53 protein-coding genes and 2 pseudogenes (1 of these 55 running past the window's edge) are annotated in these 57,671 nt (G+C 55.7%); 24 read left to right on the top strand and 31 right to left on the bottom strand.

Features of this window, described 5'->3' with window-relative positions; genetic code table 11:
• Window positions 1–399, top strand: the final stretch of a protein-coding gene (locus tag AAZQ98_RS17285; RefSeq protein ID WP_434694059.1) for a Y-family DNA polymerase. 849 nt of this gene lie to the left of the window's left edge; 399 of the gene's 1,248 nt are visible here — the last part of the coding sequence; its start codon lies beyond the left edge, outside the window; the stop codon is at window positions 397–399.
• On the opposite strand, the gene AAZQ98_RS17280 is transcribed toward AAZQ98_RS17285, so the two are convergent.
• From AAZQ98_RS17280 to AAZQ98_RS17230, 11 genes and pseudogenes are all read right to left on the bottom strand, one after another.
• Window positions 396–791: a hypothetical protein gene (locus tag AAZQ98_RS17280; protein WP_434694057.1), complete on the bottom strand. Its 396-nt coding sequence runs from the start codon at window positions 789–791 to the stop codon at window positions 396–398. The genes AAZQ98_RS17285 and AAZQ98_RS17280 overlap by 4 nt on opposite strands.
• A 163-nt stretch (window positions 792–954) precedes the next feature.
• Window positions 955–1,197 (bottom strand): hypothetical protein, encoded by a 243-nt coding sequence (locus AAZQ98_RS17275; protein WP_434694055.1) that lies wholly within the window; start codon window positions 1,195–1,197, stop codon window positions 955–957.
• 490 nt (window positions 1,198–1,687) lie between these two features.
• Complete coding sequence (locus tag AAZQ98_RS17270; RefSeq protein WP_434694052.1) at window positions 1,688–2,698, bottom strand: DUF4192 family protein; 1,011 nt, start codon at window positions 2,696–2,698, stop codon at window positions 1,688–1,690.
• Between the two features lie 355 nt (window positions 2,699–3,053).
• A pseudogene (gene nrdH, locus AAZQ98_RS17265) lies at window positions 3,054–3,277 on the bottom strand (glutaredoxin-like protein NrdH).
• 16 nt (window positions 3,278–3,293) lie between these two features.
• Window positions 3,294–3,461 carry a hypothetical protein gene (locus tag AAZQ98_RS17260; protein ID WP_180993171.1) on the bottom strand — a complete coding sequence of 56 codons (168 nt, stop codon included), beginning with the start codon at window positions 3,459–3,461 and terminating at the stop codon, window positions 3,294–3,296.
• 52 nt (window positions 3,462–3,513) lie between these two features.
• Window positions 3,514–3,900, bottom strand: coding sequence for a hypothetical protein (locus AAZQ98_RS17255; RefSeq protein WP_434694049.1), 387 nt, complete (start codon window positions 3,898–3,900; stop codon window positions 3,514–3,516).
• Window positions 3,901–4,357: 457 nt separating this feature from the next.
• Window positions 4,358–4,594 (bottom strand): toxin-antitoxin system HicB family antitoxin, encoded by a 237-nt coding sequence (locus AAZQ98_RS17250; RefSeq protein WP_102599348.1) that lies wholly within the window; start codon window positions 4,592–4,594, stop codon window positions 4,358–4,360.
• A complete protein-coding gene (locus AAZQ98_RS17245) occupies window positions 4,591–5,184 on the bottom strand; it encodes an AAA family ATPase (protein WP_434694045.1) in 594 nt (197 codons plus the stop codon). Before AAZQ98_RS17245 ends, AAZQ98_RS17250 begins: the two co-directional genes overlap by 4 nt.
• A 500-nt stretch (window positions 5,185–5,684) precedes the next feature.
• The gene (locus AAZQ98_RS17240; protein WP_417367960.1) at window positions 5,685–5,972 is read right to left on the bottom strand and encodes a hypothetical protein; all 288 of its coding nucleotides are present in this window, start codon (window positions 5,970–5,972) and stop codon (window positions 5,685–5,687) included.
• A gap of 172 nt (window positions 5,973–6,144) precedes the next feature.
• Complete coding sequence (locus AAZQ98_RS17235; protein ID WP_434694043.1) at window positions 6,145–7,581, bottom strand: hypothetical protein; 1,437 nt, start codon at window positions 7,579–7,581, stop codon at window positions 6,145–6,147.
• Between the two features lie 149 nt (window positions 7,582–7,730).
• A complete protein-coding gene (locus AAZQ98_RS17230; protein WP_133833129.1) occupies window positions 7,731–7,931 on the bottom strand; it encodes a hypothetical protein in 201 nt (66 codons plus the stop codon).
• A gap of 460 nt (window positions 7,932–8,391) precedes the next feature.
• Here AAZQ98_RS17230 and AAZQ98_RS17225 point away from each other — a divergent pair, with 460 nt between their 5' ends.
• On the top strand, window positions 8,392–10,131 hold the full coding sequence (locus AAZQ98_RS17225; protein WP_434694041.1) for a hypothetical protein: 1,740 nt from the start codon (window positions 8,392–8,394) through the stop codon (window positions 10,129–10,131).
• Between the two features lie 274 nt (window positions 10,132–10,405).
• Window positions 10,406–11,140: a hypothetical protein gene (locus AAZQ98_RS17220; RefSeq protein WP_434694039.1), complete on the top strand. Its 735-nt coding sequence runs from the start codon at window positions 10,406–10,408 to the stop codon at window positions 11,138–11,140.
• A 337-nt stretch (window positions 11,141–11,477) separates the two neighbouring features.
• Here the strand turns inward: AAZQ98_RS17220 and AAZQ98_RS17215 are convergent, their stop codons facing one another.
• The 5 genes from AAZQ98_RS17215 to AAZQ98_RS17195 form a co-directional block, all read right to left on the bottom strand.
• Window positions 11,478–12,284, bottom strand: a complete 807-nt coding sequence (locus AAZQ98_RS17215; protein WP_434694037.1) for an abortive infection family protein — start codon at window positions 12,282–12,284, stop codon at window positions 11,478–11,480.
• A gap of 26 nt (window positions 12,285–12,310) precedes the next feature.
• Window positions 12,311–12,874, bottom strand: coding sequence for a recombinase family protein (locus tag AAZQ98_RS17210; protein ID WP_434694034.1), 564 nt, complete (start codon window positions 12,872–12,874; stop codon window positions 12,311–12,313).
• Between the two features lie 278 nt (window positions 12,875–13,152).
• The gene (locus tag AAZQ98_RS17205) at window positions 13,153–15,609 is read right to left on the bottom strand and encodes an SIR2 family protein (protein ID WP_434694031.1); all 2,457 of its coding nucleotides are present in this window, start codon (window positions 15,607–15,609) and stop codon (window positions 13,153–13,155) included.
• Window positions 15,610–15,995: 386 nt separating this feature from the next.
• Complete coding sequence (locus AAZQ98_RS17200; RefSeq protein ID WP_434694029.1) at window positions 15,996–16,229, bottom strand: hypothetical protein; 234 nt, start codon at window positions 16,227–16,229, stop codon at window positions 15,996–15,998.
• A 1,531-nt stretch (window positions 16,230–17,760) separates the two neighbouring features.
• A complete protein-coding gene (locus tag AAZQ98_RS17195; RefSeq protein WP_434694027.1) occupies window positions 17,761–18,015 on the bottom strand; it encodes a hypothetical protein in 255 nt (84 codons plus the stop codon).
• A 211-nt stretch (window positions 18,016–18,226) separates the two neighbouring features.
• Between AAZQ98_RS17195 and AAZQ98_RS17190 the strand changes: the two genes are divergently transcribed.
• From AAZQ98_RS17190 to AAZQ98_RS17165, 6 genes are all read left to right on the top strand, one after another.
• Window positions 18,227–20,455, top strand: a complete 2,229-nt coding sequence (locus AAZQ98_RS17190; protein ID WP_434694025.1) for a SpaA isopeptide-forming pilin-related protein — start codon at window positions 18,227–18,229, stop codon at window positions 20,453–20,455.
• A 131-nt stretch (window positions 20,456–20,586) separates the two neighbouring features.
• Window positions 20,587–22,083: a SpaH/EbpB family LPXTG-anchored major pilin gene (locus AAZQ98_RS17185; protein WP_434694022.1), complete on the top strand. Its 1,497-nt coding sequence runs from the start codon at window positions 20,587–20,589 to the stop codon at window positions 22,081–22,083.
• 96 nt (window positions 22,084–22,179) lie between these two features.
• On the top strand, window positions 22,180–23,130 hold the full coding sequence (locus AAZQ98_RS17180) for a class C sortase (RefSeq protein WP_434694019.1): 951 nt from the start codon (window positions 22,180–22,182) through the stop codon (window positions 23,128–23,130).
• A gap of 162 nt (window positions 23,131–23,292) precedes the next feature.
• Complete coding sequence (locus AAZQ98_RS17175; RefSeq protein WP_105656397.1) at window positions 23,293–23,520, top strand: hypothetical protein; 228 nt, start codon at window positions 23,293–23,295, stop codon at window positions 23,518–23,520.
• Between the two features lie 912 nt (window positions 23,521–24,432).
• The gene (locus AAZQ98_RS17170) at window positions 24,433–25,125 is read left to right on the top strand and encodes a hypothetical protein (protein WP_434694016.1); all 693 of its coding nucleotides are present in this window, start codon (window positions 24,433–24,435) and stop codon (window positions 25,123–25,125) included.
• 5 nt (window positions 25,126–25,130) lie between these two features.
• Window positions 25,131–25,862, top strand: coding sequence for a hypothetical protein (locus AAZQ98_RS17165; protein ID WP_434694014.1), 732 nt, complete (start codon window positions 25,131–25,133; stop codon window positions 25,860–25,862).
• Here the strand turns inward: AAZQ98_RS17165 and AAZQ98_RS17160 are convergent.
• Entirely contained in the window at window positions 25,846–27,045 is a 1,200-nt protein-coding gene (locus AAZQ98_RS17160) for a M23 family metallopeptidase (RefSeq protein WP_434694012.1), read from the bottom strand. The two genes, AAZQ98_RS17165 and AAZQ98_RS17160, sit on opposite strands and share 17 nt — an antisense overlap.
• Window positions 27,045–27,407, bottom strand: a complete 363-nt coding sequence (locus AAZQ98_RS17155) for a hypothetical protein (protein ID WP_133833139.1) — start codon at window positions 27,405–27,407, stop codon at window positions 27,045–27,047. The genes AAZQ98_RS17160 and AAZQ98_RS17155 overlap by 1 nt, the downstream gene beginning before the upstream one ends.
• A 246-nt stretch (window positions 27,408–27,653) precedes the next feature.
• Here AAZQ98_RS17155 and AAZQ98_RS17150 point away from each other — a divergent pair, with 246 nt between their 5' ends.
• From AAZQ98_RS17150 to AAZQ98_RS17140, 3 genes are read left to right on the top strand one after another with little or no spacing between them, the layout of a single operon-like run.
• Window positions 27,654–28,940, top strand: coding sequence for a MinD/ParA family ATP-binding protein (locus AAZQ98_RS17150; protein ID WP_133833140.1), 1,287 nt, complete (start codon window positions 27,654–27,656; stop codon window positions 28,938–28,940).
• Window positions 28,941–28,943: 3 nt separating this feature from the next.
• Complete coding sequence (locus tag AAZQ98_RS17145) at window positions 28,944–29,291, top strand: hypothetical protein (RefSeq protein ID WP_133833141.1); 348 nt, start codon at window positions 28,944–28,946, stop codon at window positions 29,289–29,291.
• A complete protein-coding gene (locus AAZQ98_RS17140; RefSeq protein WP_434694008.1) occupies window positions 29,291–30,046 on the top strand; it encodes a hypothetical protein in 756 nt (251 codons plus the stop codon). The genes AAZQ98_RS17145 and AAZQ98_RS17140 overlap by 1 nt, the downstream gene beginning before the upstream one ends.
• Window positions 30,047–30,177: 131 nt before the next feature.
• Here the strand turns inward: AAZQ98_RS17140 and AAZQ98_RS17135 are convergent, their stop codons facing one another.
• Complete coding sequence (locus tag AAZQ98_RS17135) at window positions 30,178–30,450, bottom strand: hypothetical protein (protein WP_434694006.1); 273 nt, start codon at window positions 30,448–30,450, stop codon at window positions 30,178–30,180.
• A gap of 48 nt (window positions 30,451–30,498) precedes the next feature.
• Here AAZQ98_RS17135 and AAZQ98_RS17130 point away from each other — a divergent pair, with 48 nt between their 5' ends.
• The 5 genes from AAZQ98_RS17130 to AAZQ98_RS17110 are packed head-to-tail and all read left to right on the top strand — an operon-like array spanning window position 30,499 to window position 37,769.
• Window positions 30,499–32,148 carry a hypothetical protein gene (locus AAZQ98_RS17130; protein WP_434694003.1) on the top strand — a complete coding sequence of 550 codons (1,650 nt, stop codon included), beginning with the start codon at window positions 30,499–30,501 and terminating at the stop codon, window positions 32,146–32,148.
• Between the two features lie 9 nt (window positions 32,149–32,157).
• The gene (locus AAZQ98_RS17125) at window positions 32,158–33,798 is read left to right on the top strand and encodes a hypothetical protein (RefSeq protein ID WP_434694001.1); all 1,641 of its coding nucleotides are present in this window, start codon (window positions 32,158–32,160) and stop codon (window positions 33,796–33,798) included.
• 2 nt (window positions 33,799–33,800) lie between these two features.
• Window positions 33,801–35,420: an ATP/GTP-binding protein gene (locus AAZQ98_RS17120; RefSeq protein ID WP_434693998.1), complete on the top strand. Its 1,620-nt coding sequence runs from the start codon at window positions 33,801–33,803 to the stop codon at window positions 35,418–35,420.
• Window positions 35,395–37,155 (top strand): type IV secretory system conjugative DNA transfer family protein, encoded by a 1,761-nt coding sequence (locus AAZQ98_RS17115; RefSeq protein ID WP_434693995.1) that lies wholly within the window; start codon window positions 35,395–35,397, stop codon window positions 37,153–37,155. Before AAZQ98_RS17120 ends, AAZQ98_RS17115 begins: the two co-directional genes overlap by 26 nt.
• Window positions 37,152–37,769, top strand: coding sequence for a DUF4913 domain-containing protein (locus AAZQ98_RS17110; protein WP_400344086.1), 618 nt, complete (start codon window positions 37,152–37,154; stop codon window positions 37,767–37,769). The genes AAZQ98_RS17115 and AAZQ98_RS17110 overlap by 4 nt, the downstream gene beginning before the upstream one ends.
• 211 nt (window positions 37,770–37,980) lie before the next feature.
• On the opposite strand, the gene AAZQ98_RS17105 is transcribed toward AAZQ98_RS17110, so the two are convergent.
• A complete protein-coding gene (locus AAZQ98_RS17105) occupies window positions 37,981–38,550 on the bottom strand; it encodes a DUF6036 family nucleotidyltransferase (RefSeq protein ID WP_013350255.1) in 570 nt (189 codons plus the stop codon).
• Window positions 38,547–39,143, bottom strand: a complete 597-nt coding sequence (locus AAZQ98_RS17100; RefSeq protein ID WP_049862673.1) for a helix-turn-helix transcriptional regulator — start codon at window positions 39,141–39,143, stop codon at window positions 38,547–38,549. The genes AAZQ98_RS17105 and AAZQ98_RS17100 overlap by 4 nt, the downstream gene beginning before the upstream one ends.
• Window positions 39,144–40,188: 1,045 nt before the next feature.
• On the opposite strand from AAZQ98_RS17100, the gene AAZQ98_RS17095 reads away from it, so the two are divergent.
• Both AAZQ98_RS17095 and AAZQ98_RS17090 read left to right on the top strand, forming a co-directional pair.
• Window positions 40,189–40,977, top strand: coding sequence for a hypothetical protein (locus AAZQ98_RS17095; protein WP_013350257.1), 789 nt, complete (start codon window positions 40,189–40,191; stop codon window positions 40,975–40,977).
• A gap of 18 nt (window positions 40,978–40,995) precedes the next feature.
• Window positions 40,996–41,238: a hypothetical protein gene (locus AAZQ98_RS17090; protein ID WP_013350258.1), complete on the top strand. Its 243-nt coding sequence runs from the start codon at window positions 40,996–40,998 to the stop codon at window positions 41,236–41,238.
• A gap of 610 nt (window positions 41,239–41,848) precedes the next feature.
• On the opposite strand, the gene mobF is transcribed toward AAZQ98_RS17090, so the two are convergent.
• Window positions 41,849–46,189, bottom strand: a complete 4,341-nt coding sequence (gene mobF / locus AAZQ98_RS17085) for a MobF family relaxase (RefSeq protein ID WP_434694064.1) — start codon at window positions 46,187–46,189, stop codon at window positions 41,849–41,851.
• Window positions 46,190–46,791: 602 nt separating this feature from the next.
• On the opposite strand from mobF, the gene AAZQ98_RS17080 reads away from it, so the two are divergent.
• On the top strand, window positions 46,792–47,226 hold the full coding sequence (locus tag AAZQ98_RS17080) for a hypothetical protein (protein ID WP_434693989.1): 435 nt from the start codon (window positions 46,792–46,794) through the stop codon (window positions 47,224–47,226).
• 279 nt (window positions 47,227–47,505) lie between these two features.
• Here AAZQ98_RS17080 and AAZQ98_RS17075 read toward each other — a convergent pair whose 3' ends face one another.
• Window positions 47,506–47,928: a hypothetical protein gene (locus tag AAZQ98_RS17075; protein ID WP_434693986.1), complete on the bottom strand. Its 423-nt coding sequence runs from the start codon at window positions 47,926–47,928 to the stop codon at window positions 47,506–47,508.
• A gap of 1,145 nt (window positions 47,929–49,073) precedes the next feature.
• A pseudogene (locus AAZQ98_RS17070) lies at window positions 49,074–49,490 on the bottom strand (transposase); the annotation flags it as partial.
• Here AAZQ98_RS17070 and AAZQ98_RS17065 point away from each other — a divergent pair.
• Together AAZQ98_RS17065 and AAZQ98_RS17060 are read left to right on the top strand one after the other, a co-directional pair.
• Window positions 49,480–50,367 carry a hypothetical protein gene (locus AAZQ98_RS17065; protein ID WP_434693983.1) on the top strand — a complete coding sequence of 296 codons (888 nt, stop codon included), beginning with the start codon at window positions 49,480–49,482 and terminating at the stop codon, window positions 50,365–50,367. The pseudogene AAZQ98_RS17070 and the gene AAZQ98_RS17065 sit on opposite strands and share 11 nt — an antisense overlap.
• Window positions 50,307–50,723 carry a hypothetical protein gene (locus tag AAZQ98_RS17060; RefSeq protein WP_096256523.1) on the top strand — a complete coding sequence of 139 codons (417 nt, stop codon included), beginning with the start codon at window positions 50,307–50,309 and terminating at the stop codon, window positions 50,721–50,723. The genes AAZQ98_RS17065 and AAZQ98_RS17060 overlap by 61 nt, the downstream gene beginning before the upstream one ends.
• Window positions 50,724–51,412: 689 nt before the next feature.
• On the opposite strand, the gene AAZQ98_RS17055 is transcribed toward AAZQ98_RS17060, so the two are convergent.
• From AAZQ98_RS17055 to AAZQ98_RS17040, 4 genes are all read right to left on the bottom strand, one after another.
• Complete coding sequence (locus AAZQ98_RS17055) at window positions 51,413–51,655, bottom strand: hypothetical protein (RefSeq protein ID WP_402473985.1); 243 nt, start codon at window positions 51,653–51,655, stop codon at window positions 51,413–51,415.
• Window positions 51,656–52,770: 1,115 nt separating this feature from the next.
• The gene (locus tag AAZQ98_RS17050) at window positions 52,771–53,295 is read right to left on the bottom strand and encodes a DUF2812 domain-containing protein (RefSeq protein ID WP_434693979.1); all 525 of its coding nucleotides are present in this window, start codon (window positions 53,293–53,295) and stop codon (window positions 52,771–52,773) included.
• Window positions 53,292–53,615, bottom strand: a complete 324-nt coding sequence (locus AAZQ98_RS17045) for a PadR family transcriptional regulator (protein WP_434693976.1) — start codon at window positions 53,613–53,615, stop codon at window positions 53,292–53,294. The genes AAZQ98_RS17050 and AAZQ98_RS17045 overlap by 4 nt, the downstream gene beginning before the upstream one ends.
• A 180-nt stretch (window positions 53,616–53,795) precedes the next feature.
• Entirely contained in the window at window positions 53,796–54,329 is a 534-nt protein-coding gene (locus AAZQ98_RS17040) for a hypothetical protein (RefSeq protein WP_434693973.1), read from the bottom strand.
• A gap of 286 nt (window positions 54,330–54,615) precedes the next feature.
• On the opposite strand from AAZQ98_RS17040, the gene AAZQ98_RS17035 reads away from it, so the two are divergent.
• Window positions 54,616–54,984: a hypothetical protein gene (locus tag AAZQ98_RS17035; protein ID WP_434693971.1), complete on the top strand. Its 369-nt coding sequence runs from the start codon at window positions 54,616–54,618 to the stop codon at window positions 54,982–54,984.
• Between the two features lie 23 nt (window positions 54,985–55,007).
• On the opposite strand, the gene AAZQ98_RS17030 is transcribed toward AAZQ98_RS17035, so the two are convergent.
• Window positions 55,008–55,502, bottom strand: a complete 495-nt coding sequence (locus tag AAZQ98_RS17030; RefSeq protein WP_388024060.1) for a GNAT family N-acetyltransferase — start codon at window positions 55,500–55,502, stop codon at window positions 55,008–55,010.
• A gap of 304 nt (window positions 55,503–55,806) precedes the next feature.
• Between AAZQ98_RS17030 and AAZQ98_RS17025 the strand changes: the two genes are divergently transcribed.
• Window positions 55,807–56,277, top strand: a complete 471-nt coding sequence (locus tag AAZQ98_RS17025; RefSeq protein ID WP_402697770.1) for a GNAT family N-acetyltransferase — start codon at window positions 55,807–55,809, stop codon at window positions 56,275–56,277.
• A 40-nt stretch (window positions 56,278–56,317) separates the two neighbouring features.
• Here the strand turns inward: AAZQ98_RS17025 and AAZQ98_RS17020 are convergent, their stop codons facing one another.
• Window positions 56,318–56,512, bottom strand: coding sequence for a helix-turn-helix transcriptional regulator (locus tag AAZQ98_RS17020; RefSeq protein ID WP_402697771.1), 195 nt, complete (start codon window positions 56,510–56,512; stop codon window positions 56,318–56,320).
• Window positions 56,512–56,976, bottom strand: a complete 465-nt coding sequence (locus tag AAZQ98_RS17015) for a hypothetical protein (RefSeq protein ID WP_402697773.1) — start codon at window positions 56,974–56,976, stop codon at window positions 56,512–56,514. The genes AAZQ98_RS17020 and AAZQ98_RS17015 overlap by 1 nt, the downstream gene beginning before the upstream one ends.
• Window positions 56,977–57,671 lie beyond the last annotated feature (695 nt).

Here is a 57,671-nt window from a genome sequence, read left to right as displayed (position 1 = left end):
TGGGCGATGACCAGCTACTACAACCAGCACCAGGATCACCAGCCAGCGATCACGATGAAACTGCCAGGGCCAACGGCTGATCCGGTAGTGCTCACCCGCGCAGCGAAGCAGCTACTCCCCCAGATCTTGGTCGGGGTGAAATATGCGCGGGCTGGTGTGGTGCTGATGGATCTTCAACCGTTAGCCATGCAGGAAACTTTTGATCCATTCGTGTCAGCGCATGAGGCGAAACAGATTGGCCCGCTGATCCAGCAGATCCGTTCCGAGCACGGTGTGAAGTCCATCGGTTTAGGTCGTGCTGGACTACAGCGGGGGCCGGCGTGGGAGATGCGGCGGGAGATGATGAGTCCGCGGTACACGACCCACTGGCGTGAGCTGTTGACCGTGAAAGCCGCCTAAGGGTAGCGATGCTTATAGACGGCTATGGCCGCGCGCTTTGCACTGATACTTGCGCCGAGTCCCATGAAGCCCAGTACCCCTAGCACAACAACCAGCCCTGACCACAGCACCAAAACCCAAATACTGGGAGCCACGCCAGCGAGGCTTCCGCCCGCGAACAAAATTGCTACCCCGGCCAGAATCAAGGTGAAGGCTTTGCTTATTTGGTCATAAGCTCCGGAGTCGAATTCGGTTTTGGCAATGAGGTGTTCGAAGGGATCGTTCATCGGTGGTTCGCTGAGCGCTTGGAGTTCTTGGTTAGTACGGCGCGCGTGCTTCTCGCTGACTCTGCCTGCTTTACTTTGCCGCATCTTCTGCGTACCTCCCATTTTTCTTGTCGCTTCCGTGCTCATCGCTAGAGGCCGCGCATGAGCCACGATCCCCTGTCGTAGGCGAACTCAGGTACCGCAGCTTGTGGCTTGTGTGCGGGTGGTCGTTTGGTTCCTGCTGTCCACGTGGGTGCAGGAAAAGCAGCTCAGCGATTGGGCTTTTGCTGTGCACAGGTGGGCAGGAGGCTTAACCGCGTTGCCCCGGTTTCGCGTCAGTTGGTTCGGTTTCGGGTAGGGTTTCCATCCAGCAGGTCGCGTTAATGGCGACCTGTAGCGCTGCCAGGGCTTGGGCGACGGCTGGTTTCGTGTCGGGATAGTCTTTGTTCCATGAGTCGGTGCTCATGGTGATGCGTCCGGTAGCGGCGAGGTCTTCCAGCTCGTTGGCCAGCGCTTTGAGGTCATCGTAAATTTCTGAGGCGTTGCGAGTCATGGTTCCTGTCCTTCGGTGGTGGGGTACGGAGGAAGATTATCGAACGTGACCGACAAGTGCGGCAACCACGTCCCGTAGGTCTCCCCTTTCTCGTCCTCCCAGACCACGTGCACTAAGTGCGGGGTGCGGGCGGTGGCCTGTCCGTGAATTTGTGGGGTTCCGGTGGGCGTATGAATGAGAGCGGTTACGGCTTGATGTGGCTGGATGGGGTGGCCTGGGTAGTCTCCGGGCTGTAGCCGCATCACTCGATAGGGTTTGCTCTGGTGAGTGAAAACGTCCCAGGGGTTCGGTACCGGGGGTGAGGTTTGAGCGCGGCGGCCGGGGGAGCTGGCGGCGGAGGCCGCCGCGCGCGATTTCTGCAACCGCTCAGTGTCCGCTTGCAGGTTTCTTTCCCAGATGCTGGGGTCGCTAGTCATAGGTTTTATTGTCCTTGGTGTGCTGGGGATATGGCTAAGTGAGGGGCTTGGTTGCCCCTCACTTAGCCGGTTATTTACTTATCGGGTGTGCTGGCCGATTTCGGTAGCTTCCCGCTGGTGAACAGTCGCCGTTGCAAGTGTGAGAGCCGGTGTTCCGGGTCAATGGCTAGTGCCTGATCCAAGAACTTCATCGCTTCGGTGCCCTGTCCGGCCATCCAGCGAGTCCTTCCCAGCGCTGCCAAAACGTTAGGGCGGTCATCGCCGGCCAGGAACTCTAGCGCCTCGTAGAGCATCGCTGCGCCGGCATCGAAGATCTTCCGATCAGCGATCAGCGTATCTCCCATGAGCAGCTCGGCCAGCTCCTGCTCGGTGCTGGCGGTTCCGGCCAGTGCTGCGGTGGCGGTGTCGCGTCCCATGCGCAGGGCGTAGGTTCCGGCGATCCAGCCGGCCATGTCCTCGGTGACTTTCCCGTGATCGAGGTAGCGGGCGATCTGGTGCATCATGTCGTTGCCGAACTGAAGGGCGATGGAAGTAATACCCCGGGCTTGAATGCTCAGGTAGTCCTCCCCCGCCATCTGCGCGATGCGCTCAGCCTTGGCATCCATGGTGGCCTCGGTGGCTTCGGTGCACTGCGGTGCATCCTCGGCCAGCCGAAGCGATCCGGTGGCCAGCATAGCTTCGAGGGTGAACGGGTTGGTGTAGACCTCGACGTAATCCACTGCGTCGGTACTGTCCCCGTCGTAGTCCATGATCTGCCCGTTGGTGACCAGAACAGCCTTGGCGATGGGTGCGCCTGCTAAGTCAAGGCGCTGGCTCAGTTCGTCGTACTGGGCGAACGTCATAGCCTTGTCGCCCTCGTAGCTGACCAGAATGGTCGCATCGATCGGCTCGCTAATCGAGGCGAGAATCCGAATCACTGACGAGGCGAACTCCGAAGCTTCGGTCTCAGGGTGTGCGTCGATGCGCAGGGTGGCCAGTACCGAGCTGTTGGCGCAGAGTACCAGCACGATGGAATCGGTGGGGTCAAGGTGCAGGGCTGAGCGCACGAGGCTCGCAATCCCTACCGTGTCATTAATGGTAGCCATGGTGACTGCCTTTCCTTGGTTCTCAACTGAGGCCCGAGCTGGTCTTTCCAGCGTGGGTTCCTATCCCCTGTTGATACTTCAATTCTAGCAGTTTGCTATCTTGCTAGCAAGCTAGTTTGCTGTTTCTATTGAAAGATTTTTGCTATCTTTAAAGCATCCTAGAAAACTTGCTTAGCAGGTCAACACAACTTTTACGCCTGATTGCATGGGTTCCCCTTGTTCCGATACATGCCAAAATGCACGCCTGAAATTTCTGTCAGGGGTGGGCGCTAGCCCATCGCGTAGCGACGCGCAGCGCCCTTGACTGGGCTTTCAGACGTGCAACAATCGGGCATCGGGGCAAGGAAAACCCCGCTTAGAGAATGTCGATCTTATCCGGACGGAATCCTGACCAGTGACCTTGATCGGTGACCACGACAGGAGCTTGCACATATCCCAACGATCGGACATATTCGAGCGCTTCTGCGTCCTGACTGATGTCGATCGATTCGTACTTGATGCCCTTTTGTCTAGCGCCCTATAGGTGGCGTTGCACTGGACGCAAGAAGGCTTGCTGTAGACGGTGACAGTCGATTTCATGGCTTTCTTCCTAGTGCTAGGCCTGGGCTTCCAGGGCGGTGATTTCTTGGGGACTGAGCTTGTAGGCAAAACTGCATTGTCCGAATGCTGTCGCTGCTGCGCTGGCTTCTACCTCCGTGTCATAGAATCCGAGAATTTCCGTGACTGGGCAGTTCAGCACGACATAAGGGGCAACGGTAGTCATTGGTGATCTGCTTTCAGGGGCGTGGTGCCCCGCCTTTCGGCGGGGCGGTTGGCTAGTCGTTGGGTAGTCCGCGATATTTTTCGGGTAGCTTCTCGAACTGCTCGGGGACTCCTTCAGGGCCGTCGCTCTGTCCGGTCTTCCAGAAGAAGTGCGCGTCGCGGTCTATGGCTTCCTTGCACGCTTCCAAGTTGTCGAAATACTTGGTGGTGGTGTCGCCTTCAACGTAGAGGCCGTATCCGAAGTGGCGCTGTCCGCTGACATCCTGGGCTTGTCGGGCGAAACCGATGATGTAGGGCCATGCGCCGAAGTCGTAGCCTTCACCTCCCCACTGCGAGATGACCGTCCAGCCTGCTTTCTCGGCGGTTTCGATGTAGTCGTAGCCGCCTCCTGCACAGTCATCGAGTGGCAACTGCGGGCCGGCGAATTCGATGCTAGTCATTGTGACTGCCTTTCCTTGGTTCTCAACTGAGGCCCGAGCTGGTCTTTCCAGCGTGGGTTCCTATCCCCTGTTGATACTTCAATTCTAGCAGTTTGCTATCTTGCTAGCAAGCTAGTTTGCTGTTTCTATTGAAAGATTTTTGCTATCTTTAAAGCATCCTAGAAAACTTGCTTAGCAGGTCAACACAACTTTTACGCCTGATTGCATGGGTTCCCCTTGTTTCGATACATGCCAAAATGCACGCCTGAAAGTTCTGTCAGGGGTGGGCGCTAGCCCATCGCGTAGCGACGCGCAGCGCCCTTGACTGGGCTTTCAGACGTGCAACAATCGGGCATCGGGGCAAGGAAAACCGGTACCAGGTTTCGGGCACCAAAAGGCGAACCCGACCGCATAGGAAGGCGGTCGGGTTCGGTTTGCTTCCAAGGAAAGGAAGTGAATCTATTGTCTCACGGGCGGCTTAAGCACGCTTCTCGAGGAATTCTTGGAGAGCTTGTGCCACGAGAACCTGCTGCTTGATGTCATTAGCCGCAGCGTAGAGCTTGATCTGAGTATGCAGCTCTTTTGGTATCCGCACGTTGAGCGGCTTCATCTCCGGCTCATTTGATTCTGGGGTCCTGAAGCTCTCGCTCACCGAGGCAGTCTTCTCGGTTGAAGTTTTCGCAGCTGGCTTCATCTTGTCTTTAAGGCTGCTCATGACAGTGCCTCCATTAGTTCCTTGGCCACTTCTTCATAGCCCATCAGGTCGGTGGGAATTTCGCCTGGAATAGTCTTGAATGCCTGGCGGTGCTTGATTCGGGTGTCGAACAGGGCCAGGTCGCTGTCTTCCAGGAATTCCAAGCTATCCCGGAGTGCGACCGTTTGTTCGTTGACCTTGGTGAAAAGGGCAATCCGCGCGGTGTCGGCCGGCAAGTTCGCGTTCGTGGCGACCAGTCGCCGTAGATCCATGACTGCTGGCTCTGTTGGCATGATGACCACATCAGCAATCTTGATTGCGGCATCGATAGTCGCCGGATCTCCTGGGGGAGTGTCGATGATGACGAAATCAGTGGTGCTCTTGCCAGCAAGCCGCTTCAGTTTAGCGATGTTCACAATCTCGACCGGGAATGGCAGCGGAGTTCCAGCCTCCTGAGCGTCTTCAGCCCATTCAGTGGCAGAACCCTGCATGTCGGTATCCCAGAGCTCGACAGTGAAGCCCTGGACAATGAGTGCACAGGCGAGATAGATGGCGCTGGTCGTCTTGCCTACGCCGCCTTTGGTTTGCACGAGTGCAATGGTTGTTGCCACATTCGCCTCCTAATCATTTGCACGCAAGTTATTTTGCATGCAATATCGTAAAATCGCAAGCTATCTTGCAAGTTTTCTACCTAAGCATAAGATTACTAGTTTGCTAGCATTCACGCAAACTATTTTTCAAAATAGCTAGCAAAATTCCTTTATGGGCTTGAGTTTATCTGACGGAGCGGGGGAGTAGCCTAGGCTCGTTATGCCTGAGGAACTTGTGGACGTGTTTTTACGCCGGCCGGTGCGCCGTGGAAGATTCGGCGGGGCGGCCGTGTCTGGCAGGTGGTGGTGGAGCCAACCTGTCATTTTGAGCGGGTCGCCTGGTGGGAAGACCTGACCTTCAAGGTCAGGAAGGGAGCTGCCGACAGAATCGACTATGCCGTATGGCTGGTACAGGTGAGGCTAGGGGCTAATCCGAGGTCGGATATTTTGACCTGGGAGCTGGTGGAGCATCCACGCCTTGGTTCCTGGTCTGTGCGCGAGGTGTCCTAGATTCGTTAGGTCTAGGTGACATTTCGACCTATCGCGGCGGCAAAAGCTACTAAGAATCCGAGCAGGACTGCTGCATACAACCAACGTAATTCTGTTGTTTGTGGTTGGTTTTCTTGGCTAAATCTGTAGTGGCCGCGCGCTGCCGCGCCCATCACGAGGATTGTTCCTGCGGCGCTGGTGTAGATCCAGCCGTCACGTCCTGGCGTGACGAAAAGAAATACCAGATAGATAAGTCCAAAGATTATTGCGGCGCGCGCCTGGGTTAGATGGTGCGTTGCTTGTTCTGGGTTTGGTGCCATGAGTGCTGCTTTCTAGAGATCCGTGCACATGTCATGCTCGCGTGTCGTGTGTTAACTCGAGTACTAAATGTGTGGCTTGTGTGCGGTCGGTCGTTTGGTTCCTGCTGTCCATCATGTGTGCGAAAAAGCAGCGGAGCGAGAGGGCTTTTTTCGTGCCCATGTGGGCAGGAGGCTAGGAACATGCCCCGGTTCGGCGTGCGGCAGCCAGGGCTGCGCGTGTGGCTGCGGCGCCGCGGGAAGCGGTGCTGCGTAGTTGCGGGCGCTGCGCGGCTTGTTTGGCGCGGCGTTCGGTTGCGGCTCGGGCGGCGGCGCGTGCGTGGTTGCTGGCTGCTGCTGCTCGCTGGGATCGGCTGAGCATGATTTCTCCGGTGGCGGTGCGCCATTGGTTCATGCGGTGCAGGATCGCTGCGCGCAAGATCCGGCAGTAGTCGATGTAGGACTGAGTTTCACGGTTGTGCTGGGGTAGTGCTCCCCAGGCTTCTTTGCCGTGCAGGCCTGGTGTGGTGCGCCATTCGAGGGCGTGTTGGATATCTGAGATAGTCCATCCGGTGGAGAAGAAGGGTTTGAACATGTTGAGCACGTTTCTCTTGGAAAAACGGGCAAAATCTGGCATCCGACGTAAGATTTCAGCGGCAGCCGATAGCCCCTGTCCTCTAGAGCTGATCGTTCTGTGAGCTGGCCACAGTTCGACTGGTCGATCATCGCTGTGGTGAGTTCGCACGGCGGAGCCGTGCCCAAAAAGGTTTTCAGTGCCGCGTAGCGGCTCATTTTGAGTGTTTTTCTCGCGCGTGCGCGTGTAGGAACTTACTTCGTAAGTGGTTAACCCCCCTACGGGGAGGGGTTCTAAGTTATTTCCACAGGCCGTGTTGTTGGGGGTTTGGTGGGTCGGGCGGGTTGTGGTGGTGTCTGGTGTGTCTTGGGGGCGCAGGCCAAGTCCGATGGGGTGGCAGATGACGTAGACGGGGGCTTCGTTGGTGGCGGGTTGGCCTGCTTTGGCGGCGTATTGTGCGCTGCGGCCTGAGGCGACGATGCCGAGGATGCCGTGGGTGCGTAGGAATTTAAGGGCGTTGCCTACGGTGGCGCGGGATACGCGTGCTTTAGAAGCGATGGTGTCCCAGGTGATGCGCACGGTCATGCTGTTGTGTTCGGTGTAGCGCAGGAGGACCCAGAGCACGGCGAGGATGTTTCGTTTGCAGTCGGCACGGCGTGCCAGTAGCTCGTCCAGGGATCGGGTTGCGCGCCAGGCTTGGGCGGTGTGGTCGATTTTCTTGCTGCCGGTGGGGATGGCCCAGTTGATGGCGCGGGGGGAGGTTTCTTGGGCGCGTGAGACACGCCGGATGCGTACCGGAGCAGCGGTGTGAGCGTGCTTGGTGGCCATTGCTTCTTTGGCCGCGTTGAACTGCGTCTTGCCCTTGGTGGTGAACCCTTCAGGGGTTTCTGCCTTGACGAATGGGCGATGGCCTTTGGCCGTGTGGGCGAGGATTGCGGCGATGCGGCCGTCGGTGGGGCGGGTGCACCAGCGTGGTTTTGTGGTGTGGATCGCGGTGTTTTGCGGCGTTTCTTGGCTGCTGGTACTTGATTGGGCGCGCGAAGGCGCTACTATAGACACATAAGTCCTTTTCTCGTTGGAGGGTAAAGGAAGGGGAGCGTCCGGCTTGGTAACCGGAAGCTTCGTGGTAAATCACGATCTGAGAACTTTGGCGAGTAGGCAGATCGGATTCAGAATTTTAGTCCCGCGCTTTGCGCGGGCTTTTCTGTTTAAGGCTTGTCGATAGGCAAGTGGCCTTCCTCATCGTCACGAAGCACCCAATCAGGGAGACCACGTTCGTCAAGTTCGAGAGTTTCGACCATCATGTCGAATAGGGCTGCACCCGAGATACCAGCTTTGGCAGCTAGTTCTGTGAATTTATCCCGGTTTTCGCGCTCGACACGCCATCCCAATGGGATGGGGTCTTTCATTGACCCCTTGGGGCGCCGTGGTGAACTCATATAACCACAATATTGGATAGCGCTGTTATTAAGAGGTTTGCGACACGACTAATTTTTAAAAGATTCGACTTGTTTCTTCCCATCAGCTCGCTAGTCGGGGGAGGACAGCTCTGATCGTCAGCCTGAGTTGGGGTGGAGTTACCTGGAATCAGTGAACACGTGACCTGTTTAACGCGGCTGGTGTGAATACGGTTTTTAGTGCCTCAACCAGCACATGCTGGCCGCGTAGCTATTGTCCAAACTCTATCGGGGAAACCTTTCAGTCTGTCAGACGGATTATGCATGACCACCTAATCAATCCATAGAAAGAGACTAGGAAAACACGATAGGACCATCCAGAAAGTCCAGGTTCCGACCAAACAGTGATACCAATTTTCTAAGCGCAAGATAAACTTCGTCTCAAGACTCGCATCGCAGCATTTGGGGAAAATTGAAAACTAAATTATCTGCTCTGATCCTCAGCATTGCTCTGGGAATCAGTCCACTTGTGGCAATTCCGGCGCAAGCCAGCATGGGGGACTGCACCGTTGAAGGCAGCAGCGCGGTTTGCACTGGAGCCGACCAGCAAGCAGTGCAGGGTAATACTTCCATCACTGACTTGAGCTTAGTGAACGCGCCAATTAAGGGTGATGTTCTGAAAAGCATGACCGCGCTAAACCGCCTGGCATACAACGGTCCGATTGACGTGGACTTACGAGAATTCTTGAACGCACCAGCTTTAGCACAACTGGAAATCACGTTCGACACGAAGCCCATCCGTGTGCTGGCAGGTACTGAATTCAAGCTTCAAACCTTCAAAGGTTTCGACGGCGAACCTTTCAGCTTGGAAATCGGAGACTACTTTACGAACGACGGATGGACAGATCCGCCAGTCAAGCAGGTGGGGTTCAATACTTTCGTTGCCCCCAAGGCCACGCATATTCGATTCTTGGATGGATACTACGAGGGCCAGCACAAGGCAGACGGGCGCAGCCTGCAGTACAACATCCATGTCGGTGAACAATATGTTGTCTCTGCGTACGAAGAATTATCATGGCTGGGTACGGGAAAGCTACAGGCTAGCTATACCCCCTTCGGCGAAGCTTCGATCCTGAATCCGTCGGCAACAACGGTTCCCGTAGGTACTTGGGTGACTGCTGCAGGCAGCAAAACCTCCAGCGGCTTCGCCATGAAAACCAAGTGCATTTGGAGCCGCGGCAGCACAATAGTCCAAAAATCAAAAAGTGGAGATTCAGGCGGCTGCGCTTACAAGCTGAGCAAGGCAGACTCCGGCAAAAAGCTCACAGTCAAAGCAACGCACCATGAGTACTGGGGCGAAACAGAATACTGGCAAAGCACCACGGAAACCTTCTCCAGAATTTTCACTGTCCAGGATCCAATCCTGTTAAAACTGGGGCGGATTGATTCGGCGCAGGTAGGGAAGAAGCTCACTGCTAAGGTCTCCAATGCGCCGTCAGGTGTAAAGTTCAAGTACCAGTGGCTTCGTGCAGGGGAGAGCATTAAGGGCGCCAACAAGTCCACTTACACGCCAACCACTGCGGATTTGGGCAAACGCCTCGCTTATTCGGTCACGGGTTCAAAATCTGGAATGTACCCGGTTGTCCATACCTCGTATGACACCTCCCGGGTCACAAAGGGAAAATACACTGTCACTAAAGCGCCGCGTATCAGTGGCAAGGCAGTCTATGGACAAACACTGAAGGTCAATCCTGGCACCCGTTCCACCAAGCCGGGAAAGTTTAAGTACCAGTGGCTGCGTGATGGCAAGATCATCAAGAACGCTACGAAGACCACCTACAAACTGGGTCTGTCCGATATAGGCAGGAATATCAGCGTCCGAGTCACCGCCAGCGGTGCCGGATTTGCAACCCAGACAAGCACCACTGCTAAGACCAAGAAGGTAGCCAAGGCGAAGTTCACGGTAAAGAAGGGAGCATCCGTATCGGGCAAGATGAAGGTTGGCTCGAAACTGACAGCCAAACCCGGTTCGTGGAGTCCGAAACCCGAGAAATACAAATACCAGTGGTACCGTTCTGGCGCCCCGATCAGCAAGGCCACCAAGTCGGCATACAAGGTGACCTCGCGGGACCGGGGCAAGGTGGTCTACGTGAAGGTCACTGCAAGCAAGAAGGGCTATGCCTCGAAGACTTCAACTTCTTCGGTGAAGTAGTATCGCCAGCTGCTGGCCGACAACTACGTGTTCACGTGGTTGTCGGCTTCTTGCGCTCTGCCGAACTCAGGACGGACGACGTAACCTAATGACCAATACTGGGATGAAGTTGCCGGTTCTTCGATGAACTATTGGCTACCTCCGTGCACAATCGAATGACGCCACTTTTTTCGAATCATCTCCCACATACTTTCTTCTTAAACGTGGAATGAATCCTTATGATCAAGAAGTGGCAATCAATGGGGTAGCCACTCATCACGTCTAAGGACATCTCATGGGGATACTCTCCCGTACAAAATATACCGCCGCCCTGACTGCCGTTGGTTTAGCCGGCAGTCTGCTCCTAACCGGCGCTCCGGCCCAGGCCGCTAAGAAACCGATTGACATCACCGGTTTCAACGCCTCGGATCAGGTAGTCTCCAACAGCAACTGCCGCCGAGTGAAAATCTCCGCCAAGCTGAAAAAGAACTACACCGGCCTCACGAATGTCGGGTATTGGTTGACTTCGTCAGTAAGCAAGAATGGCGGAGAGTTCGATTCTGCCTGGTTTGAGGACACCACCGTCGACTATGTACAGATATGTCCATCATTTGAGGGACTGGGTGCTTACAAAATCGGGCCAACCGATATTTCTGTGGACTACGAATATGTAGATCGGTATGGCTACCAATCCTACGGCTTCAGCAACTACTGGGATGCGACGAGTAAGACCATTTACCTGCGCGGCAAGACCAAAAGCACGCTTACAGCCAAACGGTCCGGTAAGAATGTCACGCTAACTACAAAGGCTAGCGTCTACTCTCCCGAAAAGTACCGTTACGCACAGTACAACCCGACCGCCAAACTTCAAGTCAAGTCCGGCACGAAATGGAAGACTGTCAAGACAACGAAGTTGAAGAGTGGTAAAGCGACCTTCAAGCTGAAGGAGTCCAAGAAGAAGACTTATCGCGTGACGATCCCCAAAGCTAGCTGGGCCACGGCAGTAACTAGTAAATCAGTGTCAAAGTAAAATCCACTCGAACCGGAATGCCAGGATTTCCTGCCACTAAGGACTGAAAAAGAGTTTGCCAGTCACTGGACTGGCAAACTCTTTTCTGAGATCTGCTCTTTAGATACCCGCTGCTTCAGCTCTGCCCGGGACGATTCCGTCTTACAAATAACATTGATAACGGTTTTCTCTGACAACGATTGCAACACATAGTTGCGAGATTCTGGGACTGTTGAAGTTTCGCAGATTTTTCACCGGGGGAGTGAAGTACGGCGAGACGTCTTGCAACTCTTCAGTTGTAGGATATCTGCATTCAGTATTTTCATACTTCGCGCATGATCGGAACCGATAAAAGTGCTTATCGGCCCATTTGTCGATCATGGGTCGTTAGCATGAGCTCGGCAACGTGCGTTGCTTCTCGAATAACGTAACGAGCTGCTTCCACAGTTACTCCTGTCGGGAGTGTTCTGCCGTGCCCAGTCCCTTGCAGGTTTCTTAATTCGTTGACGGCGATAACTATCTTCTTAGCTGACCTGTAGATGTCATGGATTTGTTTTGACCCCTCAACAGAGTTGTTAACTACGGCGGGGAGCAAACCTAGACGCTCGAACGATATTTCAATAAGACCAGGGAATGGGACCCTCGGATCCAGGGGGAGACCGCCTTCTTCGAGAACAAACTTGGCTATTGCCTCCAAGAGCTCCTTTGCTCCGCCCAAGACAGCCGCCGGGTCGTCCACATTTCTGCGCAATCGATTAAGCTGCTCATCGAGGGCTGCACGGCCACCAGTTTCGAGATCAATCTTTCCTAGCTGTTCTAGGCGTCCATCAGTCGTTAAACCCCATCCACTGTGGGTAAGCGCGGATCGCAGAGTATCGACTCTCTGCTGGTCTTCAGAAAGGCTAAATGAGCCATGGAGTCTGAGTGCGTTGAGCAAGCTATCAACGAGTTTTCGTGCTGTTTCGGATTTGCGGGATCCTACACTAGCTACAGCAAGTACACGTTGTTGTTTATTCGGTGTCTGTGTCTCCGGATCATAGGGGTCATGATCTGACATGCCCGCTGTCTTGAAAACTCGTGTCAAAACGGAATGCGAAGGGCCATCCCCAGCGAAGAAGAACTGTCCAATGGCTCCTGCAATCTCGTCATTTAGCGGTGAACTCATGTACCAATTGTGCCTGTCTTCGTTTGCTACAGTCTGGACTTCTGCAACGCCCTGTAAACGGTACTGCGACTGACGCCGAGAACTTCGCCAATTTGTGCCACGGTCATGTCTCGCTGTTCGTACATCCTCTTCGCAGTGCGAAGCTTGTCGGGGGAGAGGGATGTTGGGCGCCCTCCGGTGCGGCCACGTGCCCGGGCCGCTGCTAGGCCGGCGTTGGTGCGCTCGCGGATGAGGTCGCGTTCAAATTCCGCCAGGGACGCGAAGATGTTGAACACAAGCCGGCCGCCTGAAGAACTGGTGTCGATGTTCTCCTGCAGGGATTTGAACTCAACGCCTCGTTGCTGCAGCGCGTCCATGTGGTTGATCAGATGGCGGATGGATCGGCCGAGACGGTCGAGACGCCAGACCACGAGGGTATCGCCGGGTCTGATCTGGTCCAGGAGTTTGTCGAGTTCGGGCCGAGACTCGAGTGAGCCGGATGCCGTGTCGGTGAATATGCGATAGCACCCCGCTTTGGTCAGTGCATCGAGTTGAAGTTGTGCGTCTTGGTCGCCGGTGGAGACTCTGGCGTATCCGAGGAGGTGTCCCATGGGCCTAAATGTATCAATACTCGTGGGATAGGCGATGTATCGACGCATAGTTTGTGGCACTGAGTTATGCGACTAAATGCTGCTCGAAATCTGTTGAATTTTCAACTGTCAGGAATCTTCACAACGACCAAGTGATCAATGTGTCAAAAACGAACGATTTTGACATAGTACCAAGCGTTCTCACAAGGTTGATTCAGACAGAGAAACCAGCCAGAGCCAACCACTTGGGGTGGCCCTGGCGTACCTCCATGAAATTGCACAAGCGGAAATGGGCTTAGCTAATCCATCTCCGCCGGTTGAAAATCTTCCTCCGGGAACTCAACAGGTAGGGAAAGAGGTTCAACACCGATACTGCGCGCTTGCTGCTCAAGATGCCTTCTGACTAGCCGAATATTCGGGTCACCATTTTCCGATTCATACCTGCGGAGATAGTCGATAGCGTCATCAAAAGCCGTAAAGTCGTTATCTCGAGCAATCAGAGCTAATCCAATCTCACCCAACGTTCGATAAGTATAGACATCCTGATAGTAATCACGAATGCATCTACGTATGATTCCCAGCGCTTCGTAGAGCATAGCTACGCGATCACTCTCAGTTATTGCAGGTGTTAGATCCGCCTTACGCAAAGTGAGCGTAGCTCTGTAACGGCTGACAATGGCATCCTGCCCAAGGGTTTTTTCTGCCTGAATAATCTCGTTCTCAGCATCGACAAGCAACTCGTTTTTGAGAAATAGTCTGATTAATCGTCTCCGAGGGGTGCGGTTGGCTGGAATCGCATCAATAAGGGAACGGTAGAGCTTGATCTGGTCTTTGGTATCCGTAAGTCGATGTATCCCAGCATCGTTGGTAGCAATAGCTAGAGCCGTCTCGAGTTCTATCCGAACCTGTGGATTAAAAGTTCTAATCAGCGATTCCAAAAGTTCATACAGATCGTTTTGATCTGCAAACTTCCATTTTGCAATGGTTTCTGCAATCACATCATGACGCGTGCGCCACCCGTATACGCCCTGCCTATTATCAATTACATGCTCAGCGACAATTCCATCAAGTTGGTTAAGCAGATCATCCAGGCCGGTTGCCCCAATTCCCATGATTCTCATGATTAATTGTCTATGGACATAACCCCCCATAGATTGAACCGCCGCGACATAGCGATAGACCTCCTGCGATTCATCGCTTAGTTCAAAGAACTCGTGGAGCAATATATTGTCCAAATTATCATTAGCAAATATATTCTTAAGGCAAACAAACATATCGGCACTGCATTTTTCTCTGAGCTGTCGAACCTTCTCCCCTCGACTAAGCTCCAGAAAACGAGTTTCTACGAGGCTCCTAATTTCTGGCCTTCGATCGACTAAATTAACCAATTCGTCGATGTCATTTCGCTCTAAAACAGAGAGCTTTATTAGAGTTCCCCTACTGAAGAAACCAGCAGATTTAGTCGAGACTTTCCATTTCGAGCTTTCAGTCGTAACAATAATTCGTAAGTGTGGCCTAGCAATTTCATTGAGACGGTCAACAAGACGGTTCACAGACTTTAAATGCCTAGTGCAGTCATCAATGAAAAGGATTCCGTCTTTATTTTCCTGCCTAAGCTTACTTTCAACAGCCAACCATGATGCATAATCCAATGGATGATCGGATAAATGCTCCCAGGCTGGCAATCCTTCGGCCATACGGTTAAGTACATAGGAGCGCGCCATAGTAGTCTTTCCTACTCCCCGCGAACCTTCTACAACTATAAAGTAGCTTCTCGCCCCAGTCTTGGCTGCTTCAATTCGGCCTAAAGCCGCGCGTTTGATAGTTTGACCGTTGAATATATCAGCATAGCTAGCTGGTGATCCATTGAAGAGGCTCACTGGGTTCGAAGGAAGTTTTGAAGCATAGCGAACTTGAATAGAAGTTAATACAAGGTCGGGCGTCAAGAAATCATCTATCTGAGAAGATGTAGTATGCACAAGGTTCCCAGCAACATCTTTAGATGAAACAAGCGCTAACAATAGATCTTCTAAGTCACCATGAACTACATTTACTCCTAATCGGGTGAAAAGTGCGGCTCTGTCTTCATCGTAACTATGTACCATCAAAAATATACGAGTGTTGACACCCTCAGTACATAAATTACATACTTCTTTGACAAGATCTTTTAGATGTCTATCCTTGAGAGACTGTCCAATAATCACAGTATCAGCAGTAAACATGTCGGATCTGAGTGAGTTAAATAGAGTCTGACGATACTTTTCATGATCATCGTAGTCACTCTCAGTTATGATCATTCGACTTTGGTGTCCCATAGACACATCTTGGGTAACACACCCATGTATTTTGTATAGGGATGTTCTGGACGCCTCGCGGGGTGAAGAAACGTCAAAATTCGACCTAATAACGTTCAGCTCTCGGTTACTCTGCCCGTATGCCTTCTCTATTAGAGTATCGTAATTAGTCGTGTAAATAGATAACCAATCGAATGTCGGAAGAGCAAGAAGCCCTGAAGCTGGACTGAGGTCAACTATCTGCTGCTTTATTGCGTCGACCAAGACCTTTCTCCCAAACCGATTTTCGTATATTTGAGCTATTTCGGAGAGGTCATCTCCAAATTCATCCCCTAATTTTCTCGATAGTATCTTGCTAAGTGCTATTCCAGATGGAGCTCCGGAGGAAATTGAAGTTCCAGCTCCGAACATCAATGTGGTTCGTGAGGGGTCCAGTGTTGCAGCAAGTTCGTTGATCTTCAATGATTCCCCTTAGCTTGGCAAGGTTGCGAACGACAGATGAATGCATTCTATGCGTTACGTACGGCAATAAGTGGGTTCACCGTTCCCTGCTTCAGCAGGTTTTCAATCGAGCCGTGCAGTAGCGCATGTCTGGGAGGACTAACTGAAGCAAATAGTCCAGCGTAGTCGAATCGCGGTAACGAATACCAAAGGACGCACATATGACATTCTGATGGTGTTTCTTCAGATCGGAATCGATTCACGGGCATGAGCCTCATAAACAGGCGGGAGAGTATTCGGCTTACATCGGGAAAACTAACAAATTGTGACTTTACATAACGTACATTATCGGCTTCTAGGTCACGGGATAGAAGTGTTGACGTTCGGGGTAAGGAGTTCCAGTATGGTCAGTTGCCCGCCGCCAGGATCATGCTCTTGCAAGACGTTCCGGCTGGCATATCGACCGTCGGCAACGCGAACTCGATAGACGATGGAATAGCCGCTTTGAGGCTCTCGTCCAGCATGTAGCAGAGAACGGGCGGTTTACCCGCCTCAACACCGATCATTCTTATGCCGCTGGAACAATTGGCCGTTGATTGTATCAGCTTTTGACAAGCTTTTTTGATCAGAGGTTGCGGCATGGCACACACTTTCATGTGAGGATTAACTTCTGAGGCTGATAAACAAGTCACAATAGTACGTGCTCTATATCACTTGACATGACTGTAATTAATACGAATTTTTTACCAAATATGGTGTGGCTCAGCTCACTATCGCTATGTGTTTCTCGAAACAGCGTAGGAAAAATACCCTACATAAACTCGCAATAGAGCATGAACTTGGGGGCGCGCTCGGCGTTTGGGTGGCGATGAACTAACAGATATTGGAGTGCGTCGCCATCCAAGCAGGAAGAAGCAACGGGGCGGCCCAGCCTTTGCGCGATAAAGCAGAAGTAGAAGCAGAATCCGAACTATCCAGTTTGGGTTTGGACGCACGTGCCAAACAAGCATGCCGCCGCCTCTAAACGCGTAGCCGGAAGAAGCATAAACACGAATACCACTCGATGTTTAGGCTTGGTGAACCCCTTACAGATCTAGTATCAATTCATTAAAAATCCCCCGCAATAGAGCTGTCGGTGCTCATTGGGCTGGACCTCTCATCAGATGTGTCGCGACATCTCTCGATCGCGACCAGGAAAGCAGTCCATGGATTCAGCCATGCGTCATGAACGACTACTGCACTCACCTGTCGGACACCAGTGATCTCAAGTAGTGGAGCAGCAGTGCTGGACTCGATTGGTTCCGGGATCTTTTCTTGTTTGCCCACGAGATCAGCGCTTAGCCCGAGTACGCATTTCTCCCTTCCAATCGACACAGCACTAGCTGGTCATCGTGCGTCAGTTCACCTAGGCCCCGTACTGCGCTACATGGCCTGTTTGCTGACCCGTCATACGATTTGGTCCGGGGCCGCAGCTTTGGTGGCTGCCGTGAACTAGTGGGTGTTCTCTTGGATTCCCACGGTTGCGGCGTCACCTTTGCTGGGAGTCGTTTCAGTAAGTTCTTCGGTGACTCTCATGCTGAGTTCGCTATCTTCGGGAGGATGCCGGCTCAATCGTGAACCGTGCCATTGACTTGAAACTTATGGGCGAAAAAATTCCTTGCGAGATATCCCACCGCCGGCGAATCTGCGGCAAGTAACTTTAATGTCAATTATCAACTATACAAAGCGTTAATGCCATGGCAATATTTAGTATATCAGAATATCAAAATTTATCCGATGCACGTATCCAAAGTTTATTACAAAACGTTACTGACTTAACACCTTAGTATTCGCTGAATCCTGATAGCTTGAAGTCGATACATAAAATCAGGTGTGGGGGCCTGGATATATGAGCATAGGTTTACCGTCAAGCGCTTGACTGATGCTGCCCTCTGGTTGCGTCTCCTTTCGCAAGCGACTTTCTTCCCCACGCCTTTCATCAGTTGGGGAACGATAAATGCTCGGCAAGCACTACGACAATCCTCGTACTCGGAAAAGTAGCGGCAGGGCCAGATTGTCTAACGGCCTGCCAGTGCCAAGAAGCTTCCAGCGCAGGGATGTCCCTCCGCACCGAGGTCCTCGGCACTGGCTCATTTTCTGTGCAGCTCTCATTGCCATCGGAAGCCTTGGCCTTCAGGATTCCGGGGCCGCATATGCCACGTCGACCACCGGTCCCACTTCAGAAACCGGCGAACTTTCGACAACGGCATCCCCGAGTCCAGCATCCACTGCCAGTCCGGAAATTTCCGTTTCTGCACAGCCATCGGCTTCCTCCGAGGAAGAACCGTCCGGTGCAACCGAGGAATCCATCCCTCCTGCTCCGGTGAACAGTCCATCGGAAACACCAGCGCCGTCCCCCTCCAGCTCGAAGTCGGTCGAGTCAACCACTGACCCTGAGCCAGAGCCAAGTTCTTCGGAACCAACAGCCAAAGAGTCGGGTGCTTCCGTAGTGGAGTCCAGAGCTCTTAGAGCTGCGGCAACCTATTCCCCAATCTGTGGTCCCGGATATGTCTACGGGCTGACCTCTGCTGGACAAATCCGTGCCGTCGCACCAGGTGGAGCTGTTTCAAACCTGGGCAGTGCTGTCAACCAGGCAAACATGCAGATGAACGGCCTAGGAATCGGTGCCGGCGGATCCACAGTATTCGCTTACCTCCGCAGCACGGACACGCTAGGTGCCACGGTTTACCGTTTCGACGTCAACACAGGTTCCTGGTCCACCACCGGCGCTGCGGTAAACTCCAGCACGCTGAATCGTTCGGCAGTATTCGTTGCAGGAGCAGTCGATCTGGGCACGGGTCGCTATTACATCGGCGGCTACACCCCTACCGGCAATAGCACACGGTCATTCCAGCTATGGGAATACAATCCTGCGACAAATGCGATCTCTTACAAAGGGCGGATCGCTACAGATACTGGATCCACCGCTGCGGCGAACGGCGACATGGGTTTCGATGCGAACGGAAACCTCTTCGTTGTCCGCGGCTCCGGCAGCACTGCGACCATATACTCTGTGACGGCAGCTAATCTGGCGTCTGCGAATGGCGGAATTATCACTTCGTCAGTCAGTAACACGGTTAATAACACCACGACCAACGTCAACGGTGTGGCCTTCGACGCCGACGGCAAAGGATATCTTAGCTCGGGCGATATTGTGCAATCCTATGACATGCCCGGCTGGAGCAATCCGAAAACCGTCGTGAGCACGAATTTCGGCGGAAGTACGGACCTCGCATCGTGCGGATCACCGCCGACCATTACCATTGAGAAGTTTGTTGAAGGTGGACGTGTAACGGCAGGCGATCAATTCGGTTTGTCGCTACGCCAAGGAAGCGCTACCGGTACTGTCATCGGCACGGCTACCACCACGGGCAACGCTAATGGGCAGCAGCCCGAGCGTGTCGGTCCCCTGCCGACTGTGCGCAATGTCGAGCTGCATTTCGCGGAAACCGCCGCGGGAACCGCAAACCTAAGCAACTACGCCTCTAGCTACCGTTGTCTGGTAGATGGTGTCCAAACCGTGCAAGGCACAGGAACTGCAGGAAAAATCACGATTCCTTCCAGTGGCCAAGCAGTGGAATGCCGGTTCTACAATTCACCGCTCATTGCGCAAGTGAACGTCCACAAGCAAGTCACCGACTCGAAGGGCGAGAACCCGCAACCAGGAACGAACTGGACTGTGGGAGCTACCGCGCAAGCGATCACCGGTACCATTTCTTCGACGCCTTCAGCAACTACACAGCAAACCAATACTGAAGGAACATCCTCATGGCGTTTTCAGTTCGGAGCCAGCAACAATAAAGCCGATCTGAAAATACGTGAAGTCATGCAGGACGGTTACAAATTCGCTAGCGGAAAATGCGACGTGACCAAACTTGACGGAACCAAAACGGCTATCACTTTGACCGGTCCGGACAACAATCCTGCAGCTGGAATCGTTCCCGGGGACGTAGTCGACTGCACCATCGTCAACAGCCTCAAACCCGCAAGTGTATCAATCGGAAAGCAGCTTCAGGATTTCAAGGGGCAGAACCCTAAACCAGCTAGCAACTGGACCGTAGGCGCCACCCTGGCAGCCGGAAGCAGTTCTGGAACCAGCATCAGCACCCCGGCAACATCGCTGACTGGTGCCGATGGCAAGGTCGCGACACCGTGGGCTATTAATTTTCCGAACAATCCTACGGCCACTGCCAATGTGACTATTACTGAGACGATGCAGACAGGGTACGACTTCGTCAGCGGTGTGTGCTCGGTGACTAGTGCCGGCGGAGCCAAAGCGGAAAAAAACCTCTCTTCGGCGTCTTCAGTCCTGACAGGTCTTAAACCGGGTGACGTTGCTGAATGCACTTTCACCAATAAGCCCAAGAGCGGAGCAGCTCTCTGGCAAAAGATCGACGAGGCCAGCAAGGCTCTCTCCGGATCGCAGTGGACGCTCACCGGACCATCGAATTTCAATGGCGGGCAAGGGCTAGAAATCCAGGACTGCACCGCGCAGGAAGCTTCTTCGTGCACCGGTGCAGACCGTGATCCAAAGGCCGGCGGCTTCAAGATACCTGAACTGCCGTGGGGGCAATACCAGTTGGAAGAAACCAAAGCACCAGCTGGCTATTATCCGCTCGATGAACCTCTGGAGTTTGAAGTATCTGCAGATACTCTGACTTTCGACCTCGGCCCAATTGAGAACACCCGGCGTGAGGGCCCGGCAATACCACTGACTGGCGGGCTGGGCAGTGATTTCTACAGCATGCTCGGTGGCGGGATTTTGGCAGCTGGTCTTGTTGGTGCAGGTCTTAGCCGTCTGCGCAAACGCCGTCAGGGGGTTTCATAACATCAATATCCCCTTATAGAACTCGCATCATGCGCACACTAATCCCTCATCTCGAATCCACTCGAAGAACAATTCATCAGTCCACCCGAACCCGATGCGCGGTGAGGGAACGAAAGGAAAACGGAAAAACAATGACCGTTAAGAATCCGCTCCTAAGGCGCGCAACCGCCGCCATTGGAGCCATCTCGATCGCAGCTAGCGGGCTGCTGCTTCTTGGTTCACCTGCCTTTGCAGCTGTGGGCCCCGACCAGCCGGGCGCTCCGTCTAGCGGCACCCTGACCGTGAACAAGTATTCGGGTTCACCAGTTGGCACTGGGGAAACTCCTGACCCCGAAAACTTGCTTGATGGAGTTGAATTCACCGTGCAGCAGGTCGGTAAGCTCAACGCGGGGAATTCATGCGAGCCAATCGATCTGGCTGCGGCTGCCGACTGGGACGGTTTGAACGGATTGTTCAACTCTGCGCCGGCTGCTCCTTCCGCGCCGTACTGCTTGGTTTCCGGTACCGATGTTGCCCAGCCGACGGTGGATGGCTCTACTGTTTTCAACTTGGACTTAGGTGTCTACTTCGTTCGCGAAACTGACCCAGGCCAGAACAACATCGTCTCCAAGGTTCCGGACTTTTATGTCTCGATCCCTACCTCTGAAGGTGCCGAAGGCAACGGCTGGAACTACAACGTGGTAGCCGACCCCAAGAACCAGATCCTGGATGAACCAACCAAGACCATCGATCCTGCACAGTCCGAACTGACCGTAGGCAGCGATGTGACCTGGAAGCTGAACGTTCCAGTGCCTACCCTTAACAATGGGGAGAAGTTCACTGAAGCCATCGTTCGCGACGCCCTCGATTCCCGCCTGCGCTACGTAGCTGACTCGACAGTTGCCACGGTCGGAGGTACGCCACTTGTGCAAGGAACCCACTACAACGTCACTGGAAACGCCGTGTGGACCTTCACCGCAGCTGGCCGCGCAGTGCTCGATGCGAATATGGGCGAAAGCATCGCTCTTAGCTTCGACACCACCGTGATTTCTGTCGGCAACGGGGCTATCCCGAACGACGATTACAAGAGCACCTTCAACGGCACCACGGTCCCAGGCGAACAAGTTCCTTACACCTATTGGGGACAACTCTCGATTCTGAAGACCGATGATTCCAAGCCCAACGCGCTAAAGCTGGCAGGCGCTGAGTTCCAGGTCTTCAACCTCACCGGTGAGACCTGCCCGGCAGAAGCTCCAGCAAATGGCACCGTGGCCACCGGCACCTCCGATGCCAACGGTCTTGTGCAGTGGAGCCACACCACCCCAGCCAGCAGCCCTCTGGGCCTTTGGATCACCAACGTTGACAACGGTCCAGCGGCGCCTGCCCCATCCAAGGACTACTGCGTTTATGAAACCGTGGTTCCAGCTGGCCACACCGCAACGCCAATCGACAATCCTGTCACCATCACCCCAGGTGAAAACAATGTCAATTCGATGACCGTGGTGAACGCCAAGACTGAAGGTCCAGATCTTCCGATGACCGGTGCTCAGGGCACGATCCTGCTCACCGTTGGCGGACTGGTAATCGTTGCGGCCGGCGGAGGACTCCTCCTCGCAGCCCGTCGCCGTAACAACAAGCAGGATGCCTAAGCTCCAGCTGGCCTGAACGTATAAAGGCCCAGAATTCGGCGGCGGTGCATTCATGCGCCGCCGCCAATTCCATTTCATCACCTACGAGGATAACTAGTGACTACATCGAGACTTGGGCGTCATGCAGCGCACCGCGAGTCCCATCGGAGTTGGAGACTGCCCTGGCTGGAGACCCTCGCCGCCATCCTGATCCTCGCAGGAGTCATGACTTTCATGTATCCTCGCACGGCGTCATGGTTCTCGCAGCGCGAGCAGTCCCGCGTGACTGAGATGGCGCTCAACGAAATGCGAGAAGCTCCGACCAATGACGCAGCATATCGGGCAGAACAAATTGCCCGCGCACATGAATATAACGGTGCCTTAGCCAGTGGCGCCGTATACCGGGCTAATGAGAACATCGCCAGCAGCGACATCAACGTCGCTGATGAAAAGTTGGACTACGAATCACTGCTGGACACCACCGGCAACGGGTTCATGGGGCGCCTTCGATATGAATCTCTCGACATTGACCTTCCTATTTACCACGGCACAAGTGACGAAACACTGCAACGCGGCATTGGCCATCTGGAGGGAACTTCGCTGCCGGTCGGTGGAAATGAAACCCGTTCTGTATTGACAGCGCACCGCGGACTACCCGAATCTACGCTATTCACCCATCTGAATCGGGCGCAGATCGGAGACCGCCTCACTGTTTCTGTACTCGATCAGACTTTAACCTACGAAGTTGTTGAAACGGTGGTCATTGATCCAGACGAAACTGAAGCTATACTTCCTGTCGAAAATACAGACATGCTGACACTTGTTACCTGCACTCCTCTCGGGCTGAACAGCCACAGGATTCTCGTCAATGCAGTGCGAGTAACACCGACTCCACCAGCAGATGAACTCGCCGCAGCAGAAAAATCCGAACTACCTGGCTTTCCGTGGTGGGCCGTAGTCCTGAGCGCTGTGCTTCTAGCGGCAGTTGCATTCGTCTGGCGCGCTGGCTACGCGCAGGCCAACAGACATACCCGCGCCTCGAAGCGCATGGCTGAAGAAAACACATGAGTACCATTTGCTGTTTACGGCTTCCAACAGCATGCAGAGCTAGAAGTATTCCGATAACAGCCAAACCTCTCACGAGAGATACGTCTTCGGTATCTCGGCTGAGCGCCCATCCAATCAAATACGCCGCGGATAGTTCTCCGACACGACCATCAAGCAGGAATCATGGATTCTGACAAGCATTTCGTTCCATACTCGCTCACTATCCGGATGGAAGATGATGATTCCAGCTACGCCTTGTATGAAGCGCTGAAAAGATACAGAGATGGTTTGTTATCGGGCCCATCGGAATCACCGGCAATCCTTAGTTCCGTCACTCATTTGATCCAGGTGGTCGAAGAAGCATGGGAAGAATCGCCGAATGGTGATGCCACACTGGTATTAGGAGACTGAGCGCCAGCAAATGATCTGCTTGGGAATTTACGGCCTGTAATGCTGAAGAAGAACACTTCTTGGGTGTATGGCTGCGGATCCAGCATCTGTCTCACGTAGAGATGGCGCCTGTTTTGGCTTGTGACAATTCGTTTCGTTCGAAGAGACGACCTTGTTCAGCGACCCGCCATGGAATGTCCTACTAACTTCCCGCTACGGGTCGCAAGGAGCCCAAGCGATCCATAGGACTTTTGGGCTTCTTTCGCTCAGCTCCGCCACTTCGTGGTAATGCAATACGGTCCTCGATCTTCTAACGCGGTCATGTGTTTGGCGAAAAAATCAGGATCGTATTTCTCGCGGTTTCTCAGGTGCAGGTGCACTGTAGCGATGTTCTGTTCACATAGATCAGCGATTTCGTGCGCGGTAAGGCCAGCGGTAAATATCATGTCCCATTCCGTGTGCCTCGAGACCTCCCAACCCACCATGAACACCAAGCTACTGCGCAACAGCCGCCTAGTTAAAGAGCCGTACGGCATTTGACCCTGAAGCAGCTCGAAGACCGCCAGCTCGAACGAGCTACGTATACACCGGTCGAGGCTTCTCCTGCTCCATTCTCCCGAGATCCGACAGTCCTAGCTAGCAGCGCTTTCGAGTACCTGCCCTTTGCCACTTATGACTAGCATCCGGTCTTGTTCGGCTATCTCGTGAACAACTTACTGAGCGTCCCCGTATTGGCCCCTTCAGCCGCCAAACCCGGGGTTGGGCACTGATTTTCGGGGCGATTCGTGTTTTGTGGCCGAATTGTGTCTTGTCCCCGCCTATAAACTGGGAATATAGGCCCGTCAGACAGGATAAATTGAGACAGGTTGGCAAAAGCGTCGAGTTTGGTCTCGGTGTGGGCATGTTGCTGTGGCGTGAGTGAATGAGCGGTAAGTGAAGCTAGGACGCGATGAAGTTCAAGCGTGGCTGGATGAGGTTTCTCCAGGCACCGGTTCCGTGCGCCTTGCAGCCCTCGCTGACCTGCCGCGGTTGAGGGTCAAGCAACAGCTCGCTCGAGGCAACGTCGCGCCGGCAACAATCGCTGCCATCTCCCGCGCCCTGGATTTGGATCCGCTCACCCAGCTCACCAGGTTCGAAGCTTTCTCAGATCTTGTTCCTTCGTCCCCTGACGAAGGTGAGATGCCAGGCTTCATTTCCTCGCCAGGGTTGTTCCGCGCCAGTGCTGAACGCCTGGAAAACCAGCCAGTGACCGAAACCAAACTCGGTTCCGAGAGCTACGAGCTGGCGGCGTTGTATTGGTTCAACCTCGCCAACGACGGAGCATTGCGTGCCCGGATCGCTGACGAGCTAGGCGTGAATCAGCCGACGCTATGGAAGATGCTGCGCACCAGGTTGCGTGAAGATGTGGCGCTGGCGGTGTGCGAGCATGCTGGGTGGCCGGGCGTGTCGGCTTTAGTGATCTCTGAAGTGCTCACGGGGAAAGAAGCTGGTTGGGTTGAAGAATGCCGTGCGACTTGGGCTAATACAGTTCCTGTCGGACAGTTGCTCAGTTGCACTGAGCAACGTTTGCAGCAGGTGGGCAAGCAGGAACGCGACAAGGAGTCTTTCGACCGTCATTTAGGATGAATGATGTGGCGTTTTCGAGCTGGGTGTCTGCAATCCTTGCCACCAGTTTCCTCGCAGCCCTCATCGCCCGCCTTCCTCGACTGATCCAAGGGATCGGGAATCTCTGGTTGTGGCTCACCCATTTAGGCATGGCCCTCGTCCTGTCCTTGGCTGTTGATCCGGTCTATGAGTTCGTTGATTCCTTGGCTGGATCCCAAAATTTTGCGAACCTCGTATCCCATATTGGTATTGCGCTGGTGTTCTTCTGCGGCGGCATACAGATCTCCCATGGCATCAACCGCCCCGAGATCGCACACAAGATCCTGAAACTCTCCACTGTCGCATTGCCGGCCTCGGCCGCCCTGATGGGTGTCCTGTTCGTGCTCAGTGGCAGCTCCTACTCTGATGTGGGGTTGAACGCGTTCAGGGATAACCCGTTGGTGGTCTTATATAAGCTCGCGCTTTACATATACCCGGCGATCGTTTCCTCGTTCCTGGTGGCCCCGCTGATGCGGGCAGCTACCGAGTCGGTATCAAGGATTCCGTACTACTCCAAGAAGCTCATGGGCTTCGGCTTCGGCCTGGTCATCGCCGCCCCGCTGGGGCATCTGGCCGAGCTGGCGAACCGGCAACTGGGCTGGATCACGGACTTGTTCATCTATCCTGCAATTCTCAGTGTCCTGGCCGGCATGACGTTGGGACTGGTGGATGCGGTGCTGCGCCGAAGACAGCAGCAGGACTTTATCCAGGCATCGTGACGCCCTGCTGCTCGAGCAGCTCCATCGGGTTCGTGATCTGCCCGTCTTTCCATACTTCGAAGTGCAGATGGAAACCGGTCGAGTTGCCGTTGGTACCCACCTGGGCGATCTGTTCTCCTGCTTCAACTTCATCGCCGACGTGCGCGATCAGATCATCCGGGAACATGTGAACATATAAGGTCGTGATCTGGGCGCCGTCGTGCATGCCGTGGTCGATTTCGATCTGGCAGGGCGACCGGCCCACAACGAGGTCATCGCAACTGGCGCGGATGACTTGCCCGGCGGCCGCCGCGTAAATCGGGGTGTCTTCCGGGGCGGCGAAGTCTTCGCCGGCGTGCGGGTAGGGGCCGCGGGATTCGCCGTAGTTGTGCCAGATCTTCGTCAACGTCTCCAAGGGGAAGACCCAGTCTGATTCATTGTTCGGAGTGTTTTCCGTTTTCGGGTTGCGGCTCTCAGCCCCCTCATCACACGAGACATAGGCTTCATCCTGGTCGACATCAGTGGCTTCGGCGCCTTGCAACGCCGCGTAGATCAGCTCTGCATCATCCCTGCGTTGCGCGTAGTTATCAGGCAGGCCGGAGGCTTGGACGGCTTCGGCGGCTTGCTCGTAGGGCAGCTCTTCCCACCCGTCAATGTTCTGGAGGCGGTCGAAGAAGGTCGCAGCCGCATAAGTAGGGTTCATGATCTGTCCGACAGTGCCCCAGCCGGCGCTGGGCCGTTGCTGGAAGGTGCCCATGGCGTCCCAGGCGTGCCCGACACCTTCATGCGGTTCATCCAAGGAAGCCACGGCCACCTCTTTGGCTTGTTCCCATTCGTTTTTGGTCATGATGTGGGTGCCTTCCGGGTACTGCCAGCTCCCGTCGTTGGCCAGGATGGTCAGGCTGCTTTCCTGGATGGAGGTCATCAGTCCGATGATGGCCGCGCGTTGGGGCAGATCTGCGGTGCTGGCTTCGTTGATGATGATCGCGGCGTTGGCCAGTTGCTTCTCGGTGTAGTTGCCGACTGGGGTGGTGGGCAGGTTGGTGACGTTAATGTTTTTCCCGATGCTGCTGTTCGGGTCGCAGTCCATAGAGCGGGGATCCGCAGCGTCTCGTGGTCCGAGGATGGTCAGAGAGAGGAAAATGCCGCCGAAGAAGACTAGGAGGATGATGGCGAGGGTTTTGATGAGTCTGAAGCGTCGCATTACTTGGCGCTGGTGATCTTTTCGACGACCCATTCACCATCAGCCCGGCTTAACAGGAAGTCCAGGGAGTCGGTGTTGGTGTTCACGGTGACGGTGGCGATCGCCGCGGACCGACCTTTGACGGGTTCTTCGGTGCTGGTGACTGTGGTGGCGGTGATGTTCAAGTTCGAGACGTTTTGGAAGGTGCGTTGCGCGTCGGCAGAGAGATAGGGCCGCAGCCCGGTAAACCATTGAGGCTGGTTCAGGTCGGGGCGGGCGTAGGCTGTCGCGGCGTTGGTGGCCACGTCGCTAGCTTCTTGGGCGATCCGGGGGCTCCAGTCTTCGATGGCTGATTGTTCCGGAGAGGCATGAATGTCGTGCATGATCCCGTTCCCCTCCCCCGGCGTGCCCTCTGTTTCGGCCGGTGTGCAACCCGCCAGCAGCGCACTGGCTAAGACCAGAGCGATCCCTGTCGTGGCGGCACGGCGGCGAGAGCGGTCCCTAGCGTGGTGCGTGGTGCGGTGCATTCCCTGGTTCATGGCAACCCCCGTAGAGTATTATTTAGTGTTGAAGCTTATGATTTCAATACTAATTGATACCATGGGTTTGATGAACGAAAGGGGAACTGCATGAGCGGGGATTGGCCGGGCGAAGAACGCCGCCGCATGAGAACAGACCTTCTGGTGAAACCAGCACCCAGCGAAACGGACACCAGCAACCCACCCACCCAGCAACCAGCCAGCGACGGACCAGCCCCTGGCTCGAGCACTACGACCCCAAATAGCGAGGGGCAAGAACCAGCAAACGCATCTGAGAAACCGGATTCCGCACAGGCATCCCCGGCATCCGGGACGATTCCGGGATCAGGAACACTACTGGGCTCAGGGACACCGCTGGTCTCGGGAACGCTCAGCAGTGCGATCACCGGTTCCGACGCCCTGGAAACGCCATTGCCAGCCGAAGAGGGGTGGCAAAAGAAGATCCGCACCTTAACTGGCGGGCTGATCGCCCCGAAACCAGGACCCCAAGAACTGACACGCCGGGACACGCTCGCCTCAATCCGCCGGGTCTACCCGCGCCCGGTCACTGTGACCATCGCCCAACCTGCCGGCGGCGCCGGGAAAACATCCCTCACCGTCGCACTGGCCTCCACCATCGGCAACACCTCGGATCACAACGTGCTGGCCATGGACAACAACGAAACCATGGGCACCCTCGGAGTCCGCACCCGTTCCAACGGGTCGAACATGACCATCATCGACCTGCTCGACGCCCTCGAGCAGCTCAAAAGCGAACGGACCCGCAGCGGCGATGTCCAGTACTACACCCGCCCGCAAGGCGATAACCGGTTCTGTGTACTGGCCTCCGATGAGGATCCAGACCGGATGCAAATGCTCACCCGCCCCACCTTCAACGAACTGCTCGAAGTCGTCCAGCGCTTCTGGAACGTCGTCGTACTGGACACCGGAAACAACACCCGCGCCGAGAACTGGCTCGCCGGCATCGACGCCACCGACCAGCTCGTCTTCCCAGTAGAGCTCAACGACAAATCCGTCGTCTCGGTCCTGCGCACCATCGAGCAACTGCAGGCGATGTCCCAAGTCACCGGAAACCAGCACTATGCCAGCCTGTGTGAGCACGCGGTCCTGGTCATCACCCCAGGATCCCACCGACGCGCCGTGGCTCCAGAGCGCCGAAAAGAACTGCGCCAGATGCTCGAACAAGCCCTCGGCGAGACCGCCACATTCCTCACCGTCCCCTACGAGCCAGCCCTGGACACCAACGGGCTCATCGACTGGCAACTCGCCACAGACGAGTCAGTGCGCGCCTTCGAAAAAGTCGCTGCCGCCGTCAGCGCCGGACTCTTCCGTTCCGCCTCTAACGACACGACCCCACGAAACACCAAGGAGAACTAACCCGTGTTCGCACCAGTACACACCGCGCTCAACATCGTTGCGGAACAAAAAGAATCCACCACCGTGAAAAACCCGTTCGAGGGAGTCTCCCCCGACATCTCACCTTTGGGCGATGGATTCGACAGCGCACTGGGCATCATCCTCGGCGTCATCTGGGGCGTCGTACTGATCTATGTGGCCGTGAAACTGCTGACCAGCCTTGGCAAGTTCGCCGGTGCGAAAAAGCAAGGCCACTACGAAGAGCTCGGTGAGCATACCGATGAGATGAAACGCCGCGGCATTGCCCTGGTCGCGGTTGCCGCGTTCGGTGTCATCATCGGTGCTGTCCTGAAATTGGCGGGGATGCTCTAATGACCAGCCGCCGCAGAATCATTGTCCTCATTGTCGCGGTGGTAGCCATCGCCCTCGTCGTGGTAGCCAGCGTCCTCATGTCCCAAGACCAGGATCAACCCGATTCTTCGGCGGCCACCACCCCTGCCACACCCACCAAAACCAGCGAGTACGGGTTCCCGGTCTCCAGCATCCGCCTCGGTGAAGGCGGAACCAAGACCGCACCCGACGGAAAAACCCCTATCGGATACACGGCTTCGTGCGAAGACGCCGTCCGTGCCGCCGTGAATTATGTGGCGGCTGATTCCTACTCCCCTGAAAACTGGAAGAACCAGAAGGCAACGCTTCAGCAGATCGCCGCATCGGGCGAGTACAACACGAAGTACATCAACGCGACAGCCTCACTGGTATCGAATAATTCGGCCTCCGCAGAAAGCAGCCTGATCTCTCCGGCGATCTACAAGGTGGAGAACTGCGAATCAGGCAAATCAGCAGACATTGTCGTGGCACTCCAGATAGTCGATCCAGGACTCATTCTCGACGGAAGATCTATTGGCCCCTCGGTTAAATTCCGGACTCAGAATCAAGCTTTGGTGTGGGAAGACAATGATTGGAAGCTTGATTTCTCGCCAACCCCTGTCCGTGCGGAATCTCAATTGATCATTGCCGAGGGAGAGAAAGCTCCAGAATCACCGAACGATCTGTTGAACCAAATTTTCGTGGATTCCAAGGGCAATCCGCTAAGCCGTGATGGGTGGACGGAGCTCGCAGAATGAAGCGACTGATTTCCGCGCTTTTCGCAGCACTCCTTGTCCTAAGTTTGGCAGCGTCTCCTTCCTTGGCGGACGACAATGGCACAGAAGTATCCGAGGTGCTGAGCCAGGACCAGGTTAAAAGGTACGAGAACTTATCGGATGAGGATAAGAACACCTTGTTGCATGATGTCATCACAGAAATTGGGGCGGACGAATGCAGCAATTTCACGTATTACCGCAGCATGGAATCTTTCCTCAACTTCGATGCCCGCAACTGTGAAGAGCAAACGCGCGATGCGTTGCACGCCATGTATCCGGACCCTGATGCGTTGATCATCGAGCAAGAACCAGCCATGGATTTGTGTGAGGCCTTGATGTCCACGGGTGCCGGCAACGAAAGTGTTACTTTCTGCGTCCGACAGCAAGCGAACGAATTTCTTACGGGTTGGGCTTCAGGCACTCTGAGAAATTGGATGGGCCAAAGCGAGGTAGGCCGCTCGGTGCTGAACGTCATGGACGCCATCAGCAACACCATCGACTTCGTCGCCGACCCCAAAAGCGGACTCGAAGAAGTCGCCAACAGCAGCAAATCAGAGTCCATCGCCCTCACCTCAAAAGTCCTCGAAGAACTCACCTCCACCACCGAATTCGACGCCTCCAGCCAAGAATTCAAAGACCGCTGGGCCCTCTACGCAGGGATCGGCGTCGTCGGCCTTTCGATCATGCTGCTGATCCTGTTCAAACACCACAGCAACGGGGAGATCAGCGACGACGATTTCAGCAACTCCCTGCTCTACTACCTCCCAGTCAGCCTCTTCCTGGTGATCTATGGACCGTGGGCCATGAACGAAATCCAGCAGCGCATCGCCCCACTCACTTCCGGGGCAACCGACTGGTCCGCGGAAATGATCAGCAACTTCATCACCGTGATCTCTCGGTTCGCTTCCCTGGAATCCAGCAGCTGGTTCGGGCCTTTGGCGGCGATCATCTTCTTCGGCATGCTGTTCATCGGCGCCATCGCCCTGATGATCTATTTCCTGCTGATCCCGATCTTCCAGCAACTCATGGGACTGGCCATCGCCGCCCTGATCGGCATGCTCATCTCTCCGAAAACCCGCCGCTATGTTCTGAAGATCGCCTCCACCCTCGCCACCCTGCTGGTTCTCAAGCCCGTGGTCTTCCTCGCCATGGGCGCCGTCTTCGGAGTCCTCGCCTCACAGACGGCTTTCAAGGAAGGCACCGATGATGTGCTGGTGAATGTGGGAAACCTTGGAGCGACTGCGTTCATCATGCTGCTGATCGTTCTCTCCCCGGCCGCGATCTTCCGGTGGATGCCAATCATCCAAAGCCGTGAAGCGAACTTCGGCGGGATCTCCCCTGAAATTTCTGCTGGTGTCGGCGCTGCGGCCGGTGGCATGGCCGGCGGACTTGCCGGTGCCGGTGCAGGAGCAGTGCGTCGGGCGATCTCTGCACGTCGCGGCAACGCTGCCAGCGGCTCTTCTTCTAGGTCCCGTGCCGGTAATGGTGCATCGGGCGGCGGTGCTGCAGCAGGAGCCGGTTCAGCAGCAGCCGCAGGTGCTGCCGGCCAGGGATCTGCCGCCGCTCGTGGCGGTGATGATAGTTCTTCCCCACCTTCAGGATCCGGTACGTCCGACGGTCCGGATGCTGGCCAGCCGCAAGGTTCTTCTAATGGCCAGTCGTCGCCTGGCAGCCCGGGCCAGGGTGCTCCGACTGAGGCCATGGAACGGCCAACCAGCCCACGAACAGGCAACACGGGAGGCACAGGCAGCACAGGAAATGCCGGCGGTTCCAGCGGCGCGGGTGGTCCCGGGACCGTGGGATCGTCGGGCCGCAGTCCTGAAGGCGGTCCTGCTGGAGGGCCCGCTTCCGAGGTTGGCGGTACAGGTGCTGCTGGCCAGGCTGCTGGTGCCTCCGGCCGGCAAACCCAATCTGCAAGCTCCAACCCTCCAACCAGTGCGGCGTCCAAGGCGTATCGGCCGTTGCGCACCGGCAAGGTCGGGATGCTCGCCAACGCCCGCTACACCATGTCCAACGCGGCAGCCCAAGCCCGCATCGCCCAACAGGACTCCGACCCCGATACCTGGGATTCGTTTAAGGACTGATCAACCCTCATGACTCGTCACGTTGCCCTCGGCGGTGAGTTCAAGTCCCGCGGACTGCTCTCAGGCCGTTCCCTGCCCGAAAAGCTCCTCCTCTTCATTGGCCTCGCACTCTCAGCGTTCCTGATCATGTTGGGATCGTTCAGCTTCTTCTTCCTCGTCGCAGCGCTCTTCGTGGCAGTGGCCAGCATCCTGACTACGATGCCCACCGCCATCAACGAAGGGCGCAGCCTCGGAGCCATCCACGCCGAACGGGCCTACCGGCTCTGGCAGAAAACCACCGGCACTGATGTCTTCGACCCCGTCCACGAACAAATCGCCGCAGAGCGCCTGAGAACCTACCAGCACGCCACCAGAAGTAAGCAGAAAACCCCGCGCAAGCAGAGAACGCAGAACAAACAGAAAACACCCAACCCGCAGGAAACTGTCCGTCCTAAAGGGTTTGCTGTGCGCAGGGCCCAACGCCGCAAGGCCACCGACCAGCCAGCGCCGTTGATGATCGGGAAGATGAGCGCCACTGAAGTGCCCTTCAACACCCGCGAACGCCTCACAGTGTTCAGGCATGCGAACACTGCTCCAGTGTTCTATACCGCGATCTTCGAAGTGCGCGGCAGCACCGGCGGCGTGGTGGAAGAAGACATCGAGGATATCCCGTTCATCGGGTTCGGCAAAGTACTGGCCCGGGCAGCGCGGCGGACCAGTGCCATCTCCCACATCCAAAGCTTCACCCGCTCCGTCCCGCTGGATATTACCGACCATATTTCCTGGCTCTCTGACTACGTCCACCCCGAAGCCCACGACCACTTGGTGCGTTCTTACCAAGAGCTCTGCCTGGATGTGGAGCAGAAGGCCGAACAACACCGCTCCTACTGGGTACTGCGCTTCGATAATCTCGCAGCCCTGCAGCGCGCCATCACCGCCCAAGCCCCTGGGCCGCGGGCCGTATATGACGCGATCGTCAGCGAAGCCCACGCACTGATGTCCCAAGCAGTCACACATAAGGCGATCCGCAGCTTCCGGCCAGTGAACTCCAACATGGCAGCCGCACTCCTCTCCCACCTGCAAGACCCGTACGAGTTCAGCATCGACGACCCGGACCACAACCTCGGTTCGGTCTGGCAGCGCCTGGACGCCACGAAAACGTCCAAGGCAGTCTTGGTGAATAACCGTGCTTACACTCGGGTGGCTTATATTCCTCGGCATGGGTTCATGGCCGGCTCCGCCCTTCCCGTCCAATCCATGCGGCAGCTAGTCAACGGGATCGTGCCCGCAGTGATCCACTCGGTGTCGTGGGTCAACGAAGTTGTCGATGCCCGCACCGCCCGTGCCCAAGCAGTCTCTGATCGCACCAGCGACAAGGCCAAGCGCAAATCCGATGCCGAGAAAGGCAAGATCAGCGACGGCACCGAACACGTCATGTCCAGCTCCTCAGACCAGCGCGGCCTGGACCTCATGCCCGGCAGCGGGCATCACGGAGTGAAATGGGGCGCATACCTCAGCTTCACCGTGCAGTCCGAAGAAGAACTGCTGGCCGTGTCCACGCAGATTGAATCGGTGGCCACTGATTGCGGGATCGAAAGGCTGATCTGGCTCGATGACCGCCACCACATGGCATTGGCTTCCGTGATGCCGCTAGGACGAGGGATCCGTTAATCATGAAATATTTCAAGAAAACCAGCACCACCACCAACCCCGCCGACGCCAGCAAATCTGGGAAGACCGCATCCGGTCCTGCCGGCACAGTCGCCGGCCAAGGAGACACGAAGAAACATTCGAGGAAGGACCGGCGGGCCGCTAAGCAAGCCAGGAAACTAGCTGGAGCGCAAACCAATAAGCTAGCAAACAATCAAAATAGCGGCATCCCAGCACCCGTCGAAATGTTCCGCCCCGACGTGTCCTGGGACGCCGGCCGCCGTTCCCGCACCGGATCCACCTACGGCCTCTACGACCCCGCCCCCGAAGGCGGGATCAGCACCACCCGGCAAACAGAGATCAGCAACCTCGCCGTCCCCTGGTCCCCCACCTCCTACAAAGGCCTGCTCTTCGGCCTAGACCTGGAATCAGGATGGGGCGTCATGCACGACCCGATCTTCGCCTACCCGAACACCGTGAACAACGCCAACGTCATCCTCATCGGCGACCTCGGCTCCGCCAAAAGCTCCGGCGGCAAAACCTGGGGCTGCCTGCGCCCGCTGATCCTGGACCGCAACGTCATCGTCGTCGACAAGAAACCCTCAGACTCCAACCCGGAAGAAGGCGAATACGCAGCCCTCTCTAGGTTCTTCGGGCGCGAGCCGATCACCTTCAAAATCGGTGGCGGCGGAGCCTGTCTGAACATCTTCGACCCGGCCATCTCCCCCGAAGTGGAAGACACCCGAACCAACGGCTCCGAAGCCCCACCAAGCCAAGCCCAACTGCTGCGTGCTGTCGCCACCGAGGTCCTCGGCCGGCCAGTGTCCTCCCGCGAAGGCAAAGCAATGCGCACTGCCCACCACCGCGTGCTCAAAGAAACCCGGGCTGCTGGCCGCACACCCACCATTGGCCTGGTCATCTCCCGCATGCTCGACCCTTCCCCTATTGACTGCGAGGAACTGCAGATCGACCGGACCGTGTTGCGCGAATGGGGGTACGATCTGGCGTTCGAACTGGAACGATTCGTCGATGAAGACCTCTCCGGCCTGATCGACGGCGAAACCTCAGAGAACGTGATCCTGGCTGACGGGCTGACCGTCTTCGACGTCTCCCAACTCCCAGAGACCGGGCCGGCGTTGGCGATCATCATGACCGTGATCAACACGTGGATGACCAACCGGCTCTTCCGGGCCAAGAACCGGCGCCAAACCCACTTCATCGTCGAAGAAGCCTGGCACGTCGTCCAAACCTCCGTCGCCAAGGTCATCCGACGCAACCAGAAAGTCTCCCGCGCTATCGGCCTGTCGAACTGGTTCATGTTCCATCACGTCTCAGACATCCCGCCCGGCACTGAAGCCGAGGCGATCATCAAGGAATGCGACACCGTCCTGGTGTATCAGCAGAAGAAAGCCCCGGATGCGCGGGCCGCAGTGGAAATGTTCGACCTGCCCGCCTCCAGTTACGGCACGATCTTGAACCTTGCGACCGGCACGTGCCTGATGAAGATCGGCAACGAAGCGCCGTTCGAGGTCAAGCACCTGCGCAGCGACGTGGAAAAGATCCTCACCGACACCGACAAGGCCCTCACCGCCCAGAAAATGAACGAGGTGATCACCGATGAGCTCGAACCCCACGCGGCATAACCGCGAAATCCCCGCCTGGCTGATCATCGCCATCCTTGCCGGCCTCGCGTTGGTGGCGTTGAACTGGGGCGAACGCCTCACCCCTACCGGTACTGGGATTTCGTGGAACCCGATGGACCTGATCCAAGCCGCCCTCGATGAGAACCTTGCCTGGCCGACCGCGTCCTGGTTCATCCTCGGCGGCTTCGCAGCCGTGCTGCTCGTGGCGTACGTGCTGTTCACCGAACTCTGGGGAACCTCGCGGGATGAGGCGAAGAAGTTCACTCCGCAGGGTGCTGCGATTACTTCGATGATGGGCTTCACCTCCGCCTGGCGCAAAGCCCGGCAGATCTACGGGGCGCAGGTCACGAAGAAGACCGCCGAAGCGTTCATCGCCCTGGCCGTCTATGCCAACGCGTCGAAGAAAATCCCGCTGTATATCCAGCTGGAAGACAGCATGTGGGTTTACGCGCCAGCCCGCGGTGGCAAGACCTCCAGCATCGTCATCCCCATGGTCCTCAGCGCCCCCGGCCCAGTCCTGGCAACGTCGACCAAACCAGATGTGGTTGCGTGGACTGCTATTGCCCGGGAAAAACAAGGGCAAGTGTTTGTGTGCGACTGGGAAAACATCACCGGCTGGCCCAATACCGTGAACTGGACGCCGATCTACGGGTGCGAGGACGAAGACGAAGCCCTCGAGCGCGGCAAAGCCTGGGCTAACGCGGCCCCGATGGAAGGAACCAAGAACGGGTCCTGGTTCAGCGCCAAAGCAGGCACCGTCCTCGGACGACTCCTGCACGCCGCCGCATTGGAAGACCGCACCATGGATGACCTGCTCATGTGGATCTTCGACTCGCACAACCCCGAACCCATCACCATCTTGGAGGACCACCACAAATCACGGGCCTTCATCCAGCCCTTGCGCGAACGCACCGAATCCCGGGCCGGCGAAACCGAGGACTCCATCAAAGCCACCCTCATCTCCCTGGCTGAACCCTTGGTCACCGAGCGGGTGCTCTCGCAATTCCGGTTCCGCAAGGAAGAATCCTTCGACATCAACACGTTCCTTGAAGGGCCGAACACCCTGCACCTCGTCGTCGACGGGGAAAACTCGCCATTGGGGACTTTGAGCACGATGTTCGCTGACCAGGTCTATCGGGCGGCCCGCCGCAAATCCAGCCAGTTCGCTTCCGGCCGGCTCTGGCCGGTCTTCCGCATGGTCCTGGATGAGGCACCGAATGTGGCGGCGTTCAGCAACATGGGCGAGCTGATCACCGACACCGGAGGCCGCGGCATCCAAGTGGTCGGCATCAGCCAATCCTTTATCCAGAACGAAGCACGGTGGGGCAAGGAAGAAGCCAAAACCATTGAATCCAACGCCAGTTTGAAGCTGATCTTCCCCGGAATCAACAGCGAAGACCTGAAAACCTACGCGAATGACATGGGCGTGCGAGATACCCCCCGCGTCAGCCACTCCTCCAGTAAGACCGGTGGCTCGGTGACCCGCAGCAGCGAAGAAAAAGCGGTCGTGCGCGCTGAGGAGCTCAAGCACCTGCGGTTCGGACAAGCTACCGCCGTGTATCGGCACCTGCCGCCGCACGTGGTGCATACCGAGATGGTGTGGCAGCGCAAAGACCATAAGGACTTGAAAGACATGAAAGACCAAACGTTGCGCAGGTGCGGAAAGATCTTCCACGAACCCACCCAAACCCATGACGGTAATCAGTCGGCAGAAACCCTTGGCGGTGCCCGATGAGCGAACCACAAACCCACGATGACCTCGTTGAACTGATCGTTCCGCTGGTTGAGCCGCTGATCGAACGTCAAGAAAAGGTCGAGCAAGGCCTCGCAGCACAAGAAACAGTTCTTGTGGAACTCACGAACCAGCTGGAACGGCTCACCAGCATAGGGCCCGAACAGGATATTTCACCGTGGAATCTCTATGCGGCTAACCCGACACAGATCAGTGAGCTGCTGACTAAGATCAATCAGTGGCTGCCTTGGATGAACGAGACCTACGGTGCGGGGCAAAGCACGAACATGATCCCAGCTTGCTGGTTCCTCCACCCGAACGTCGTAGCGCACGTGGTCGGGTTATATACGTCGTGGACGGCCGCGAACTACGGGTCCGAGACTCCGAATAGCGATCTGGTGTATTGGAACCTGCGCTACCTACCCGACGTACTCGACATCATCAACGCACCAGCGGATAAGGGCGGCATGGCCGGCTGCCGGCGCGAACACCGCGCGCCGGAACGGACGGATCCAGTTCCCGAGGCATTCACGGATGAATTCGACCAATGGGTCATGCAAAAATATCCTCTACCCGATGCCCAAGCCGATTCCATTCCACAAGAGACCTCCGAATGAGATTTTCAAAGCTTCTCGTTTCGGCTGAGAACGCCGTCTGGCCCTTTGGCCATTGCATTGCGACCGCGCGGGACCATATGCCCCAGGTGTAAACTTGTACTAATAGCAAAGGGACAAGGATTCTTGCTCTTATACGTCGAAGAAACCCACGGATTCCGTGGGTTTCTTAGGTTAACAGTGGAAGAAAATTTCTTTAGCTCTTCTACGATGATTATGCGTCGTCTTCTCGATTTTGCTGCTTGAATCGTCGGGCTGCCGCTATCGCTTCCTCCGCGACAATCTCATAGTTCAAGCGGCCCTGCGACAGGGGAATGGAGTCCTCTCCATACTTCTCGTATGCCAGATCAACGAGCTCTGCAGGATCAGTAATGCCCATCGCATTGACCAGATAGCCTAAATCGATGATGTCCTTATCGCGCTCTGCCGCAACTTTCATCGCTGCCAGCGTCGGCAAATCAGCAAGCTTCACAGCGGAAGACAAGCCCTCCGGGTAGGCCATCCAGCGAACGTTGTCCGGCAGGAATGCTGCCGCACGCGAATTCAACCATTTTTTCGGCAGGTTGTAGTCTTCGGCCATGGCGTCAACAACCTCATCGACGACAGCAGTGCTTTGATATTTGGCGTCGATATCCTCGGTCACTCGGTCCAACAGTCCGTGTAGCAATAGTGCGGCGCCTCCGACGATCTGAATATCGAGGGCTACGCCGCGTTCAGCCAATCGGCGCTCAAGTTCGCTAAGGAACTCAACGATCTTGTCTCTGGTAAATCCATCCCCGTTCATGCGGTGGCCAAGCTTCGTTCGCGCATCCATACGTTCATTTCACGAAGTTCCTTTGGGGTTTCGGATCGGATGAGTTGCTTCATCCGGTCTCCGACGGGATAGATTTTTTCCGAGAGGAACACAGGTTCAGCAGACGCAGCGGTTTTCCGTGCCCAAGCAGGCGTGATGCTATCGGTCTTCGAAGCGACCCAGCGTGTCAGTGCTGCAAGAGTCACCAAATACTGCGCATCATCAATCGCAGGGCGCTGCCGCAAGAGCGGCCGCCCTTCTTGGAGTGATTCGGCAGCGTATTCTCCGACCAACCTCAGAGCGTACTCATAATCTTTCGCTGCAAGAGACCGGCGAAAAATGCCTGAGATCTCTTCGCCACGATCAGGGACTTTTCGGAGTGCTGGCTCTTCGAATCCGAGCTCGTGCAGCACTTTCAACGTCAACCCCAGTGAGGCTGAGTCTTTTCCTGATTCCAGCTCGCTGATGAATTTGCGGGAAACACCTGCCGAAGCAGCCAGCTCGCCCTGTGTCATGCCCAATGCTTTGCGTTGCGCTTTGATCCGCGTCCCCAGCTCAGAGGACATCATTGATACGTACTCCATACAATCATTATGGCACCGTACGGTTACATTTCACAGTAACCTGCCCATGCTAAGCTCAATCCAAGAATCTCGTTCCCCTATTGACTCTGGGGCGTTTGACCACATGCCTCAGTTCAGTACCGTGCGACTTTTCCATCTTGAGCTCACGCTCACCTAGTCAAGCTGCGGCCCATAACACCGTAGCTTCGGCAATTGCTCTCGATTAACAAGTCATATCCGTCGCTAGTTTGCGGCGGCTTGATCCGCGAATCTCCTTGCCTATAACTTGCAGATTTAGTCACCGAAGCGCATCAGGATGAGCCACGAAATGTCGCTCGGTCAAGTATTCCGTTGAAATCGAACGGAGTGAACTTCGCCGGAGCTATAGGAACCGCTGAGCAGCCAACATGCGGAATCCTAGAACGCTGAGCCCAGCACATCATCCAGATCGAAGTTCTGGGGATTGCTCGCCAAGATCTCTATGGCATATTGGCCTTCGAATCGGAGTTCATTATCAAGCCGTGCCCACGCTGGTTGGCGCGGGTCAGAGATCTGGTTATACGAAGTGATGATTCGTGAGCGGTCAGACCTTTGAAGCCGTGGCACCAGCGCCAATGGGTCCCCCCACAACGTTGATAACAAAGCTGTATCTTCCAGGTGACGCTCACGGTCCTTGAAGTCCTCTCGATAGGCGGTGCTTTCAAAACCACTGCGCCCAGGACACCCGAGATTCTCAGCGTCGCAACCAGCTCTCCAGATACATCCATGACACTGCAGTTGATGGTGCGTTTCAGCGCCTGCGTGCCGGCCGGAATCTGGAATGGTTCACGACCGCCCAGTTTCAGAGTAGAGCCGGACACCTACAAAAATTTTGGAATCCTTTAGTCCAATGACCTGACTTTTTGATATTCTTCAAATAAGATCAGTAACGTTAGGAACCATATCCAGGGTTCAACAGGGGTCAAATATCGATTTTCGGAGAACTATGCGGGCAAATCTAACTTTCATTCGAGGCACAAAGCTATTAGGCATTAGCGGAATCTGTCTTTCCCTAACTCTCTTTGGCATGAATATAGCTTCTGCTGCGGAACCAGCACCACTCGACCTAGAAAATTATTCCTCCGAGAAACTCATCGTTGACCAGTCTTCTATCGAAGTAACTGATGGCAACGCTTCCATGAGCCTTACATTGCCAGGAAAGCCCGCAGAGCTGGCAACGCCAGATCTATCGGGAGTACCAGAAACTCTAATTGCACATGCCACCGAGCCTGCTCTGACGACAGAAACGAAGGAGGCTTCGATTTCAAGTTTTGAGACACCGAACGGTTCTCAGACGCTGATTTCAATTGAATCTGCTGAAGCTTCCCACACCTATAATTTTCCTTTTGAGGCCCCATCCGGCTCTGTGAGTCAGCTAGAAAAAGATGGCTCAGTAAGCTTCATCAATGATGAGGGAGAGTATGTTGGAGGCATATCCGAGCCATGGGCTTATGACGCTAACGGGAAGCAGCTAGAAACTAGTTTTAGCTTGTCAAATGGTATTTTGACTCAAACTGTAGAGTTTGACGAGCACACGGCGTTTCCTGTCGTAGCAGATCCCAATACGGTCTGGGGTTGGACTGTTTGTGTTGCTACAGTGGGTGCCAACCTAATGCCTTGGGGAGCTGCTGCAAAAGTTGGATATAAGTTAGTCAAGCGGTTCGGATCCGTCAAAAAAGGCGTGAATATTATATGGCGTGCGTACCACAGCAAAAAGGGCGCAACCGCAAAGCGAAATGCAGCTGTAGCTGTAGCTGGTGGCCTGTTCGCCGAGCTTATTGGTATTAACGACATCAAGCAAAACTGTTTCTCCTAATCCGGAAAGAAGTTCCCAATGGCTACTGAAGCTAACCCAACGTCGCAAAATAAACGTAAGCCGAAGGCTATTCTTAGCGACTACTTTTATCTCGTCCTTGCTCTCTTGGGCCTTTCGCAGCTTCCTGCTACCTTCCAGACCAACGGACTATGGATAGGTCTTCTTCAGCTCGGCGCAATTTTGTGTTTCACCTATCTCATCGCAGCTGGCAACAAAGGTCGTTTTGTTCCTTGGCTAGATCACGATAAGCACCGTATTTAAGTGCCCGGTGGCTATGAAAGAGAGCACTTACCGCTATCTTTCATAGCCACCGTCCTTTGGACGTATAGCTTGCACCGGTACATATGGCGTCGCAATTTTCCGAGGTGGCTAGCAGGGTTTCGAGTAGTCGGCAGGGTCGGGAAACTGAAGGCACGCCATTTCGCGAGGCGCACTGCTCTCGCTGCCACGTTCTGAGCCTCTCGTTCCTTTTGCGCACGTTGCACGGCAGCCAACTGTGTTTTTAACCAGACGTTCTCGCGCTCCACCAGCTCCAGCTGTTTCATTTGTTTTCGAAGTCGCGGCGCAGTCTCCAGCCCATAAGCCTTTTCCACACTGGCGCAGGCTTTTTGAGTTACCCGGAGATCGTTCTTGGCATGCCATAGCGGACCTAGGCCATCCTGATAAGACGATGATATAGACATGGTCTTCCCTGTGACGCACCATCACCCACCGCTGATCCGCATGCCCCATCTCCTCTGCAAACAACTGCCATTGTCAGCATGCTGCTTATTGCTCAATGTCCGATTTCCTTCTGTCTTGCGAGGGGCAGGATGTTAGACCACGTCATTAACCCAAGCGTGCATTCAACACGATACGTAGTTCAAACCCCTTATCTCAGGGTCGGTCCGGATGGTCCGCGACGCTGCGCTTCATCGTCCTTGAGCTTGCGCTGCTGATCAGCTGCCTGCTGCTGCGCCTCTTGTGTCTTGCGCAGGCGGGCCAGCAACTCATTCGTCTCAGCAGCCCCCGACCTTTCCTGGCCTGCATGGTTTTCGCTAGTACTCATGGCGTTCTCCTTCTCCTGCGGGGTGGTCTCATTACGGGTTTGGGCTCGTTGGCGTAACGCCGCGATCTTCGCCGCCGCATCCGACTGATGCACGGCTGTTCCCGCTTCATCGGCCTTCTGCTGTGTTAGTTGTTCCTTGGCGTCGTCGGGCATTGGCTTGCGCGTGGTCAGCTCTGAATGCTTATGAAGCTCGGCGGCACGGTTGCGCAGGTGTTGGGCCACCGGGTTGTCCTTCAGATGCTGTGTGGGCAGCAGGGTTGGTTCTGAGTTAGGGATGTTGTAGGTGCGGCGGTAGGTGGCGATCTCAGCTGCCAGCCGGCGCCACTCTTCCGCCCGGTCAGCCCGCCCCGGTACTGGACCCAGGTCTTCAAGCCATGCTGGCGGGTTTTGGGCGAGTTCTGCTCCGAGCCTCTGGTGCTCGGCATCAACCACAGGACGGTACGCTTCGATCTGTTCCTTCCAGGCTGCTGGCAGGCGCGGATCAGCCAGTTGTGTGCGGGGGGCGAACCATTCACCCAACCGGTTGGGTTCGCGGGGCTGCTCGAACGGGGTTTGTTCCAGTTCGCGCAGCTTCAGCTCGGTACTGATGCGCCGCAGGACGGTGCCGCTGGTTCCGGCCAGTGTCCGATGCTCACGGCCCCGGATCTCTGCCTGGGCCAGTGGTTCTGGCATGTCCTGACGCAGCTGCTGCTCGTGGCGCAGCTTGCCCAGCGACCAGGAAAGGTACGCTTCGTTGTTGTCCACGTCTGAGGGGATCTGGCGGATCAGTTCGTTATCGGTGTGCTTGATCCGGGCCGCTAGTTCTTCGTCGCCCAGGTGGCCGTACAGCCGGCGGGTCAGCGGTGAAATCTTTTCAGCTTCAGCAAGCTCGACCGCGCTCTTGCGGGACGAGGAGCCGGCAGCTTCGGAGCGGTCCAATGCGCGTTCCTTCAATGCGAGCAGGTGGTCTTGGTTCACCTCGCGCAGGGGGCGTTCGGCTGTAGTGAGAGTAGCTTCGCGGTTCTCGAGCAAGGTGTCCATGCGCCAGGCAAGGATCGCGGCGATGCTGTCTGCTTCGGTGAAGTCGTGCTGAGAGTAGGCATCCTCGATGAGGGTTTCCAGCTTCACCCCGGCCTCTTCGGCCCGCTCCAGATGCCGGGAAACTGCGCCCCAGGCCGGGTCTTCAAGGATTGGCTGGGCAATCGGGGTACTGAGGGTGGTGCGCAGGATCTGCTCGTACTTGGCGCTCTGGGCTTGGTCTACCAGGTCCCGATAGATCATCCCGAGGCTGTTGATGTCGCGGGCTTGCTCGAATTCGCGAGTCACGGTTTCGTGGGCGGTAAGGTTCAGGTCAGTCCGCTCGGCAATACCGTTCAGAACCTCATCCGGACGTTCCCCTTCGGAGAGTCCCACATAGATGCGGTTGTCGTATTTGCCGCGGCTGGTCGCCACATACGCGCCGGCACGGTCAGTGCTTTTGGTCAGCAGTGCGTGGGCGGTGTCTACGGTGGCGCCCTGGGCACTATGCACGGTATCTGCATACCCGAGGATGACGCTTCCGGCAACATAATTGGCGGGGATGACAGCTAGGCCGTGGTGTTGTTGGTGGCGGGCGAGCAGGTGCCCTGATTCGATGCCTTCGACTATCCAGGAGTCGTTGTTCTTCACGAAGTCCTTGCCCTGGTGGACGCTGAGGCGGCGGTCGTTGTTCTTGGTCAGGATGACATCGCCAACATAGATCTCTGTGTCGTTCCGGCCGGTGATCTTCTGGGTTGGATCCAGTTCGTTGTTGCCCAGCCGGTAGGCTTGAGCCTTCTGGTTCAGGGCAGCGACCTGTTCGTTGGTGCCGGCCAGCATCAGGGAGGTGCGTTGTTCGTTGGTGTCTTTTTGCCAGGCGGCGAACACTTGGTCTGCCATGTCACCGGTGGTGCCGGCTTTGATCTTTCCTTCACTGCGGTAGTACGCCCACGGGTCGTCCTTGCCGACTGCGGGTGCTTCACGCAGAGCCAAGGACGCGGCGGCTTCGCCGAGGTTCGGTGTGCCATCGGGGTTCCGGAACCGGTGGATTTCTTCGAGGTGGGTGAGCTGTTCTTCGTGGTTGAGCAGACGCAGGATCCCGCCAGAACCGACGGCAGCGAGCTGCTTGTCATCGCCAATGGCGCGGACCAGGGCACCGTGTTCTTTGGCTTGTTCGATCAGGGCCAGGAATTGGGTGGTGCCGATCATGCCGGCTTCGTCGATGATCACCACATCCCCTGGCGATAGCTTGTCCTCGCTAGCCAGGAGCCGGTCGACGGTCATCGCTTCCACCCCGACTTCATGGCCCAACAACGTCGCGGCTTTGGCGGAAGGTGCCACGGCGATCACGTGGTGATCGGCTTGCTTCATGGCGTTGACGGCCAGTTTCATGGAGGTGGTTTTGCCGGTGCCTGCCGGTCCAATGCCTGCCACGAGGAGTTTGGTGCTGCAGGAGAATTCGCGAGCCAACGCCACCTGAGCTTCATTCAACCGGCCTTCGAAGCTGTCGAGTACGTTCTGGAAATGGTCGACCGTGACCGCGGGAATGACATCAGTGCGCGCGGCCTGCAGGACCTTGTATTCGGCTTCCAGCACCGTCTCTGAGGTATAGAGGGCGGCGTGGGGTTTCTGGTACTTGTGCACCGCCACCACTGCTCCCGCTACCGGTGCTGGCACGGGCAGCTCAGGGGTCACTTTCAAGCTCAAGGAGTCAATCGCGGTGGCCCGGACTTGTGCGATGACTGCATCAGATACGGGTTGGGCTTGGTACTGGTTGGTGAGTTGGCGGCGCACTTCTGCTTCCACGTGCGCCTGGTTCCATGTCGCCCGCGACTGCTCCAGGCGGGTGATGGTGGACTGAGCCAGCTCACGGATCTGTTCTTCTGGCAGCTGGTCAATCTGTGTGTAGACAGGTTCCTGGCTGGCGGAGTACTTGCGGGCCGCCGCGAATAATTCATCGCCCACCAAGCCTCCGGGGACGGTGGAGAATTTGTCTTGCCAGTGCTCGGTGAGCTCTGAAAGGGAGAGGCCTTTCTTCTTCTCTGCACGGGTTTCCAAGGTCGCTTGCTGGGAGAGCTTGATCAGCTGCTTCGGGCTAGGAGCCCTTCCATGCTTGTCCTCGAACTCGTCCACGAGGGTCTTCAGCTGGACTTTGATGTTGCCCCGGCGTGAGGAGGCGGCCTCGATGCTGGCCAGGGGGATGCCGCCGATCTCGGTGATCGGGCGTTTGCCGTCCACCGTTCGTTGGGTGGTGGCGAGTCCCAGGTCGCGGCAGATGTTCTGCATGACCCTTGCGTTGTAATGCTCCGAAGCAGACACCGCATACTTGTGCAGCACGGTCCCGTCGATGGCACTCCACTTGCCATCCATCCCCAGCACTTTATTGGAGACAACGATGTGGTCGTGCAGCTGCGGGTCCCCGTCACGGGAGTCATAATGCCGGAAGGAGGTGTAGATCAGGCCGCCGTCCACATCTTCTGAGCGGACCCCGTTCTTACCACGACGAGTGAAGACCGCATTGGTCTCCAGGTACTTCATGGCGTCTTCAATAGCCTCATGGTGGGCTTTCTCAATGACTTCCTGGACCTTGCGGCCGCTGACTCCCCAAAGGTAGGAGATGCTCTTGGACGGGGAGAACACCATGTCATACCCGGCCACGGCGTTCGATCCCTTATGGGTTTGCCGGGAGATGAACTGGGAGAGTTCTTCCTTGGTCTTCGGCTTGCGGCCGTGCAGCTTGTAGAAGTGCTCGCCACCGGCCTTGCTGCGGATGATGCGGCGTTCATCAGCGGTCGGTTCGCGGCGCTTGAGCCTGGTGAAATCGCCCAGGGTTGTGTTAATCTTCTTGGCTAGTTCGCCGTCGAACTGGTCGAAACGCTTGTAGCGTTGGCCCAGCTGCGCGTGGATCTTCTCGCCCGACACCGGATCTATCTGGCCGGCTAATGGGTGTTGTCCTAGCCCGTAGAGCAGCTCCATTTGCTCTTCGGTGACTTCACCATGCACGCCGAGGTTCTTAGCACCCCGTCCTCCCCAGATGCCTGGTGGGTGGCCGGTGATGGTGTAGTAATCCCCGAGCTTCCGATCCGGTGAGCGCAGCTCATCAGCGGAGGCAACTTCACGGGTGTAGTAGAGATAGCCGTCCCCTGCACTGAGCTTATGCAGGGTCATCACACGTTCGACTCTAGCAATTCTGCCCAAAGTTATCGAGGATGCAAAAGGTGTGACAGATCTGGTCTTGATGGAACGGGAGAAAATAGGGCCGGAGGACTTCGACGATGCGTGAGAGATCTTGAGACGTCCGAATGAGGTACGAGTGGAAACTGGCGGGTCAAGGCTCTTGCGTGTCGGGGATGGCACTGACCGGAGGGCTGCTACCGATCCATCATGTTGGTCGGCTCTGCTCCTTTGAGGAACGAAGAAGAAATAGTGCAGAGGCGGGCAAAGAGATCTGGCCATCAAAAGAAGGATGTTTTTGGTGCGGTTTTGCACCTGCGATCTTCGCTGTGTGCAGGTGCGTCCAAGGTGGGTTTGATAGGGTCGCAGCTGTGCCCAGGGCAAGTCTCTTGTGTAAAACCGTGGCCCGATGTTTTCCACGTGTGGGCGGGTGGAGACAGCTCTTAATCTCAAAGCCGTCCACAGGTGGGAAACATCGGGCAGGACAGAGCCTGAGCGTCAGCGAAGCCCGTTAACGCGTTTTTTGGGCCGGGGTGCGCGAGGGGTGTCCCCTCGCAAAATTTTGTTTTCGAGTTGGTGAAGGATGAAGTGTTTTGATGAGTAAGCCACGGAAGTCTGCTGCAGCGGTGGCCGCCCGGGAGAAGGCGCGGGCGAAGGCTGAGGAGATCACGCGTCGTAATGAGCAGTTGATCGAGTTGGCGGCCGCGTTCTTCATCCATGAGGATGAGATTGAACTGATCGATGAGGACGCAGCGAAGAAGATCGCCGAGCTGCAAGCGACTGCCGAAGCGAAGAAGGATAAGGCACGCGCTGCAGCGGCGTCCGTAATTGAGCAGATGCTCGGTACGGGTGAGTCTAAGAAGTCGATCGGTGAGCGCCTGGGGCTCAGCGGTTCGGAGTTGAAGAGCTTCCTGCCGCTGGCGGCTCCAGCGAAGGAACCTAATGCGTCCGAAGCACAAAACGAAGACACTGCCCAGGACCCAGCTTCGACTGCCGCGGGGCAAGCTTCCGGAGTTGCGGCCAACGCCTAAGGCCGAGTGCTGAGCGCGGTTCCGATTCTCCCGATGCAGCGGGTTTGAGCTTATGTGTTCGGGCCGGTGATTGGCCATGGATTGCGGATCTTGGCGCGCGAACGGGCTTGTCCTCAGACAGGCACCTGCGTAAGCCATGCAGCGAAGCAGTCTCGGTGCCTGTGGCTAGAAATTCATCCTCAATAACGAGGCTGATCTTGCAGCGCATCGCCGCTGGAAGAATGGCCATGACAGAGCTTTGGCCCTGAACGCTCACGCGTGCAGGGCCAAAGTGTTGGGTTAGTTCCCGAAGTCCGGGATGTACGGTTCACACAGTCCGTCGATCTGTTTGAACTCTTGCGGGTTCATCCCTTCCAACGCTTCTGGCCCGTCCGCTTGCCCGCTGGCCCAGTACCAGAAGGCTTCTTTGCTGATGGCCAGGTTTCGGGCTTCGCAGCTGCGGTACCAGCGCGCGGTCACGTCGCCTTCCACGTACGTGGTGTATCCGAAGAGCTTCCCGGTTTCGTCTTCTGTTTTGGCGGCGGCGAAGATGATGTAGGGCCAGGATCCCAAGTCCCATCCATCGCGGCCCCACCCAGGCACTTCGTACCACCCGGTACCGGCCAGCGATTCCATCCAGTCATATCCTTCGCCGTACATGTCGCGTTCGACAGTCGCTGGGACGGTGACGGTTTCACGGGTGTCCTTGGTCGTGGTCTGCATAGGTTTTTGCCCTTCGCTTTACGGAAGAGGGGCAGGTTGCCAGCCACCCGCCTAACCTCTCCCCCGGTTGTTTTTTGCCTGCTGGCGAAATGCAATGAAGCGGGGCCAGCCGGAAAACCCATCAACCTGACAGGGGTGCGCAATCCACGAAAATCTTGGGCCGAAAGAAGCGACGAAGGAGCGCGGACCAAGAATTTCTGGTGGAGCACGCCCGAAGCGCAGCGAGCGGCTTGTGGGTTTGGAGATGGCCCGTACACTCCGAAGGACAGCAGCAAAAAACAGGAAAAGACCGGACGAAGTCCGGGCCAACAGCCGGCCGCGCCAGCGGACGCCCGACACACCCTGGAGACGAGCTTGCGAGGACCCAGGGTGCTCAACGGGACGGGCACCTCACGGCATACCTAGACTGCGTCTAACGTCCACGACTAGCCTGAACGGGGAATGCTCGCATGTTCAGGACCACCAGCGGGAGTTGTCACAAAAGTTCGGGACATCGGGTTCACACAGCCCTTGAAACACAGGAAACAATCAACTCTCTGCAAGTCGCCCATGATGCCCCACAGATCAACTACGAGCAGCACACGAAAGCGCAAAGTACTCGTTCATCGCGGTATGCCATCCAGCTCAATCCTGGAGCAACAAGAGCGCAGCACCATGCGCGGTGAGTATCTTCCGGCCTACCGACTCAGCGCGTGAGAACTGGTCCACCGGTAACTGGCTTAATGAAAAACCAGAAATCTTCAGGGCGTGGTGTGCAAGTAACCATACAGCTGGTGGTTTAGCCTAGTTTCATGCGTGGTTCAGTCTCATGGCGACACCACGCACTGTTCGGATTGAGCGTTTCACCTCTCTCATCCGTGCGGGAACCCTGCATAATGGCTAGGTGCCCTATTGGGCACCTAGCCATTTGCATCTGCAAGCACTGAACAGGCTTAGCTTGACGTTCTGTGGACCAGAGTGGCCACACTTCAACGGTCCAAAACCAGCGATGAACAATCACGAGAATGCGACGTTTACTTCTTGTTCAGCGTCATCGCCACTGTGGCATATCCAGGCTTCGCGGCAGTTAACCAGACAGCCGAATTCCTTCTAAGGTCCTTCTTGGTCATGGTCTAATTCGGCTGGGGGTGCCCCTATGTTCTGTGTCAAGCAATTTTCAGCTCCGGAACATCATAAAGTGAGCCGTCTCGGATCATGGCAAACAGGACTGTGAGCCGTCGGTGGGCCAGTGCGATGAGCGCTTGGTTATGGCGTTTACCCTGAGCCCGTTTCCGGTCTTAGTATTCTCGGCTGGTCGGATCAAAACGGATGGAAGCAAACGCCGAAAGGAACAGCGCTCGTTTCAGTCGTTTGTTGCCTGAATGGCTGACGCGTTCGGACTTGATCGAGGTGCCCGACTGGCGCGTGGTTGGCGCAAGCCCGGCGTAGGAGGCCAGCGCCACTGCACTGGTGAAGGGCTTGCCGGAGGTCTCGGCGATGATGACCGCGGCGGTCTTGACGGCGACCCCTGGCATGGATGTCAGGACCAAGTAAAGAGGATGGGCCTCCACCATGGCTGCGATGCCTTCTTACGCATCACAAGATACGGATCTAAACCTAAGCGATGTCAAGAGCGCTTCGCCTATTCCAGCAGCCGAATCTGCGTCTCTTCTGAAAGACAATCCGTCACCGAAGACGATCACTTTATCAAACGGGGTGATTGTACCTTTCAGTGCAGACGACCGTACGAGTGCTGAAGAGGAAGCATTCCGCAGTGAAGTGTCATTGTTGGTAACTCTCGATCAGCTAACGTCAGCCAAGATGAATGAGCTGGGCCTTTCGGAGCCGGCAGAAACTCTGGCGACAATCCCAGTGACAGTAAAACCCAGCGATTTTCTTCTTGGGGTAGCTGAACCGGCCAAGCTCGGGTGCCGTGTTACCAAGCCTTCGTCGAGTGCAGGTGACATAAATATTTCTCGCCCCCAGATTGTAAAATCTGGGACAAAGATTTATGCGTATGCTCGATACAATTGGAAGAATGCACCCTTTTCCGAGTGTCCACGCGGCAAATCTCAGATCGGTGGACCCGACGGGCTAGCAATTACGTTCAACCGCGCCGTCACCAACAAGGGTGTTTCCTTTGTGGGGTGCAACAGCTATAACAAGTGTGAGAAAACTGGATGGCTGGAAACCAACAATCAATATGGTGCGGGTTGGGCGTTCCAGGATTGGGGCTACGGCGCGCTTTACGGACACAGTCCTACATATAAAGGAACTTTGACCTATACGCTAACCACGAGTTCAACTAAATGCCTTCAAGCTTTTGCGAAATATGGGCATTCTTGGAACTCTACAAAGCTGACCGGTTTTAGTATAGGTAAGTCTTCAATCGGAATCTCATGGAATACGAGCTCAAATCTATGGCAGAAATCAAGCCAAGCCGGGTCTTACCGATGCTAGGACGCACCTGGGCAAAGGGATTAGCCCTTGCATCATTTGCTCTGATCGCAGCTGGTTGCTCAACTTCAGATACATCCCAGTCACTATCTGTGGATGCCGTCATGGATGTTTGTGCAAAAAATGATTGTTTTACCGTAAAAGTTCCTGCGAACCTTTCAGTAACGGTCAACGGCCATGAAGTGAGCATTCCATCTTCCAACGGGTCTGGGACAGTGGCTCTGGAATCTGTCGGTGCTGTCCAAGTGACGGCACGCTGGAATTCGTTTGAGAAGACAGCCGATCTGATGATAAGTGATGGATCAGCGGAGTCAGTCACCATCAAGTTTGATGAAATAGCGAGAGTAACCGAACTATAGAGAAAAGCCTGAGGTCAAACCCCTGATTATTCTGATCGTCTGCATCACACGGCTGAGGTTTCTGTCGCGGTGCTGGTGATGGTTGATATCGTCGGAGCCGTCCAGGATTGCTGAATCCCCATGAGGGAGAGACCTCATCTGCAACAAGGGTGGCAATGATTGTTCATGTCTCAACAGACTCTTTCGCATGGAAGCATCCCGCGGTCTTTGCAGGATGCTTCCATGTTTAATGCCGAATCCAGAAAATCGCACGTGCCATCCATGAGTCGGTAGAAAGAATTGTCCAGTGAGTCCGCGGGATTTCACCTGCACTTCCTCACCACGGCCTTGACCTCCCCACCGCCAACGCCGAGATTGCCGAAGATCTCGTGCAGCTCGACGGCTCTCCCGTCATCGACTACACCCACTTCTCCCTCGCGTTGAGCCGATCACGCAAGTTCGCCCGATGGGTGAGCTGGAACATCGACGGATTACGCATGCAGTTGCTCTCCCGTGCCGGTATCAACTTCACCAAAGAGCAGCTACGGACCCGAGTGGAAACTTAAGAAATTTAGCTAAAATACCAATGACGGGTGTCGGCCCCCCAGAGTCATCCATACCTTTCCGAAGTCCCCCAATCTGCGTCGTGCCGTCCGTATGAGGAACCTCTTGCGGGACACCGGACCGATGTGACGAAGGGAAGATGCAGATCATGCTGCTCTTCGGGGAGACACAGCGCCATCTACTAGAACCAGAATTCGTTCGTCAGCCGCCGCGGTTTCAATCGCTTCGATGACGTGAACAGAAAACAACCTCCAACGTCCATCATCCTCGGTATCAATTGTGGGATCCCACAGCGGTACGTCCTCGAAAGCTAGAACGTGATGGAGAATCGCGGAAGGGGAGTCCGCGAATTCGAAGTGCTGACCGCCTTCATTAGCAATGATGCGCACGTGTGTTCCATCAGTCCGTTCGACACTAGTCACATGCGCATAGCTCTTTAGGAATTGGGTCAATTTATCGAGGATAACTTTCAGATTTTCACTCAGCGCACTGTCTCCTTTGCTCTTGCCCTGATCTATTTGGAGTACGATATCAGGAACCGCTACCGGGACGCTGATTACCTGCTCGGGTGGTCGAAGGTAACTAGTGAGACAGGATCTCCCAGTAGCGTACTGGTGCATTCTTGTATATTGATCCCATGCGCGCCATAGAAACAGTTCACGCGGGACCACACGACTCGGTTGATTCACCCTGTTATCGAGTCAATTTTTGGGAACGACCTCGTCCTGGATACGGCTGGAACCTAGATGCTTTTGTACTAGTTGAGGTGCAGGACGTATCAGAGGCGCTCTGTTGGGCAGAGGAGCACGCGAATGGGCGGCCCTTCGAACTGTTTGTAGAAATGGACTCCGAGCCCGAGAAGCCGTTCGGTGATTCGCGAGAAACTGCTCTTGTACGTTTGTGCGGAAACAACCCCAATGCCGACTATACCGATGAGGTATCAATATTTGGCGTTTGGTATTAGCCCTAAATGATGTTTCGACCGGTCCCAGTAGAGGAAACCTCACGGGGACGGTGCAAGGTAGATGCGGAGCGCCACTCAATTTCTGAGGAGACTCGGCATCGGACCCTAGTCGAGCTTCCCAAAGGGGCCGGCCGCGTCGAGCGGAATCCGCTCTGACCTCCTGGACATGATCAAGAACGATACCCCTACGAGGAGTACGGAAATGGCAAGGCCAAGTAGGCCCAAATCATTTGATGTCGCAGGACAGCCCGCAGAACTGTCATCAATCTCAGGACAGCTCCTCCACGGCTGCAAGAACATCACGAAACCACCTGCCGCTCCTGCGAGCGTCAGCAGGAGTCCCAACATCATGTAAACAGTATTTCTGGAAGCTTTCACGCTTCATTCAAACACAGCAATGCTTGCCTTCTTCATGGCACCGTATGAGGAAGGCTCTACGGGACAGTCACACCAAAAGGTGGTTAGAGTAACGACCGCTGTTTCTCCTATGTTGCTATGAGGTCCATTTTCTGACCGCGATGATCAATCTAACCTAGGTGATCAGCTTGAGCGATTTAGCTTATTCAAATGACTCCAGTAACCGACCAGCGGAACGACGGTGTAGACGACGGGAAATACGAACACCATCAGCAAAGACAGTTCTAGCCATTCATTCCATGAGGCCACACGAACTCCCAAACCGACAAGCAGGAAGGCAATCAGCGCGATGACGCTGTAGCGAAGATAGCGATCTCGATTTCGGGTAAGTTCGTCTCGTCGTGACTCGGCGTTGGTGTGGATCGGAGCCGTTCCCGGTACTGCTTTAAAGATGTGCACGTCTCCTATCGAGATCACGAGCTCCCAGCCAGCCGCCTGGAAGATGTCGAAGTACTCCGACGATGCGTTGCTTTCGTAAGCGAGGTCGAAGACCGCCTCTTCGGGGACCCCATCGACGAAGCTCCATCCGTGACCCAGCATCGCGATACCGTTCAGGTGTTTTCCCTGACCTGCCATGTCCGCGAACATAGCCAGGTCCTTCTCGGGGCTGACTGCCAGACCGTTGCTCATCTTGTTAGTGGTGCTCATGCTTCCTCCATGATGTGATCCGCCATGACCAGCAACTGGCGGCGACGTTCGATATTGCGGACGAGGACCTCGTGACCCTTCGCGGTTAGGTGGTAAGTCCGACGCGACTCGTCACCCTCGATTTCCTTGATGAGGCCGGCGACGGCAAGCTTCTTGAGCGTCGTGTAGAGCGAGGCAGGCCCGAGCGTGATAGCCCCCTCGCTCTCCTGTTCGAGGAAATGCATCACGGCATAACCATGGCGCGGGTGGACCAGTGCGAGCAGGACGTGCAGTGCAGTGTCGACAAGGTCTCCACTCTGATAACCAGAATTACGTCCCATTACGACACTCCGCGGGGAATGTATCCATAAACGATATATCCATGATTGATATATAAACACGGGAGTCCATATGAGGTCAAACAGAAGACCACCTCGTCGCCCTCTTCGCATTACCGTGGCGCCCGCAAGCCGGTCCCCGAGAGGAACGCGCTACGGGACAGGGTTTTGCAATATCAGCTGCTAGATTGCTTCTCGGAGCGCTGGGTCGCGTTTGTCGATAAAGCGCAGTATGCCAATTAAGGCCAGTTGCGCAATGATGAAGCACAGCGCCATCAAGACAGGACCGATGACAAAGACGGATGTTAGCCCTTCCCCGATGATCCAGATCACGAATAGGGCCAGCAGGACTCCTGCAACGGCTGCTCCTGCTCCAGCGGCTACCGCTTGGTCATTCCCCGATCGCGCTGGTTGCTTCTTATCTTGGATGGCCAGGCCAATGAACGAACCAGCGGCAGCAATTAGGGCAAGGAACATTCCACAGAGCATGCCGTAAAGGACGGGTATGAGGAAATAGCCCGTTGGACCTCCCCATCCGTTGTAAGCCTGGGTGTCGAGAGAATTTTCGATGATGTCCGGGTCGCCAGCGCTTGCGATGAGGTCGGGCAGTATAAGAAGCCCGCCGCCGAGGGCGCCCATGACGGCTCCCACCAGCAGGGCCAAGATGAGCATTGGGGTGGCTAGCTTTGAGGGTCTTTGCGCAGGGATATGGGCCATGGGCATAGCCTATTCTCTGGTTCCGGATTTTCGGGTCTGGCTAGCGCTAAAACATGACAGCCCCGTCCCAGATCGGGAACCTTCACCGGACATTTCGTTGGCCGGCCATCCGCACCGAGAACGGGATTCGGAGGATCTTCTTCTAAGACGATCCTCCGGGATGGGTAGACTCTCCTTCAACTGATCCAGGACGGCTCGGTGCAGGCTGCGGTGATCGAAATGACCAGGCAAAGGGGAACGCGAATGAGAAGGGTCCTTCCATTTAGCCGCGAGTCGATGAGGCTCCATGGCTGATCCGCTGAACGACATCGAACTTGAGATCATCGAAAACGGTGAAGACGACTGGGTCCTTTTCCTCCACATCATGGGGATCATCAACGAAGCCAAGGGAAGCGTCCTGACGGAGGACGAGGCCATTGCAGAGGCCACAGGATCTGCCTTGGCCCTGTGCGCCAAGGGGTATGCCCAGCTCGGGAGATACACCGGACCTACAAGTTTTGTGCCGTGGCCCGAGACCGGTGATGCGCTCCGCACTCGGTTGGAGCACGAGCTGAAGAATCCGCCTCCCGGGGAAGGCCACGAGTGCAATCTGATGTACATCATGCTCGATATCCTGCCTGAAGGGCAGAAAGCCAGAGGCGAGCAGTCCCGGTAACCGAACGCTCTGCGGGACACAATTTAGGTTACTGAAATAATTGGGCCGGCAGGTCTACGAAGCCAAACTGTTGTGAAACCCTCTGCCATATCTTCTTCGAAATCGAATTTGAAGCCACGTCGTTCATAGAATGTCTGGGCCGCAGAGTTCCCTTTCACAAATTCGATCCTTACCTCATGGGCTGGGCCAATTGCAGTAAGGGCTACGTCCATAAGAGCACTGCCAATACCGCGTCCGTGGGCTTCGGGCACGACATAAATTTTCCAGATTACAGGTTCGCCTTCAAACAGCCCGAAGGTTAGCGTGCCAACTGCCTGTCCATCCTGAAAAGCAATGAACGTCGTGTCATCCGTGATTGATGCGCTCACCGAGTCGTGAGACCACCATGTATTGAGGTTTTCCATGACAAAATCTGGACTGGTGAAACTCAGGTACGTAGCTGGCCACGTGACGAGCCCAATTGACCGAATGGCTTGCACATCATCAAGGTTCGCAACGCGAATCGAAAGGTCTTCCATGCCCCGAATCTACAGGAGGATCGATAGATTATTGGGCTTCGCAAAGAGACGTAAATGCTTCCACTTGCTATTTCGCTTTATAGCGACTGCACTGACAGTCCTAAGTTGTCTTCGTTACGCGCCCGTAAGCGGAACCTTGACCGGGCATGACCAATAGTATGAAGTGCTACGTCGCATCATGAGGGAATTTGAGAATCACCCTTCGACTATTTGGCGCTTGGCGGAGCTTGGCACGATGCCACACGAATGGACGCCACCTGGGATTCGCGGTCGAACCAACTCGCGAAGTGAGAGGATAAACCGCATGACACTCCAGCTCGAATACGCACGAGATCCATCAGCCGTCCGCCGCATCCTGGAGGCACTGCCGGAGTGGTTCGGAGATCCTGAAGCAATCGACGAGTACGTTGCCGATGCCGCCAACGACGACTTTGTGAGCATGCTCGCGCGCGAATCTGGAACCACGATTGGTGCTGCACTTGTCCGTCGGCACTTTCCTGAATCCGCAGAATTGCACCTCATCGCAATCTCCCCAGAAGTGAGAGGTCAAGGAGTTGGACGGGCACTTATCGACGGCGTCGCCGCCGACCTTGCGGAAGACGGATGCGTGCTGCTATCCGTTCACACGGTAGGACCGTCCTTCGACAGCGACTCATACGCCCAGACCCGTTCCTTCTATCTGGCGACCGATTTCTATCCCTTGGAAGAGCACCGCAACCTCGACTGGTCAGGACCAACGCTCATCCTCGTCCGCCGGCTAGCATCAGTTTCATAAGTCGAACCCACTGCGGGACAATGTCTTGTTGCGGATTGGTTTACGTCCTAGGTGTGAATAGATCCTCAATGCTGCATTGAAAGGCAGCTGCGATTCTGAAAGCAACCGGCAGCGAGGGATCGTAATGGCCTTTCTCAATAGAAATGATGGTTTGACGGGACACCCCGAGTTCGTCGGCTAGACGCTGTTGAGACCATCCCAACTCTTTACGGCGCTGAGGGAGCGTGTTCTGCACTATGAAGCCGACTTCTTCTGCCAGAGGTAACGTGCTGCGATGTCGAGCATGGCGAAAAGGACCATGGCGGAGAGGCACCAACTAACAGGAGCTTCGATCTTCATGAACGCGAACACTGCAGCGCCGAGCCCGCCAACGAGGAGAATGTCTCCGAAAGCGCCACTTGCAGCTTTTTCGTACCAAGCGGATTCGATGGAATCGTCTGGCATTTTGACTACACCAGAAAGTGTTGATCGGTCAACAAGGAGTGCCCATCCGAGCGCTGCACTTGCTGGCAGGGTACCAATGGCCATAATGGCAAAAACGAGCACCGGGCGCTCCGGGTTACCGAGCAACGAGAAGCCCCATCCTAGGCTTGCTGAGACGAAGATGCCTATCCCAAGCGAGGCACCTATTAAGGCTGCAGAGCTGCCGCCAAAGCGCGCTTTCCCCCAGCGGTTCTGTGAAACCTCGTCGGCATTCATTTCATCCACCCTCTCTAAAAACAAGGCTCTGACGGAGCCGCTACTGTAAAACAAACTTTACTGACAAGGGGGCTTTACGTCAAAGGAGCTTGTCTCTATGCGCAAGCTCACTCCTTCCGATTCCCCGTCTCACCGACGGTCCCGTAAGCCAGTCCTTATACGGGACAGGATTTCGCTTGACTTGAGTGGTTTTTAAAACTTCGGATTCTCAATGATTTGAGATTCCCGTATACCCCGCCCGAGAAAATGCCCGGTGAAGGTACCTTATACGGACGCCATCCGGACCACCCTCATCACCAGACAATCGAGTTGCCGATTTGTTCGAAGAATCGCAGCCTGTGGAGTCCATGTTAGGCATCATGGGCTTCGCGTCGTAAACGATCGTTTTTGAACATAAAAGTTAGGGCCAAATTTTACGATGGAACCTACGGTCAAAACTGGATTGTCGAGATCGAAAATATCTCACCCGAAAAGTAGTATCCAAATCATGAACACTTCTAAGAATCGGGATAATGGACGCTCCGCCCCCCGAACCCCTGAACAAAATTTGCGCGGTCTCAATGACACCGCCTTCGAACGAATGCAGAAGCAGCTAACCGAATCCTCGGCCTTCGAACGAATGCAGAAGCAGCTAACCGAATCCTCGGCCTTCGAACGAATGCAGAAGCAGCTAACCGAATCCTCGGCCTTCGAAC

Origin of the sequence: Glutamicibacter sp. Je.9.36, assembly GCF_051129975.1 — a bacterium.
Classification (GTDB): domain Bacteria; phylum Actinomycetota; class Actinomycetes; order Actinomycetales; family Micrococcaceae; genus Glutamicibacter.
This window is presented reverse-complemented; position numbering and strand designations above follow the sequence as displayed.

Coding starts and splice junctions, on each gene's coding strand:
- mobF (WP_434694064.1), bottom strand. CDS start 46,189: ATGACCCTGCATAAGCTCAGTGCAGGGGACGGCTATCTCTACTACACC.
- AAZQ98_RS17240 (WP_417367960.1), bottom strand. CDS start 5,972: ATGGCACCAAACCCAGAACAAGCAACGCACCATCTAACCCAGGCGCGC.
- AAZQ98_RS17015 (WP_402697773.1), bottom strand. CDS start 56,976: ATGAATGCCGACGAGGTTTCACAGAACCGCTGGGGGAAAGCGCGCTTT.
- AAZQ98_RS17090 (WP_013350258.1), top strand. CDS start 40,996: ATGGCTACTGAAGCTAACCCAACGTCGCAAAATAAACGTAAGCCGAAG.
- AAZQ98_RS17025 (WP_402697770.1), top strand. CDS start 55,807: ATGACACTCCAGCTCGAATACGCACGAGATCCATCAGCCGTCCGCCGC.
- AAZQ98_RS17125 (WP_434694001.1), top strand. CDS start 32,158: ATGACTCGTCACGTTGCCCTCGGCGGTGAGTTCAAGTCCCGCGGACTG.
- AAZQ98_RS17155 (WP_133833139.1), bottom strand. CDS start 27,407: ATGCACGACATTCATGCCTCTCCGGAACAATCAGCCATCGAAGACTGG.
- AAZQ98_RS17280 (WP_434694057.1), bottom strand. CDS start 791: ATGAGCACGGAAGCGACAAGAAAAATGGGAGGTACGCAGAAGATGCGG.
- AAZQ98_RS17150 (WP_133833140.1), top strand. CDS start 27,654: ATGAGCGGGGATTGGCCGGGCGAAGAACGCCGCCGCATGAGAACAGAC.
- AAZQ98_RS17160 (WP_434694012.1), bottom strand. CDS start 27,045: ATGCGACGCTTCAGACTCATCAAAACCCTCGCCATCATCCTCCTAGTC.
- AAZQ98_RS17100 (WP_049862673.1), bottom strand. CDS start 39,143: ATGGAGTACGTATCAATGATGTCCTCTGAGCTGGGGACGCGGATCAAA.
- AAZQ98_RS17065 (WP_434693983.1), top strand. CDS start 49,480: ATGGCTGCGATGCCTTCTTACGCATCACAAGATACGGATCTAAACCTA.
- AAZQ98_RS17060 (WP_096256523.1), top strand. CDS start 50,307: ATGGAATACGAGCTCAAATCTATGGCAGAAATCAAGCCAAGCCGGGTC.
- AAZQ98_RS17045 (WP_434693976.1), bottom strand. CDS start 53,615: ATGGGACGTAATTCTGGTTATCAGAGTGGAGACCTTGTCGACACTGCA.
- AAZQ98_RS17105 (WP_013350255.1), bottom strand. CDS start 38,550: ATGAACGGGGATGGATTTACCAGAGACAAGATCGTTGAGTTCCTTAGC.
- AAZQ98_RS17120 (WP_434693998.1), top strand. CDS start 33,801: ATGAAATATTTCAAGAAAACCAGCACCACCACCAACCCCGCCGACGCC.
- AAZQ98_RS17050 (WP_434693979.1), bottom strand. CDS start 53,295: ATGAGCACCACTAACAAGATGAGCAACGGTCTGGCAGTCAGCCCCGAG.
- AAZQ98_RS17200 (WP_434694029.1), bottom strand. CDS start 16,229: ATGCCGCAACCTCTGATCAAAAAAGCTTGTCAAAAGCTGATACAATCA.
- AAZQ98_RS17115 (WP_434693995.1), top strand. CDS start 35,395: ATGAGCTCGAACCCCACGCGGCATAACCGCGAAATCCCCGCCTGGCTG.
- AAZQ98_RS17040 (WP_434693973.1), bottom strand. CDS start 54,329: ATGGCCCATATCCCTGCGCAAAGACCCTCAAAGCTAGCCACCCCAATG.
- AAZQ98_RS17140 (WP_434694008.1), top strand. CDS start 29,291: ATGACCAGCCGCCGCAGAATCATTGTCCTCATTGTCGCGGTGGTAGCC.
- AAZQ98_RS17275 (WP_434694055.1), bottom strand. CDS start 1,197: ATGACTCGCAACGCCTCAGAAATTTACGATGACCTCAAAGCGCTGGCC.
- AAZQ98_RS17080 (WP_434693989.1), top strand. CDS start 46,792: ATGAGTAAGCCACGGAAGTCTGCTGCAGCGGTGGCCGCCCGGGAGAAG.
- AAZQ98_RS17130 (WP_434694003.1), top strand. CDS start 30,499: ATGGGCCAAAGCGAGGTAGGCCGCTCGGTGCTGAACGTCATGGACGCC.
- AAZQ98_RS17095 (WP_013350257.1), top strand. CDS start 40,189: ATGAATATAGCTTCTGCTGCGGAACCAGCACCACTCGACCTAGAAAAT.
- AAZQ98_RS17250 (WP_102599348.1), bottom strand. CDS start 4,594: ATGAGCAGCCTTAAAGACAAGATGAAGCCAGCTGCGAAAACTTCAACC.
- AAZQ98_RS17230 (WP_133833129.1), bottom strand. CDS start 7,931: ATGAAAGACCCCATCCCATTGGGATGGCGTGTCGAGCGCGAAAACCGG.
- AAZQ98_RS17260 (WP_180993171.1), bottom strand. CDS start 3,461: ATGACTACCGTTGCCCCTTATGTCGTGCTGAACTGCCCAGTCACGGAA.
- AAZQ98_RS17075 (WP_434693986.1), bottom strand. CDS start 47,928: ATGCAGACCACGACCAAGGACACCCGTGAAACCGTCACCGTCCCAGCG.
- AAZQ98_RS17220 (WP_434694039.1), top strand. CDS start 10,406: ATGGGGATACTCTCCCGTACAAAATATACCGCCGCCCTGACTGCCGTT.
- AAZQ98_RS17030 (WP_388024060.1), bottom strand. CDS start 55,502: ATGGAAGACCTTTCGATTCGCGTTGCGAACCTTGATGATGTGCAAGCC.
- AAZQ98_RS17185 (WP_434694022.1), top strand. CDS start 20,587: ATGACCGTTAAGAATCCGCTCCTAAGGCGCGCAACCGCCGCCATTGGA.
- AAZQ98_RS17110 (WP_400344086.1), top strand. CDS start 37,152: ATGAGCGAACCACAAACCCACGATGACCTCGTTGAACTGATCGTTCCG.
- AAZQ98_RS17175 (WP_105656397.1), top strand. CDS start 23,293: ATGGATTCTGACAAGCATTTCGTTCCATACTCGCTCACTATCCGGATG.
- AAZQ98_RS17190 (WP_434694025.1), top strand. CDS start 18,227: ATGCAGATGAACGGCCTAGGAATCGGTGCCGGCGGATCCACAGTATTC.
- AAZQ98_RS17210 (WP_434694034.1), bottom strand. CDS start 12,874: ATGGGACACCTCCTCGGATACGCCAGAGTCTCCACCGGCGACCAAGAC.
- AAZQ98_RS17270 (WP_434694052.1), bottom strand. CDS start 2,698: ATGGCTACCATTAATGACACGGTAGGGATTGCGAGCCTCGTGCGCTCA.
- AAZQ98_RS17035 (WP_434693971.1), top strand. CDS start 54,616: ATGGCTGATCCGCTGAACGACATCGAACTTGAGATCATCGAAAACGGT.
- AAZQ98_RS17255 (WP_434694049.1), bottom strand. CDS start 3,900: ATGACTAGCATCGAATTCGCCGGCCCGCAGTTGCCACTCGATGACTGT.
- AAZQ98_RS17215 (WP_434694037.1), bottom strand. CDS start 12,284: ATGAGTTCACCGCTAAATGACGAGATTGCAGGAGCCATTGGACAGTTC.